Source organism: Micromonospora sp. NBC_01655 (assembly GCF_026339755.1).
In the GTDB taxonomy this organism is placed as follows: domain Bacteria; phylum Actinomycetota; class Actinomycetes; order Mycobacteriales; family Micromonosporaceae; genus Micromonospora.
The window spans coordinates 3,962,535-4,019,816 of sequence record NZ_JAPEQF010000001.1 but is presented as its reverse complement, the minus strand read 5'-3'; the positions used below and the strand labels follow the sequence as shown (position 1 = coordinate 4,019,816).

General features: G+C 73.4%; 49 protein-coding genes, 1 pseudogene and 1 riboswitch (2 of these 51 running past the window's edge). Of the genes and pseudogenes, 25 read left to right on the top strand and 25 right to left on the bottom strand.

What is annotated here, in order from left to right; all coding sequences use genetic code 11:
- The 3 genes from OOK41_RS18445 to OOK41_RS18435 all read left to right on the top strand — a co-directional run.
- Positions 1-327, top strand: the end of a protein-coding gene (locus tag OOK41_RS18445) for a magnesium and cobalt transport protein CorA (protein WP_117670337.1). 783 nt of this gene lie to the left of the window's left edge; the window shows 327 of its 1,110 coding nt (coding positions 784-1,110); its start codon lies beyond the left edge, outside the window; the stop codon is at positions 325-327.
- A gap of 515 nt (positions 328-842) precedes the next feature.
- Positions 843-1,499: a C39 family peptidase gene (locus OOK41_RS18440; RefSeq protein ID WP_266266080.1), complete on the top strand. Its 657-nt coding sequence runs from the start codon at positions 843-845 to the stop codon at positions 1,497-1,499.
- A gap of 162 nt (positions 1,500-1,661) precedes the next feature.
- Positions 1,662-2,081 carry a YchJ family protein gene (locus tag OOK41_RS18435; protein WP_266266079.1) on the top strand — a complete coding sequence of 140 codons (420 nt, stop codon included), beginning with the start codon at positions 1,662-1,664 and terminating at the stop codon, positions 2,079-2,081.
- 61 nt (positions 2,082-2,142) lie between these two features.
- On the opposite strand, the gene OOK41_RS18430 is transcribed toward OOK41_RS18435, so the two are convergent.
- The 4 genes and pseudogenes from OOK41_RS18430 to OOK41_RS18415 form a co-directional block, all read right to left on the bottom strand.
- Positions 2,143-3,345: an MFS transporter gene (locus tag OOK41_RS18430; RefSeq protein WP_266266078.1), complete on the bottom strand. Its 1,203-nt coding sequence runs from the start codon at positions 3,343-3,345 to the stop codon at positions 2,143-2,145.
- A 633-nt stretch (positions 3,346-3,978) separates the two neighbouring features.
- Positions 3,979-4,698, bottom strand: a pseudogene (locus OOK41_RS18425) (hypothetical protein); the annotation flags it as partial.
- Between the two features lie 96 nt (positions 4,699-4,794).
- Positions 4,795-5,676 (bottom strand): hypothetical protein, encoded by an 882-nt coding sequence (locus OOK41_RS18420; RefSeq protein WP_266266077.1) that lies wholly within the window; start codon positions 5,674-5,676, stop codon positions 4,795-4,797.
- A gap of 34 nt (positions 5,677-5,710) precedes the next feature.
- Positions 5,711-7,396 (bottom strand): serine/threonine-protein kinase, encoded by a 1,686-nt coding sequence (locus tag OOK41_RS18415; RefSeq protein ID WP_117672705.1) that lies wholly within the window; start codon positions 7,394-7,396, stop codon positions 5,711-5,713.
- A gap of 352 nt (positions 7,397-7,748) precedes the next feature.
- Here OOK41_RS18415 and OOK41_RS18410 point away from each other — a divergent pair, with 352 nt between their 5' ends.
- From OOK41_RS18410 to OOK41_RS18385, 6 genes are all read left to right on the top strand, one after another.
- Positions 7,749-8,882 (top strand): N-acetylmuramoyl-L-alanine amidase, encoded by a 1,134-nt coding sequence (locus OOK41_RS18410; protein WP_266266076.1) that lies wholly within the window; start codon positions 7,749-7,751, stop codon positions 8,880-8,882.
- A gap of 145 nt (positions 8,883-9,027) precedes the next feature.
- Positions 9,028-9,168, top strand: coding sequence for a hypothetical protein (locus tag OOK41_RS18405; protein WP_266266075.1), 141 nt, complete (start codon positions 9,028-9,030; stop codon positions 9,166-9,168).
- A 122-nt stretch (positions 9,169-9,290) separates the two neighbouring features.
- Positions 9,291-9,402: riboswitch (SAM riboswitch) on the top strand.
- A 275-nt stretch (positions 9,403-9,677) separates the two neighbouring features.
- Positions 9,678-10,544 (top strand): ABC transporter substrate-binding protein, encoded by an 867-nt coding sequence (locus tag OOK41_RS18400; RefSeq protein ID WP_266266074.1) that lies wholly within the window; start codon positions 9,678-9,680, stop codon positions 10,542-10,544.
- An 80-nt stretch (positions 10,545-10,624) separates the two neighbouring features.
- On the top strand, positions 10,625-11,428 hold the full coding sequence (locus OOK41_RS18395; protein WP_266266073.1) for an amino acid ABC transporter permease: 804 nt from the start codon (positions 10,625-10,627) through the stop codon (positions 11,426-11,428).
- Positions 11,425-12,174, top strand: coding sequence for an amino acid ABC transporter ATP-binding protein (locus tag OOK41_RS18390; protein WP_266266072.1), 750 nt, complete (start codon positions 11,425-11,427; stop codon positions 12,172-12,174). Before OOK41_RS18395 ends, OOK41_RS18390 begins: the two co-directional genes overlap by 4 nt.
- A gap of 194 nt (positions 12,175-12,368) precedes the next feature.
- Positions 12,369-13,763, top strand: a complete 1,395-nt coding sequence (locus tag OOK41_RS18385; RefSeq protein ID WP_266266071.1) for an endo-1,4-beta-xylanase — start codon at positions 12,369-12,371, stop codon at positions 13,761-13,763.
- 12 nt (positions 13,764-13,775) lie between these two features.
- On the opposite strand, the gene OOK41_RS18380 is transcribed toward OOK41_RS18385, so the two are convergent.
- From OOK41_RS18380 to OOK41_RS18365, 4 genes are read right to left on the bottom strand one after another with little or no spacing between them, the layout of a single operon-like run.
- Positions 13,776-14,915 (bottom strand): ABC transporter ATP-binding protein, encoded by a 1,140-nt coding sequence (locus tag OOK41_RS18380; RefSeq protein ID WP_266266070.1) that lies wholly within the window; start codon positions 14,913-14,915, stop codon positions 13,776-13,778.
- Positions 14,912-15,682 (bottom strand): ABC transporter permease, encoded by a 771-nt coding sequence (locus OOK41_RS18375; RefSeq protein ID WP_117672693.1) that lies wholly within the window; start codon positions 15,680-15,682, stop codon positions 14,912-14,914. Before OOK41_RS18375 ends, OOK41_RS18380 begins: the two co-directional genes overlap by 4 nt.
- A 57-nt stretch (positions 15,683-15,739) precedes the next feature.
- Positions 15,740-16,552 carry a molybdate ABC transporter substrate-binding protein gene (gene modA / locus OOK41_RS18370; protein ID WP_266266069.1) on the bottom strand — a complete coding sequence of 271 codons (813 nt, stop codon included), beginning with the start codon at positions 16,550-16,552 and terminating at the stop codon, positions 15,740-15,742.
- Entirely contained in the window at positions 16,549-16,971 is a 423-nt protein-coding gene (locus tag OOK41_RS18365) for a molybdopterin-binding protein (RefSeq protein ID WP_266266068.1), read from the bottom strand. The genes modA and OOK41_RS18365 overlap by 4 nt, the downstream gene beginning before the upstream one ends.
- Before the next feature lie 220 nt (positions 16,972-17,191).
- On the opposite strand from OOK41_RS18365, the gene OOK41_RS18360 reads away from it, so the two are divergent.
- Positions 17,192-17,734 carry a dihydrofolate reductase family protein gene (locus OOK41_RS18360; RefSeq protein WP_117672727.1) on the top strand — a complete coding sequence of 181 codons (543 nt, stop codon included), beginning with the start codon at positions 17,192-17,194 and terminating at the stop codon, positions 17,732-17,734.
- Between the two features lie 118 nt (positions 17,735-17,852).
- On the opposite strand, the gene OOK41_RS18355 is transcribed toward OOK41_RS18360, so the two are convergent.
- Both OOK41_RS18355 and OOK41_RS18350 read right to left on the bottom strand, forming a co-directional pair.
- Positions 17,853-19,037 carry an acyl-CoA dehydrogenase family protein gene (locus OOK41_RS18355; RefSeq protein ID WP_207892909.1) on the bottom strand — a complete coding sequence of 395 codons (1,185 nt, stop codon included), beginning with the start codon at positions 19,035-19,037 and terminating at the stop codon, positions 17,853-17,855.
- A 123-nt stretch (positions 19,038-19,160) separates the two neighbouring features.
- Entirely contained in the window at positions 19,161-20,006 is an 846-nt protein-coding gene (locus OOK41_RS18350; RefSeq protein WP_117672687.1) for a maleylpyruvate isomerase family mycothiol-dependent enzyme, read from the bottom strand.
- A gap of 116 nt (positions 20,007-20,122) precedes the next feature.
- On the opposite strand from OOK41_RS18350, the gene OOK41_RS18345 reads away from it, so the two are divergent.
- Positions 20,123-21,058: a hypothetical protein gene (locus OOK41_RS18345; protein ID WP_117672685.1), complete on the top strand. Its 936-nt coding sequence runs from the start codon at positions 20,123-20,125 to the stop codon at positions 21,056-21,058.
- A 52-nt stretch (positions 21,059-21,110) separates the two neighbouring features.
- Here the strand turns inward: OOK41_RS18345 and OOK41_RS18340 are convergent, their stop codons facing one another.
- Entirely contained in the window at positions 21,111-21,653 is a 543-nt protein-coding gene (locus OOK41_RS18340) for a carboxymuconolactone decarboxylase family protein (RefSeq protein WP_117672683.1), read from the bottom strand.
- A 237-nt stretch (positions 21,654-21,890) separates the two neighbouring features.
- Here OOK41_RS18340 and OOK41_RS18335 point away from each other — a divergent pair, with 237 nt between their 5' ends.
- The 3 genes from OOK41_RS18335 (at position 21,891) to OOK41_RS18325 (ending at position 25,069) form a co-directional block, all read left to right on the top strand.
- Complete coding sequence (locus OOK41_RS18335; protein ID WP_266266067.1) at positions 21,891-23,057, top strand: M20/M25/M40 family metallo-hydrolase; 1,167 nt, start codon at positions 21,891-21,893, stop codon at positions 23,055-23,057.
- Between the two features lie 146 nt (positions 23,058-23,203).
- On the top strand, positions 23,204-24,322 hold the full coding sequence (locus OOK41_RS18330) for a glutamate--cysteine ligase (RefSeq protein ID WP_266266066.1): 1,119 nt from the start codon (positions 23,204-23,206) through the stop codon (positions 24,320-24,322).
- Positions 24,323-24,469: 147 nt separating this feature from the next.
- Positions 24,470-25,069, top strand: a complete 600-nt coding sequence (locus tag OOK41_RS18325) for a nitroreductase family protein (protein WP_207892913.1) — start codon at positions 24,470-24,472, stop codon at positions 25,067-25,069.
- 3 nt (positions 25,070-25,072) lie between these two features.
- Here the strand turns inward: OOK41_RS18325 and OOK41_RS18320 are convergent, their stop codons facing one another.
- Both OOK41_RS18320 and OOK41_RS18315 read right to left on the bottom strand, forming a co-directional pair.
- Positions 25,073-26,626: an NAD(P)-binding domain-containing protein gene (locus OOK41_RS18320; protein ID WP_117672677.1), complete on the bottom strand. Its 1,554-nt coding sequence runs from the start codon at positions 26,624-26,626 to the stop codon at positions 25,073-25,075.
- A 180-nt stretch (positions 26,627-26,806) separates the two neighbouring features.
- The gene (locus OOK41_RS18315; protein ID WP_117672676.1) at positions 26,807-27,121 is read right to left on the bottom strand and encodes a hypothetical protein; all 315 of its coding nucleotides are present in this window, start codon (positions 27,119-27,121) and stop codon (positions 26,807-26,809) included.
- Positions 27,122-27,706: 585 nt separating this feature from the next.
- Here OOK41_RS18315 and OOK41_RS18310 point away from each other — a divergent pair.
- The 5 genes from OOK41_RS18310 to OOK41_RS18290 all read left to right on the top strand — a co-directional run bounded on the left by OOK41_RS18310 (position 27,707) and on the right by OOK41_RS18290 (position 37,601).
- Positions 27,707-29,677 carry a CRTAC1 family protein gene (locus OOK41_RS18310; protein WP_266266065.1) on the top strand — a complete coding sequence of 657 codons (1,971 nt, stop codon included), beginning with the start codon at positions 27,707-27,709 and terminating at the stop codon, positions 29,675-29,677.
- Positions 29,674-30,669, top strand: a complete 996-nt coding sequence (locus tag OOK41_RS18305) for an enediyne biosynthesis protein (protein WP_117672672.1) — start codon at positions 29,674-29,676, stop codon at positions 30,667-30,669. The genes OOK41_RS18310 and OOK41_RS18305 overlap by 4 nt, the downstream gene beginning before the upstream one ends.
- 97 nt (positions 30,670-30,766) lie before the next feature.
- The gene (locus OOK41_RS18300; RefSeq protein ID WP_266266064.1) at positions 30,767-36,583 is read left to right on the top strand and encodes a type I polyketide synthase; all 5,817 of its coding nucleotides are present in this window, start codon (positions 30,767-30,769) and stop codon (positions 36,581-36,583) included.
- 1 nt (position 36,584) lies between these two features.
- Entirely contained in the window at positions 36,585-37,058 is a 474-nt protein-coding gene (locus OOK41_RS18295; RefSeq protein ID WP_117672668.1) for a thioesterase family protein, read from the top strand.
- A gap of 3 nt (positions 37,059-37,061) precedes the next feature.
- The gene (locus OOK41_RS18290) at positions 37,062-37,601 is read left to right on the top strand and encodes a flavin reductase family protein (protein ID WP_243640160.1); all 540 of its coding nucleotides are present in this window, start codon (positions 37,062-37,064) and stop codon (positions 37,599-37,601) included.
- A 406-nt stretch (positions 37,602-38,007) separates the two neighbouring features.
- Here OOK41_RS18290 and OOK41_RS18285 read toward each other — a convergent pair whose 3' ends face one another.
- The gene (locus OOK41_RS18285) at positions 38,008-39,312 is read right to left on the bottom strand and encodes a cytochrome P450 (protein WP_243640165.1); all 1,305 of its coding nucleotides are present in this window, start codon (positions 39,310-39,312) and stop codon (positions 38,008-38,010) included.
- A 59-nt stretch (positions 39,313-39,371) separates the two neighbouring features.
- Entirely contained in the window at positions 39,372-40,358 is a 987-nt protein-coding gene (locus OOK41_RS18280) for a DUF1702 family protein (protein ID WP_266266063.1), read from the bottom strand.
- A gap of 234 nt (positions 40,359-40,592) precedes the next feature.
- On the opposite strand from OOK41_RS18280, the gene OOK41_RS18275 reads away from it, so the two are divergent.
- Together OOK41_RS18275 and OOK41_RS18270 are read left to right on the top strand one after the other, a co-directional pair.
- On the top strand, positions 40,593-41,684 hold the full coding sequence (locus OOK41_RS18275) for an SDR family NAD(P)-dependent oxidoreductase (protein ID WP_266266062.1): 1,092 nt from the start codon (positions 40,593-40,595) through the stop codon (positions 41,682-41,684).
- Positions 41,681-42,382 carry a maleylpyruvate isomerase family mycothiol-dependent enzyme gene (locus OOK41_RS18270; RefSeq protein ID WP_266266061.1) on the top strand — a complete coding sequence of 234 codons (702 nt, stop codon included), beginning with the start codon at positions 41,681-41,683 and terminating at the stop codon, positions 42,380-42,382. The genes OOK41_RS18275 and OOK41_RS18270 overlap by 4 nt, the downstream gene beginning before the upstream one ends.
- 224 nt (positions 42,383-42,606) lie before the next feature.
- Here OOK41_RS18270 and OOK41_RS18265 read toward each other — a convergent pair whose 3' ends face one another.
- Entirely contained in the window at positions 42,607-43,386 is a 780-nt protein-coding gene (locus tag OOK41_RS18265) for a helix-turn-helix transcriptional regulator (protein ID WP_256371565.1), read from the bottom strand.
- A 454-nt stretch (positions 43,387-43,840) separates the two neighbouring features.
- Positions 43,841-44,905 carry a carboxymuconolactone decarboxylase family protein gene (locus tag OOK41_RS18260; RefSeq protein WP_117672656.1) on the bottom strand — a complete coding sequence of 355 codons (1,065 nt, stop codon included), beginning with the start codon at positions 44,903-44,905 and terminating at the stop codon, positions 43,841-43,843.
- A gap of 324 nt (positions 44,906-45,229) precedes the next feature.
- Here OOK41_RS18260 and OOK41_RS18255 point away from each other — a divergent pair, with 324 nt between their 5' ends.
- Both OOK41_RS18255 and OOK41_RS18250 read left to right on the top strand, forming a co-directional pair.
- Positions 45,230-45,829, top strand: a complete 600-nt coding sequence (locus OOK41_RS18255; protein WP_165878267.1) for a carboxymuconolactone decarboxylase family protein — start codon at positions 45,230-45,232, stop codon at positions 45,827-45,829.
- 25 nt (positions 45,830-45,854) lie between these two features.
- Positions 45,855-46,730 (top strand): SDR family NAD(P)-dependent oxidoreductase, encoded by an 876-nt coding sequence (locus OOK41_RS18250; protein ID WP_117672651.1) that lies wholly within the window; start codon positions 45,855-45,857, stop codon positions 46,728-46,730.
- A gap of 80 nt (positions 46,731-46,810) precedes the next feature.
- On the opposite strand, the gene OOK41_RS18245 is transcribed toward OOK41_RS18250, so the two are convergent.
- The 3 genes from OOK41_RS18245 to OOK41_RS18235 form a co-directional block, all read right to left on the bottom strand.
- Entirely contained in the window at positions 46,811-47,410 is a 600-nt protein-coding gene (locus tag OOK41_RS18245) for a copper resistance CopC family protein (RefSeq protein WP_266266060.1), read from the bottom strand.
- Positions 47,400-47,990: a hypothetical protein gene (locus OOK41_RS18240; protein ID WP_117672646.1), complete on the bottom strand. Its 591-nt coding sequence runs from the start codon at positions 47,988-47,990 to the stop codon at positions 47,400-47,402. The genes OOK41_RS18245 and OOK41_RS18240 overlap by 11 nt, the downstream gene beginning before the upstream one ends.
- A gap of 163 nt (positions 47,991-48,153) precedes the next feature.
- On the bottom strand, positions 48,154-49,500 hold the full coding sequence (locus OOK41_RS18235) for a carotenoid oxygenase family protein (RefSeq protein WP_266266059.1): 1,347 nt from the start codon (positions 49,498-49,500) through the stop codon (positions 48,154-48,156).
- 96 nt (positions 49,501-49,596) lie between these two features.
- Here OOK41_RS18235 and OOK41_RS18230 point away from each other — a divergent pair, with 96 nt between their 5' ends.
- Positions 49,597-50,247 carry a TetR-like C-terminal domain-containing protein gene (locus OOK41_RS18230; RefSeq protein ID WP_117672642.1) on the top strand — a complete coding sequence of 217 codons (651 nt, stop codon included), beginning with the start codon at positions 49,597-49,599 and terminating at the stop codon, positions 50,245-50,247.
- A 275-nt stretch (positions 50,248-50,522) separates the two neighbouring features.
- The gene (locus tag OOK41_RS18225; RefSeq protein WP_266266058.1) at positions 50,523-52,064 is read left to right on the top strand and encodes a GMC family oxidoreductase; all 1,542 of its coding nucleotides are present in this window, start codon (positions 50,523-50,525) and stop codon (positions 52,062-52,064) included.
- Between the two features lie 136 nt (positions 52,065-52,200).
- Here OOK41_RS18225 and OOK41_RS18220 read toward each other — a convergent pair whose 3' ends face one another.
- The 5 genes from OOK41_RS18220 to OOK41_RS18200 form a co-directional block, all read right to left on the bottom strand.
- Positions 52,201-52,530, bottom strand: a complete 330-nt coding sequence (locus tag OOK41_RS18220; protein WP_117672638.1) for a TfoX/Sxy family protein — start codon at positions 52,528-52,530, stop codon at positions 52,201-52,203.
- 239 nt (positions 52,531-52,769) lie between these two features.
- Positions 52,770-53,327, bottom strand: coding sequence for a pyridoxamine 5'-phosphate oxidase family protein (locus OOK41_RS18215; protein WP_117672636.1), 558 nt, complete (start codon positions 53,325-53,327; stop codon positions 52,770-52,772).
- A 357-nt stretch (positions 53,328-53,684) separates the two neighbouring features.
- Complete coding sequence (locus OOK41_RS18210; protein ID WP_266266057.1) at positions 53,685-55,148, bottom strand: MFS transporter; 1,464 nt, start codon at positions 55,146-55,148, stop codon at positions 53,685-53,687.
- A gap of 206 nt (positions 55,149-55,354) precedes the next feature.
- A complete protein-coding gene (locus tag OOK41_RS18205; RefSeq protein ID WP_117672632.1) occupies positions 55,355-56,155 on the bottom strand; it encodes an SDR family NAD(P)-dependent oxidoreductase in 801 nt (266 codons plus the stop codon).
- Between the two features lie 95 nt (positions 56,156-56,250).
- Positions 56,251-57,282, bottom strand: the 3' portion of a protein-coding gene (locus OOK41_RS18200) for an RNA polymerase sigma factor (protein WP_266266056.1). It continues 228 nt past the right edge of the window; 1,032 of the gene's 1,260 nt are visible here — the last part of the coding sequence; the start codon falls outside the window, past its right edge — the gene reads right to left on this strand; it ends in the stop codon at positions 56,251-56,253.

Sequence of the window (57,282 nt, the reverse complement as noted above, 5' to 3'; positions counted from 1 at the left end):
CCCCCGGCCCTGCGCCGCTGGTTCGCCGACGTGGACAGCGACCTGGCCCGAGCCGTGGACCGGGTCGGCGCGTACGACGACCTGCTCAACTCGATCCTCCAGTCCCGGCTGGCGCAGTTGGCCGTCGAGCAGAACAACGACATGCGCAAGATCGCCGCGTGGGCGGCGATCGCCGCCGCCCAGACCGCCGTCGCCGGGATGTACGGCATGAACTTCGCCAACATGCCCGGACTGAACTGGCGCTACGGCTACCCGGCGGCGCTACTGCTGATGGCGACGGCCGGGCTGACCCTGCACCGACTGTTCCGCCGCTCCGGCTGGCTCTGACCCGGCCCAGCCGCGCAGCGCATCCCAACATCAGCACGTTGTGCGGGATGTTGCGGCCTTTCGCGGGCTCCGATGCCGCAACATCCCGCACAACACGGGGCACCCCGCCTGCTCCCCTCCGCTTCCGTCCCCGTTGATCAAGAGGTTTGCGTCAGGATTCGCCGCCCCCTTGACGTAAACCTCTTGATCACCGGGTCTGGGGGGTCGGTGCTGGGTGGTTTGGGTGGTGTGGGGGGTTTGGTCCTGTGGGCGGGGTCACGCCGGCGGTGGAATCGGTCGGGGGGCGGGGGTGTTGTACATGGTTCACCCGGGCGGATCCCGGCCCGGGCAGGCCCCGGCTCTCCGGCCTTCGTGCCGGTGGAATGCGGGGCCCGGCGGGATCGTTGCATCCCCCTGGACGACCCGAGTAGGCCCCCGGCCGCCGGGTTGGTCCCCCGAATCTCTTTCTCTCGCGGCAGTCGCCCCTCTTCGGGGTTGTGTTGTCGTGTGTCCCCCGAGCAGAGGAGCACGCCATCATGGGTACCGATCTGATCCGTAGGACCGCGCTGACCGCTGGTGTTCTCGCCGCCGCCGCTGGTGGTATCGCCGCCCCCGCCGTCGCCGCGCACGCGGCCCCGGCGGTGAAGGCTCCCACCGTGCAGGCCGATCGTAAAACTGGCGGGGAACGGCAGCTCGACGTGCGTTACGAGGCGCAGCCCAACTTCTACTACTGCGGTCCCGCCGCCGCCCGTAACGCCCTGTCGGTGCAGGGCAAGGCCATCAGCGTCGACGCCATGGCCAGGGAGATGGGCACCACCGAGAACGGCACCGACTCCATCAACGACATCACTCCCGTCCTGAACAAGGAGACCGGCAGGAACGACGCCTACCGCAGCGTCGAACTGCCCACCGGCAAGGCCGACACCAAGCAGACCGACACCCTGCGCGCCGACGTCGTGCGCACCGTCGACCAGGGCCGCGCCGTCGTGGCGAACATCGCCGGCACCACCACCGACACCACCGGCACCACCCACTCCTTCGAGGGCGGCCACTACATCAGCGTCGTCGGCTACCACGACAACGGCAACACCGTCACCATCGCCGACTCCGCCAACCCCGACCAGGCCAGCTACCAGATCACCATCGACAACCTCGCCGACTGGATCGCCACCCGCGGCTACGCCACCTCCTGACCCCACACACGACAAAGGGCCGGCCCCCACCCGGGGACCGGCCCTTTGTCGTCGCACATCAGCCAACTCCACACCCTCGGCTCGGCGGCACGACGCGAAGCGGCCGGGACAGAGCCAGGAGCCCGCGCCCGGGTGCCCCGACCGCTGGGGCAGGATGGGGACGTGGCGAAGAGACCCACCCGGGCTGGCGCACCCCGGGACGCGAACGGACCCTGCCCGTGCGGGACCAGCCAGCCCTACGCGGAGTGCTGCGGGCGGCTGCACCGGGGCGCGGCGGACGCGGCCACCGCCGAGACGCTGATGCGGTCCCGGTTCAGCGCCTTCGCCGTCGGCGACGCCGCCTACCTGCTGCGCAGCTGGCACTCCTCGACCCGGCCCGCGCGGCTGCGCCTCGACCCCGGGCAGCGGTGGACCCGGTTGGAGATCCTCGGAACCGAGCGCGGCGGGCTGCTCGACAGCACCGGCACGGTCGCGTTCCGGGCCCACTACCGCGAGGGCGGACAGCCCGGAACGCTCACCGAACACAGCCGCTTCACCCGCGAGGACGGCCGCTGGGCCTACCTCGACGCACTGCCGGACTGAACGCGGCTCATCCCGCCGGCCTGACCCGGCCAGCGACGAGCCGGCGGAACCCGCCTGGACGTCACCGCCGGACGCGCCGTCCGACGGCCAGCACCAGCGCCACCACCAGGTAGGGCACCGCCGCCCAGACGAACGCCAACCGGTTGCCGGCCGCCGTGGCCACCAGGCCGTAACCGCCGTACACCAGCACGATCGTCAGGTCGCTACCCATCCCGGCCAGCGAGGTGACCGTGGCCCGGCCCGGCCCGGTGATGCCGGCCTGCAACCGGGCGTCGACCAGCACCGTCGCCAACTGGAACGCCGCGAACGCCACCCCGATCAGCACGAAGCCGGCCGGCCGCCCGACGCCCGCGCCCACGGCCAGGGCCAGCGCGGCGACCGCCAGCAACCCGGCGAGGCCGCGCCGCCCCCACCGCTCCCCCACCGGCGCGAGCAGCCCGCCGACGGTCACCCCCGCCCACGCCATCAGCACCAGCAGCGGCACCGTCGACGCCGTCACCCCGGACTCCCGGGCCAGCAGCGGCACGTACTCGTCCACCGCCCCCCACACGGCGGTCACGACCGCCACCAGCAGCACCGCGCCGCGTACCCGCCGGTCGGCGCGGACCTCGGCCAGCCCGGACCGCAGGCTGTCCCACCAGCCCGGCCCGGCGTCCGCGTCCACCGGCCCGCCGGGGGCGCGCCGTCCGGGCAACGCGGCGGCCACCACCGCCGCCGCCAGGCAGGCCAGTACGCTCGCCGCCCCCACGGCCGGGTACCCGCCCCAGCCGAACACCGGCCCGGCCACGAGGATCGACGCCACCACCGCCAGCATCTCGGCCGTCCGGGCCCGCCCCATCACCCGGGCGTACCGGCCAGCCACCCCGAGACGCTCCAACTCGGTGAAGACCAACGCCTCCAGCGCGCCGGAGCGCAGCGCCCCACCCGCGCCCCACAACAGGAAGCCCACCGCGAACGCCGGGTAGGACGGCACCAACACCCACAGGGCGAAGCCGGCGGCGGCGCACAGCGGGGCCAGGCAGAGCAGCAACCGGCGGGACACCGCGTCGGCCCAGGCCCCCGACGGCAACTCGAGGACCACCCCCGCGACCGACCAGACGACGAACAGGGACGAGATCTGCCACAGCGACAAGCCGGTGTCGCTGAACAACAGCGCGTACAGCGGATAGAGCAGGACGAAATCGGTGAGGAACGCGTAGCCGTACAGGGTGACGGACAGCCGGCGGACGGCGCCGCCGGACACGCGTGCGGAGATGAGAACCATGAGACCTTTCCACGGGGACGCGCACGGACACCGGAGTTACGGCGTCCGTGGCGGCCCGCGGCAGCGGTCGTCAGCGGCGGATCAACATCGCCAGGTCATGCCCGCGATCATAACCGGCAGCGGCGGGCGACGCCGCCCGCCGGGCGGCCGGCCCGGGCGCAGCGCCGGTCCCGGGCACAGCGCCGCCAGGCAACCCCGGCGCGCCCCGGCGCACAGCGCGGGACGGGACGGGACCAGCCAGGGCCAACGGCGGCGCGGGGTGGAGAGGGCCCGGCCACCCCGCGCCGTGCCGCGTCAGCGGTTGGCGGCGTCCCCGTCCGGCCGGGGAATGACCACCGTGGCGTCGCCCGTCGACCGGTCGTGCTCGCCGGCACGCTGCGGGTACGCCGAGGTCGGCCGGGAGGGCTCCGACCCGGCGGACGGGGTCACCGGCTCGGTGGGCTCCATCCCGTCGCCGGTCAGCCGCGGCACCACCTGCGTCCGGTCAGGGTCACCGCCGGCCGTGACCACCTGCGTCCGGTCGGGGTCGTCGGCAGGCTCCCTCGGCACCACCTGCGTCCGGTCGGGGTCATCGCCCGTCGGGACCACCGGCCGGGCCCGCTCGGCGTCCCCGGTCGCCGGGCCCGGCGCCGCCAGCCGGTCCGCCACGTCCCGCCGACCCGCCTGGTACGCCCGCGCGTGCGTCGCGATCAACTGCGACTCCCGCTCCGCCCGGCTCAGCCACGACTCCCACCGGCTCTGCATCGGACGGACCAGCCCGCCGCCGATGCCGACGACGAGGATGCCACCGACGGTCGCCAGCACCGCGACCAGCACCGGCGTGGTCACCGCGGTCGCCACGCCGATCTGGTTGAGCGCCGCGATGACACCCAGCCCGAGGATGAACACCGACGCGATCGTCGCCAGCACCCGCCCGTACGACAGGCCGCCCAGCGCGCTGCTGATGATGTCCTTCACCGCGTGCGCGATCGCCGCCGCGACCACCACGATCACGATCGCCACGAACGCCCGGGGCAGCCACGCGATCACCCCGGCGATCAGGTCCGAGATCGGATTCGGGCCCCAGATACCGAAGGCGAGCTGCAACGTCACCAGCAGCACCCCGTAGTAGGCGAGCTTCGCCACGATGTCGCTCGCGTCGTACCGGGACCGGGCCAGCGCGGCCTTGACCCCACCGCGCTCGACCGCCCGGTCGAAGCCGACCCGCTCCAACACCTTGTCCACGACCTTCAGCACGGCCTTCGCGACCAGCCAACCGGCCACCAGGATCGCCACGAAACCGAGGGCCTTGGGCAGGAACAGCAGCACTGCGCGCAGGGCGTCCCCCACCGCGTCACCGAAGTTGTCTCTCATCGAAGGGTCCTTCACACCAGGGGCCGCAAACGGATCCGTCGGGTCTACCCCGGCCGCCCCGCGCGGAAACACCGCCGCCCCTGGCGCGGGCCGCCGTCAGCTCCGCCGGCAGCCGTACCGGACCTCGGTGCCGGCCTGCATTGGCGCCGGCTCGACGATGTTGACCGTCGCCGTCTCCCGCGTCGCGCCCACCCCGCTGAAGGACCACTTCAGCGGCAGCGTCACCGTCCGCTGTCCCCGCCCGACCCGCTCGCCGACCAGCGCCCCAGGCGCCGCGCCGGAGCGCAGCCACTGGTAGCGGATCGTGCCGGCGTTGCCGTTGGTGCGCACCGTCGCGACCACCAGCACCGTCACGTCGCACCGGTTGCCGGCGGGCTCGGTCACCGCCACGGTGACCCCTTCGATCCCCAGCGGGCTGAGCCGCTGCCAGACGAACAGCCCGACCACCACCACCAATGCCACGGTGACCAGGGTGGACAGCGCCGAGACGACCCGCCGCCACACCGACCGGGGCCGCCGGGCCGGACCCGGCTGCCGCCAGGCGGGGGCGGCCGGCGCGACGGCCGGCACTCCCGGCCCGAACCGCACCTCGCCCGGGGGCCCGGCGGCGGCCGGGCCGCCGGGTGGCAGCGCCCCGCCGACGGTCGGCCCGGCCGCCGTGGCCGGTGCGGGCCTCCCGGCCGCGCCGGCCACGATCGTGGGATCGGTGAGGCCCCCGGCGGTACGCGCGGAGCCGGCCCGGCCCCACGTCGCGATCGTCGCGTCCGGCTCTCCCGGCCCGGGCGGCCACGTCCCGCCCGCCGCGACCGTGCCGCCCAGCCCGACCGTGCTGCCCAGCCCGACGGTCCGGCCGAGATCCACCGTCCTGCCCAGATCGGCGGTCGGCTCCCCCGGGCCCGGCCGCCCCGGAACGGACGGCGTCCCGGGCAGCGCGCTGCCCGGGGGCAGCGCCGCCGTCGGCTCGTTCGGATCGTTCATCGCCAGCCTTCCCACATCGTCGTCCGCCGCCCGGTCAGCCCGGCGTGCAGAACGGCTGCAGGCTCACGTACGCCGCCCCGCCCGACCCGGCGGAGTTGCCCGCCGCGTCGACGGCGGTGACCTGCACCGGGATCCGGATGCCGTCGGCGGGCCGGTCGAACGGGCCGAGGGTGCCCTCGAACACGCCCTTGCCGACCGACGACATGACCACCGTGGCGGACTGCCCGCCGGCCGTGTAGCGGAACGACACCCGCAGCGCGTCGGCGGCCGACCGGTCGTCGGTGACCGTCACCGTGACCGGGGTCGACGTCGCCCCGTACGGGCAGCCCCTCGGTTCCAGGGTGATCGACCTGATGCTCGGCGACCCGACCGTGGGAGCGGTGACGTCCGGCGGGGGCGCCGACGGGGTGCTGCCCGCCGACGCGGTGGGCGTCGCCGTCCGGGTGGGTCGACCCGTCGGCGACGGGGGCCGGGACGTCGGCACGGCGGTCGTCGGGCCGCCGGTGGTCGGGGCGACGGCCGAGGGGGTCGGCGTGGCCTCCGTCGGGGTCGGCGTGACCGACGGCGGCGCGGCGGAGCCGGACGCCGGGTCGACCGCCGCCGGCGCGACGACCGGGGCGGCGTCGTCCACCACGGCCACCACGTCGGGCTCGCCGCCGGAGGCGTACCGCCAGCCGACCCCGCCGACCAGCACGGCCGCGGCCAGGGCCCCGCCGATCAGGGCCGGACGGGCCCGCCCGGTGCGCATGCGTCGACCGGTGCGGATCTGCCGGCCCGTGCCCGGGCTGCCGTCCGGCACGAGGACCGTGCTGGCCAGGCTGGTGCCGCCGCCCGAGGCGTCGGGGAACGGGAACAGCGCGGCCAGCAGGGCGGCCCGCCGGGCCAGCTCGCGGCCCCCGTGCTCCTCCCAGTCCGCCCCGTACCCCTCGGTGGCGATCTGCTCCAGGATGCCGAGGAAGACGTGTGCCGGTTGGGGTCGCTCGGCGGGCAACTTGGCCATCCCCCAGCGCAGCAGCTCGTGCACCGGCGGCGGGGCCGGATCGGTGGGGATCGGCGCGTACGCGTGCTGCTCGCGCAGGGCCAGCAGGCTGCGACCGTCGTACGGGGGGTGACCGGTCAGGCACTCGAAGAAGGTGGCCGTGGCGGCGTAGATGTCGCAGGCCGGGGAGGCTGCCGCGCCCGTCCACTGCTCCGGGGCCATGTAGCGGGGCGTGCCGGTCACCATCGTGGCCGACTCCCGACCCACCGGCATGGCGATGCCGAAGTCCGCGAGCTTGCTCTCCCCCTCGGCGGTGACCAGCACGTTCTCGGGCTTGTAGTCGCGGTGCACCACCCCCCGCGCGTGCGCGGCGGCGAGCCCGGCGAGAGACCCCTTGAGGACGCGGAGCGCGGCCTGCGGCCCGGTCGGCCCGTTGGCGCGCAGCATCTGCCGCAGCGAGACCCCGTTGACCAGCTCCATCACGATCGCCGCGCCCGCGGTCGACTCCACGTACTCGTAGAGCCGGGAGACGTGCGGATCGTCGATGTCGGCCAGCAGCCGGGCCTCGGCTCGGAAGGGGTCGCGGAAGGCGGGGTCCGCGCCGAGGACGCCGACGAGGTACTTCACGGCGACCGGGGTGCCGGTCGCGTCGTGGGTGGCGAGCACCACCCGCCCGGACGCACCCGAGCCCAGCTCGCGTACCTCGGTATAGCCGGACACCCGCCAGCTGTTCCCACTCATTGGACGGTCTCCACGGCTCTTGCGGACAGCGGCCCGGCACACAGGGACGCCGCTCATTGTGGCGGCCGATGTCCAGCCCGCCATCGGCGCAACGGTTGCATCCCCCGCGCCGGACGTCGGCCTTTCTTCCGGCGAGTGCCGGACGGCTCGACTGTGGTGGCGAGCACTTCCCCTAAGGCATCCTAGGAGGCTAGTGCATAGGGCGCGGCCGGCCCGTCGGCAGCCGGCATGGCCGGCGACTCCCCCTCCACCACCTCTGGCGCTGCGCGCCGGTTGGCAATATCCTCCACCTCACGCTTTGCTCCTGTAGCTCCTTTTCACTCTGCCCGTCGTCGGCCACAGAGGAGATGCCATGCACTTCGACCACCCCGAGCTGGACCGCCGCACCCTGTTGCGGGCCGGACTCGGCGCGGCGGCCGTCGCCGTCGTCGGCACGGAACTCGCGTTCCCCGCCGCCGCACAGGCCGCGTCCGGAGCGGACGTCGACTGGATCATCGGCTGCGACGAGTGGGGCGCCCGACCGCCGTCCGACCCGCTGTCGGTCAGCGCCATCGCCACCAACAAGATCATCGTGCACCACATGGCGTTCCCGAACGTCACCGACTACTCGCGGGAACAGGCCGTGAAGCTGGCCCGGGACTGCCAGAACCTGCACATGGACGGCAACGGCTGGTCGGACACCGGCCAGCACTTCACCGTCAGCCGGGGCGGGCACGTGCTGGAGGGCCGGCGCGGCAGCCTCGACCGGCTGGCCGCCGGCGACCGGCAGATGATCTCGGCGCACTGCCCCGGGGAGAACGGCCGGGCCATCGGCATCGAGAACGAGGGCACGTACGTCACCGAGACCCCACCCCAGGAACTACTGGACTCGCTGGTCAGGCTCTGCGCCACGATCGGCCGCCAGTACGGCCTGCACGCCCACGACATCTTCGGCCACTGGGACTTCCGCACCACCGCGTGCCCGGGAGCGGCGTTCTACCGGCAGTTCCCCGAGCTGCGCCGGCGGGTCTTCCGCGAGTTGGGCACCAGCATCGGTGACGTGCCGGCCCGCCGCTGGCCGGACCTGTGGCGGTTCGTCAACTCCCCGACCGTGCGGGTGGCGCAGTACCTGCTCACCCACCGCGGCTACGTCGTGCCGGTGAACAGCACGTTCGACGCCGCGACCGTCGCCGCCGTGCAGGACTGGCAGGCCCGCAACGGCATCCCGGTCGACGTCGACGCCACCCTCACCGGGCCGACCTGGGAGACCCTCGCGCCCGAGCTGGACAAGCACGCCACCGGCGCCCCGGTCAGCGCCGTGCAGTTCATCCTCAACTCGAAGGGCTACGCCGACGTCACGGTGACCGGCGAGTTCGACCACGCGACCATGCAGGCCGTCCAGGACCTCCAGCGGCTGCACGGCCTGCACCCGAACGGCAAGCTCAGCACGAGCACCTGGTGCGCGCTCGTCGGCGGCGTGGTCCGCCAGTCGTTCCAGGCCGGCTGACCGGGCCCACGGACGTGGTGGGGCGGGCCCGGGCGGGGTCCCGCCCCACCACTCACATCCGGGCGACCGGACGACGCGGCCGGACACGGGGCGACGCGCCGACCGGTCAGCCGCGCAGCGCCACCGGCAGGGCCCGTGGTGGGCGATGTTCAGCCGGGACCCCGCCCTGGTCAGGGCCACGTACAGCCGGTGCGGCCCGCGCGCCTCGGCGGCCACGATGTCCGCCGGCTCGACCAGCACCACGTGGTCGTACTCCCTGGCCCCGGCGCCGGCCTGGCCCCGTTGACCGGTCGGCGGCGGTCACCGCCGCGAGGGCGACGTCCGACGTGCCGCCCGGAGCCCACCCGGGGTGAGCGTGGTCATAACGACTGGACGCCCCACCCGGTGCCGTTGCTAGGCTTCCCACCAGGTCATGAGCGCCAGCGTCAAGCCCCGGCTCGCTGGCCGGCAACCCTCCTCCGCGGTGGGGTGCCCCGGGTGAAGACCAGGCACCGGAGTGTCACCGGTGCAAGCGTGGCCTGGTCCCCAGGTCAACACCGACCCTGGAGAACCATGTCTGCTCGTTCCTGCGTTCCGCCCGGTGCCGCGTGCGCGGCCCCGGCTGCGTCACCACCCCGTCCCGCGCTGATCAGACGCCGGCACGTGGACCTGATGCGGGTGTGCAGCGACGGCTGTCACCGTCCCGCGGCGCGCTGAGCGCCACCCCTCTTCCGTAGCCCCTTCCGCGGCCCGCCCACCGGCCGGCCGCGGCCGGCGGCGTGCCGTCCGCGCGCCGCCCTATCCCAGGAGACACCTGTGCGATTCCTCCCTGCCCTGACCAGGTTCGCCGTGCTGGGCGTCGCGGCCGTGCTCGGCGCGACCACCCTCACCGCCTGCGGCGACGACACCTCGGCCACCGCCGACAACCCGTACGGCCTGGTCCAGCCCGGCGTGCTGCGGGCCGGCACCCTCACCGACGCGCCGCCGAACGTGTACCTGAAGGGCGGAAAGTTCACCGGATTCGACAACGACCTGCTCACCGCCGTCGCGGCGAAGCTCGGCCTGACGGTGGAGTTCGTCGGCACCGACTTCTCCGCGTTGCTGTCCCAGGTCAACAACCGCAAGTTCGACGTCGGCAGCTCCTCGATCACCATCACCGAGGCGCGGAAGAAGACCGTCGACTTCGGCAACGGCTACGACTTCGGCTACTTCGGCCTGGACGTCCCGGCCGGCTCCCCGATCACCGGCTTCGACCAGCTCGCGGGCAAGCGGGTGGTGGTCGTGCAGGGCACCGTGCAGGACGACTACGCCACCGGCCAGAACCTGAACCCGGTGCGGGTGCCGGACTACAACGCCGCGCTCAACCAGCTCAGGGCCGGCACCTCCGACGCGTGGATCGCCCCAGCCGAGATCGGCGAGAAGTCGGCCGCCGACAGCGGCGGCAAGATCACGGTGGCCGCGAAGCAGCTCAGCCCGGCCCCGACCGCGTACGCGGTGGCCAAGGGCAACGACCCGCTGCGCGCGGCGCTGGACAAGGGCCTCGACGAGGTCATCGCCGACGGCACGTGGAGCCGGTTGCAGGGCCAGTACTACCCGGGCCGCCCGGTCCCGGCGGACTTCACGCCGGGCAGCGGCAGGGTGCCGGCACCGTCCGGGTCGGCCGCGCCGTCGGCGTCCTCCTGAGTACGCGGACATGACGGCACGGGCGACGACGAGCCGACGGTACGGATGACCGGCGAGCGGGGCGGACGGGAAGACGACTGATGGATCCACTGAGCACCCTGTGGGAGACCTTCTTCGACTGGGACTCCATGCGTGCGGCGCTGCCCGAGATGTTGACCGTCGGGCTGCCCAACACGCTGATCCTGGCGATCTCGGCCGCCCTGCTCGGCTCGCTGCTGGGCATGCTGCTGGCGGTCGCGGGCATCTCGCGTACCCGCTGGTTGCGCTGGCCGGCGCGGGTGTACACGGACGTCTTCCGCGGCCTGCCGGCGGCGGCGACGATCCTGCTCATCGGCGTCGGCCTCGCGCCGCTGGGCATGCAGGTGTGGGGGCCGAACCCGTACCCGCTGGGCATCCTGGCGCTGTCGCTGATCGCGGCGGCCTACATCGGGGAGATCTTCCGGGCCGGCATCCAGAGCGTGGAGGCCGCCCAACTGGAGGGGGCCCGGGCGCTGGGGTTCTCCTGGGGCGAGGCGATGCGGCTGGTGATCATCCCGCAGGGGGTCCGCCGGGTGCTGCCGGCCTGGGTGAACCAGCTCATCGCCCTGATCAAGGACTCCAGCCTGGTCTACTTCCTCGGCCTGGTGGCCAGCCAGCGGGAGCTGTTCCGGATCGGGCAGGACCACGCGGCGACCACCGGAAACGAATCGGCGCTGCTGCTGGCGGGCCTGTGCTACCTGACGCTGACCGTGCCGCTGACCCACGCGGTGAACTGGATCGACCGGCGGCTGCGGCAGGGCCGGCCGGCCACGGCGGCCGAGGACGACGACGCGCTGGCGCTCGCCGGGCAGAACGCGCTGCCCGGCGACGCCGCCGCCCGCGTGACGGAGAGGGATGAGCGATGAGCACCGCGACCGGCACGACGACCCCGGTGAGCCTGAGCGTGCGGGACGTTCACCTCGCCTTCGGCGCCAACCGGGTGCTGCGCGGCGCGAGCCTGGACGTCGGCCGGGGCGGCACGGCCTGCGTCATCGGGCCGTCCGGGTCGGGCAAGTCCACCCTGCTGCGCACGATCAACCGGCTCATCGAGCCGGACCGCGGGGACGTGCTGCTGGACGGGCGCAGCGTGCTGGGCGACGACCCGGACGCGCTGCGCCAGCGGGTCGGCATGGTGTTCCAGCAGTTCAACCTCTTCCCGCACATGACGGTGCTGCGCAACATCACCCTGGCGCTGCGCCGGCTCAAGCGGCTCGGCGAGGACGAGGCCGCGCAGGTGGCCCGCGCCGAGTTGGAACGGGTCGGGCTGGCCGGCCGGGCCGACGCCCGGCCGGCACACCTGTCGGGCGGGCAGCAGCAGCGGGTGGCGATCGCCCGGGCGCTGGCGTTGCAGCCGCAGGTGATGCTCTTCGACGAGGCGACCTCGGCCCTGGACCCGGAGCTGGTCAAGGGGGTGTTGGGCATCATGGCGGAGCTGTCGGCGGGCGGCATGACCATGGTGGTGGTGACCCACGAGATGGGCTTCGCCCGCGAGGTCGCCGACACCGTGGCGTTCATGGACGGCGGAGTGGTGCTGGAGGCCGGCGAGCCGGCGGCGATCTTCGAGCGTCCCGAGCACCCCCGGCTGCGCCGTTTCCTGTCCCAGGTGCTCTGAGCGGGCCGGCCCCGCTGGCGGCGCGGCTGACTGTTCCCTGACGAGGCAGGGTCCGAAAGTTTCGGTATCCGTCGGCCGTGCATGACCGCCAAATGTCGGACTAGAGCTTTCCGAAACTTCTCGATAACCTGTATCGAAATTCGCTGATGTCGTCGGCCGCGCGACGACTTCGATCCCTCGGAGGGCAGTCAGGCATGAGCAGCTCAGCACTCCACGACCGCGGAAACGCCAGGGTCCGAACGGGCCGACGCGCGGCGCTGGTCTCCGCCGCGGTCGGCACCGTGGCCGCCGGCATGGTGCTGGCGTTGGCCACCGCGGCCAGCGCCGGCACCACCCTCGCCACTGCAGCGGCCGAGAAGAGCCGCTACTTCGGCACGGCGGTGGCGGCGAACAAGCTGTCGGATTCCACGTACGTCGGGATCCTGAACCGCGAGTTCGACATGGTCACCCCCGAGAACGAGATGAAGTGGGACGCGACCGAGCCGTCCCAGGGCCAGTTCAACTACACCAACGCCGACCGCATCGTCGGCCACGCCCAGACCAACGGCATGCGGGTCCGGGGTCACGCGCTGGCCTGGCACTCCCAGCAGCCCGGCTGGGCGCAGAACCTCAGCGGCAGCGCGCTGCGCGCGGCGATGGTCAACCACGTCACCCAGGTCGCCACCCACTACCGGGGCAAGATCCACTCCTGGGACGTGGTCAACGAGGCCTTCGCCGACGGCGGCAGCGGCGCCCGGCGCGACTCGAACCTCCAGCGCACCGGCAACGACTGGATCGAGGTGGCGTTCCGCACCGCCCGCACCGCCGACCCCGGCGCGAAGCTCTGCTACAACGACTACAACACCGACGGGCAGAACGCGAAGTCCAACGCGGTGTACGCGATGGTCTCCGACTTCAAGGCCCGGGGCGTGCCGATCGACTGCGTCGGCTTCCAGTCGCACTTCAACAGCGCGTCGCCGGTGCCGGCGGACTACCAGGCGAACCTCCAGCGGTTCGCCAACCTCGGCCTCGACGTGCAGATCACCGAGCTGGACATCGAGGGCTCCGGCACCGCGCAGGCCAACTCGTTCGCCAGCGTCACCAAGGCCTGCCTGGCGGTGTCCCGCTGCACCGGCATCTCGGTGTGGGGCATCCGGGACACCGACTCCTGGCGGGCCAGCGGCACCCCGCTGCTGTTCGACGGCAACGGCAACAAGAAGGCCGCGTACACCGCGACGCTGGACGCGCTGAACGGCGGCACCACCCCGCCGACCAGCGCCCCGCCGACCACCGCTCCCCCGACCACCCCGCCGCCCGGCACCGGCTGCACGGCGTCGCTGTCCCTGCAGACCTGGACCGGGGGCTTCGTGGCGACGGTGCGGGTGACGGCCGGCTCGGCCGGCACCAACGGCTGGGCGGCCACCGTCACGCTGCCGGCGGGCACGGCGGTCACCAACGCGTGGAACGCGCAGAACAGCGGCAGCACCGGGACGGTCCGGTTCGGCAACGTCGCCTACAACGGCCAGCTCACCGCCGGGCAGTCGACCGAGTTCGGCTTCCAGGGCACCGGCACCCCGCCGTCGGATACCCCGTCCTGCACCGCGAGCTGATCCCGCGTCAGATCACGGCGACCCGGCGGCACCCGGCGACCCCGGTGCCGCCGGGTCGCCGTCCCGCGCGGTCGGCGCCCCCACCGGGTACGCGCGGGTCTCGGCGGCCTTGACCGCCGCCCACACCGCCCGGCCGGGAACCAGCCGCAGTTGCGCGGCGGCGGCCGGGGTGACGTCGGCGGCGACCGGCAGCGGCCCGTCGAGCTGGACGCGCAGATTGTCACCGTGCCGCTGCACCCCGGCGACGGTGGCCAGCCAGATGTTGCGGGGGCTGCCGTCGGGCCGGGCGGGGTGCAGCGCGACAGCAGCCGGCGGGAACGCCACGAACGCCTCGCCGGTCACGCTGTCGGCGGCGGTGAGGGTCAACCCGCCGACCCGGACCCGATGGCCGGCGGCGTGGCCCCGGTGCAGGTTCAGCCCCACCAGGCGGGCGACGTAGTCGGTGCGGGGGCGGGCGGTGACGGTGGCCGCGTCGCCGGTCTGGACGACCCGGCCGCCCTCCACGATGACCAGCCGGTCGGCGAGCACCAGCGCGTCGAGGGGGTCGTGGGTGACCAGCACGGTCGCGCCCGGGTGGGCGGCGAGGTGCCGGTGCAGCTCGGCGCGGGTGTCCAGGCGGGTACGGGCGTCGAGGGCGGCGAGCGGCTCGTCGAGCAGCAGCAGGGTGGGATCGACGGCGAGGGCGCGGGCCAGCGCGACCCGCTGCGCCTGCCCGCCGGAGAGCTGCCGGGGCCGGCTCCGGGCGTACCCGGCGAGGCCGACCCGGGCCAACCAGGCGTCGGCGACGGCCCGGGCGGCCCGCCGGTCGGCGCCGCGCCGGCGCGGGCCGAAGGCGACGTTGTCCCGGGCGCTCAGGTGCGGGAAGAGCAGGTAGTCCTGGAAGACGACGCCGACCGGTCGGCGCTCCGGCGGGGTCCACACCCGGCGGTCGGGGCGGTCGAGGTCGGCCCCGGCGAGGGTGAGATGGCCGGCGGCCAGCGGGTGCAGGCCGGCCAGGGCGCGCAGCGCGGTGGTCTTGCCGGCCCCGTTGGGGCCGAGCAGCGCCACCACCTCCCCGGCCCGCACCCGCAGGGCGACGTCGAGGTGGAAACCGCCCCGGTCGGCGACGAGGTGGGCGTCCAGCAGCGGATGGGGATTGCCGGGGGCGGTCACGGGCCGGCCGTCCACTTGTCGCGCAGCCCGGCGAGAATGGCCACGGAGACGGTGAGCAGGACGAGGCTGAGCACGATCGCGGCCTCCAGGTCGGTCTCCAGGGCCAGGTACACGGCCAGGGGCATGGTCTGGGTGCGGCCCGGGAAGTTGCCGGCGAAGGTGATGGTGGCGCCGAACTCGCCGAGGGCGCGGGCCCAGCACAGCACCGCCCCGGCGGCCACGCCGGGGGCGACCAGCGGCAGGGTGACGTGCGTGAAGGCGGTCCACCGGCCGGCGCCGAGGGTGGCCGCGGCCTCCTCGTACCGGGTGTCGGCGCCACGCAGCGCACCCTCGACGGCGATGACCAGGAACGGCATGGCCACGAACGCCTCGGCGAGCACCACCCCGGCGGTGGTGAACGGCAGGGTGATTCCGAAGGTGGCGTCGAGCCAGCCGCCGAGCAGGCCCCGCCGGCCGAAGACCAGCAGCAGGGCTACGCCGCCGACCACCGGCGGCAGCACCAGCGGCACGGTGACCAGCGCCCGGACCAACCGGCGGCCCGGGAACTCCACCCGGGCCAGCAGCCACGCCAGGGGTACCCCGAGGACGACGCAGACCAGCGTGGCGACGGTGGCGGTGAGCAGGGACAGCCGCAGCGCGGTGAGCACCCCCGGCGCGGCCAGCCGCTGCGGCAGGGTGGCCCACGGAGTGTGGGCGAGCAGCCCGGCCAGGGGCAGGACGAGGAAGATCAGCCCGAGCCCGGCCGGGACGAGCAGGGCGACGGGCATCCGCCGACCGGGGACGCGGCGGCGCGGCGGCGCCGGGTGCGGTCGTACCACCGGTGGTCAGGCCCGTGGGGGCTGGAACCCGGCGGCGCTCAGCGCGGCGCGGCCCCGGTCGGACCGCACGTACGCGACGAACTCCCGGGCGGCGGCCGGGTTGCCGGCCTGCCGGAGCACGACGATCGGGTAGTCGTTGACGGCCTCGGCGGACTCGGGGAACTCCACGGCGTCCACCTCGGACGCGGCGGCGGTGGCGTCGGTGCGGTAGACCAACGCCGCGTCGACCTCGCCGAGGCGCACCTTGGACAGCGCGCCCTTGACGTCCTGTTCGAGGGTGACCGGGGTGAGCGGCACGCCGGCGGCGTCGAGGGCGGTGCGGGCCGCCGCGCCGCAGGGCACCTGCGGGGCGCACAGCGCGACCTTCGTGCCGGAGCGGGCCAGGTCAGCGAGCCCGGACACGGACCTGGGGTTGCCCTTCGGCACGGCGATGACGAGCTGGTTGCGGGCGAAGGTGACCGGCGAGCCGTCGGCGTTGCCGGCGTCGGTGACCGCCCGCATGGTGGCCGGCGACGCGGCGGCGAACACGTCGGCGGGTGCGCCCTGGTTGACCTGGGTGGCCAGGGCGGAGCTGCCGGCGAAGCTGAAGGTGACGGTCGTGCCCGGGTGGGCGGTCTCGAACTCGGTGCCCAGCCGGGTGAACGACTCGGTCAGCGACGCCGCCGCGAAGACGGTCACCGGGCCGCGTACCCCGTCGCCGGCACCGCCCGCGGACGGGTCGAGCTCGTCGGCGCAGCCGGTGACGGCGAGGGCCAGGGCGACCGCCCCGGCCAGCGCGGCGCGGGTCCAACGGGTCCTGTGGTTCCAGCGTGCGGTCACGGGGCGGTCCTTCCTCGCGGGGGGCACGGGGCCGGCCGCTCCACCACGACCGTGGTCGACTTGATCACCGCGACGGCGACCGAGCCGACCTGGAGGCCCAGGCCGTCGACCGCCTCGCGGCTCATCAGCGACACGATCCGGAACGGCCCGGCCTGGATGTCGACCTGGGCCATCACGGCGTCCTTGACCACGGCGGTGACGATGCCGCGCAGCCGGTTGCGGGCCGACGACAGCTCGGCGTGCTCCTCGGGTGCGGCGGCTGCGGCGCGGACGAACGCGGCCAGGTCGGCGCCGTCGACCACCCGGTGGCCGTGCCCGTCGCGGGTGGCGGCGAGGCGGCCGGCGTCGACCCAGCGCCGCACCGTGTCGGTGCTGACGCCGAGCAGTTCGGCCGCCTCGCCGATCCGGAAAACCGTCACGGGGGCACTCTACCGATCGGCCGATGCGGCCCGTAAGGCAGCAATCGACTCGCATCCGCGACTGTGCCGGGGGGGTCCGGCTTGCAGTTGCGCGGCGCCGAGGTCGGGGCACCCGCGCCCGCCGTGCCGGACCGGTCCTGTCGGTGCCGTCGCCTACGCTCGACCGGTCGGCGAGAACCGGTCGGGGCGACGCCCTGCCCCGGTCCGGACGGAGGCGCCCGTGGCGAAGCTGTTGTACTCGGTCACCATGTCGCTGGACGGCTTCATCGCCGGCCCCGGCGGCGACATGTCCTGGCTGACCGCGCACCTGGGGCCGAACCCGGCCGTCGAGGCGCTGATCGCCGACATCGGCGCGCTGCTGGTCGGCAACCGCACCTTCGGCGGCGACGACCCGCACCGGGGCACCGAGCGGGAGGGCAAGGCGTTCGGCGGGGGCTGGAGCGGTCCGCAGTTCGTGCTCACCCACCGGCCCCCGGATCGGCCGGTGCCGGGGGTCACCTTCGTCGGCGACCTGGCCGGAGCCGTGGCCGCCGCGACCGCCGCCGCCGGCGACCGGTACGTCAACGTCCTCGGGGCGTCCGTCGCCCGGCAGTGCCTGGCGGCCGGGGCGCTCGACGAGATCCTGGTCTGCGTCGCGCCGGTGCTGCTCGGCGACGGCGTGCGCCTGTTCGACCACCCGGGCGGGGCGGACGTGCGCCTGGAACGGGTGCACGTCAGCGAGGCGCCACGGGCGACGAACATCCGCTACCGGGTGGCGCGCTGACCCGCCGGGGCGGGGGCGGGCGGGCGGAGCCACGATGGCTCCACCGCCGCGCGCGGTCCGGCGTGGCCGACGGCCCTCCCACCGGTGGCGGCGGAAGGGCCGTCGCGGCTCGGCGGCGTCACATGTAGAGGGTGTTCGGTTCCAGCCCGCACAGCACCCGGCCGTACAACTCGGTGTTGACGTCGGGGACGACGAGGCCGTGCAGGGCGGCCGAGGTCAGGTCCCGCACGATGCGCTGGATCGGCACGTCGTTGTAGATGGAGGTGCCACCGCTGGCCATCTGGAAGATCTCGGCGACCTCCCGGGCCAGCCGGGCCGCCTCGCCCTGGTCGGCGCGCACCCGGACCCGCTCCTCGATGGTCCACGCCTCGCCGCTGAACGCCTTGTGGTCGACGACCTCGGCGATGCGCCGGGCGTGGAACACCGCCTGGTCGATCTTGTGGGCCGCGGAGCCGACCCGCAGGTGGGTCAGCGGGGCCTCGGCCTGGCTCGGGTAGTCGGTGTAGATGATCTTCCGGTCGGGCAGCCGGTCGAAGAAGCTGTCCCAGGCCGCCTTGGCCAGACCGGCGAGCATGCCGACGCCGGAGACGGCGGCGACCAGGGTGGCCGGGGTGGAGTAGATCGGGATGTTCCGGTTGGTGACGGACAGCGTCCTCGGGCCGAGCGCGGCCTCCAGCGGGATCACCCGCTCGGCCGGGAGGAAGACGTCGGTGGCCACCGTGGTGATGCTGCCGGAGCCGCGCAGCCCGGTGGTGTGCCAGTCGTCGACCAACTCCATGTCCGACATCGGGACCATGGTCATGACCGGCTCCGGCTCGGCGCCGTCGCGCAGGATCACGGCCGCGGCCTCCATCCAGTGCGCGTGGTGCGCGCCGCTGACGAACGGCCAGCGGCCGTTGAGGAGGTAGCCGCCCTCGACCGGGACCATCGTGCCCTTGGGGGCGTTGGTGCCGCAGACCCGCACGTCCGGGGTCGCGAACACCTCGTCCTGCACCTCGTCCGGGAACATGCAGACCAGGTAGGTGGGGATCCAGTTGACCATGGCCACCCAGGCCGCGGAGCCGTCGATGCGGCCCAGCGCCGTGCCGACCTCGACCAGGGTGGCGCCGTCGCACTCGTAGCCGCCGTACCGCTTGGGCACCCGCATCCGGAAGATGCCCGCCTCGGCCATCGCCTCGACCGTCGCCTCGTGCAGGCGACGGTTCTCCTCCGACCACGCCACGTGCTCCCGAAGCACCGGCTCGGCTTTGGCGACGCGGCTGAGGATCTCCTCGCGCGTGGGGGTTTCGGTGACAGTCACCATTGCCTCCTTAAGGCTTTCCGGTCCGTGAACCGTGTGCACCCACCGTCGCACCGGCCACGGCGTCGGACTTCTTCTGTATTGCGCCGGTGCCGCGCAGCGGTCGATGACGGCCGACGGGTCCGGTCAGGACGGCAGCCGCATGGTCCGCAGGAACACGGGCAACAGCCAGGGCCGCCGCCCGCCGACGGACACCTTGCGGGCGAGCACCGCGCGCACCCGGTGCACCCGGCCGAACAGCATCAGCGTGAAGGTGGCCGGGTCGAAGGAGAGCCGGACGTCCGGGCGCGGCTCCGGCGTGCCCACCGTCACCCGCCCCTCAACCAGGGCCAGGGTGACCTCGGGGCCGAAACGGTGGCGGAAGTTCACCGAGATCCGCCCCGGGTGCGCCGGGCCGTCGCGGTCCAGCAGCCGGCCGTACCCGCGCCGGGTCATGCCGATCATGAACAGGTCGACGAAGAGCGCGGCATCGGCGGGGTCGATGACCCAGCGCCTCCCGACCGCCCGGGCGATGTCCCAGGAGTGGATGTTCAGCTCGTTGAGCAGGTGGGCCAGCAGCCCGGTGACCGGCAGCCGGGCGCCGCCCAGCCAGGACACCTCGTGCTCCGGCCCGGCGTCCCCGGCCGCCCGCAGCACCTCCTCCACGTCGGCGCGCAGCCGGTCGGCCAGCACCGGCAGCCGCCGCTCGGAGAAGTGCCGCAGCACCTCGGCGTTCATCACCGAGACGGTGTCGACGGTGGTGCGGCGGCGCAGGTCGAGCAGGCCGGGCACCGGCAGGTCGGGCGGGGTGCCCCGGACGAGGGCCAGGCCCATCGCGGCCACGCCGCACAGGTGGGCCATGGTGTCCGCCACCGTCCAGTGCGCGGTGGCGGCCCGGTCGGGCGGGGCGTCCTCGACGAGGTCGAGCAGCCGCCCCAGGACGACGGGCACGGAGGTTCGGACGCGGCGCCACTGGTTCGGGGTGACCGACATACGTCCACCTTGGACGATCAGGGGAGGTGGACACTTGTTCGAGGTTGCCGTCCTGCCCGCGCGAATTCGGCAATCCGGAAGAAGCCAACGGGCGGATCGGTCCCCACAATCCATCCATGACTGTCACCGGAAGAGGGCGCGCGATCCATGTCGCCGCGTACACCCACCCGCGGGCGCGCGGGCGGATCGTCCTGGGCGGCGTCGCGGCCGGGGTCCTGCTCGCGGTGCTGTGGTCGTACGAGTTCGTCGACCACGTGATCGGCGACAACGTCGCCAACACCCTGCTGGGCCACGACGCGAAGGCCACCGCCATCGGCGGCACCGTCGCCGGCCTGGTGTTCGCGTTCGTCTCCGGCCTGGCCGGCACCTTCACGGCGTGCAACATCGCGATGGCCGCCGCGGTCGGCCCGATGAGCCAGGCCGGCGGCGGGGCCACCCGGGCCGGGCTGCGCGGCCTGCTGCGGCCGGTCGGCTGGCTCACCGTCGGGATGGTGGCGGTCTCCGCGACGTACGGCTTCGTCGGCGTGCTGCTCGGCGACCGGCTCCCGCAACTGTCCACCGACACCGTGGGCGGGCTGCCGGTGCGCCTGGTCCAGTCGATGGTGGTCTTCGGCGTGATCGGGCTCGCCTTCGTCTACCTCGGGCTGGCCGCGCTCGGCACGCTGCCGGACCCGTTCGCGCACCGCCCGGTCGCCCGGGTCGTGGTGCTCGGCGCGTTGGTCGGCGGGTTCCTCATCGGCCGGCCGTACCCGCTGTTCAACAAGCTGTTCCACTGGGCGGTGGACACCGGCAACCCGCTCTACGGCGCGGGCGCGTTCGTGCTCCAGTCGCTGGGCAACATCGTCATCGTCGCCGCGCTGTTCGCGCTGATCATCGTGGCCACCCGGGGCCGGTTCATCCAGTGGCTGTCCGGCAGCCCCGCCCGCACCGCCGCGGTGACCGGGGCGCTGCTGATCGCGCTGGGCGTGTTCATGGTCGTCTACTGGGACGTGCGGCTGCCCGCGATGTTCGACTACGGCTGGTTCCCCACCATGCCGTACAACGCGCGGTAGCCCGGCGTCGTGCCGGCGGACACTTCCCTGCGCCCGCCGGCGCCCGCGCCGCTCAGGCGTACCCGTTGGCCATGATCCGCTGCGCGGTCTCCTCGTAGGCGACCGGATCCTCGGGCAACCGGGTGCCGAGCCCGTCGACGTACCGGTTGAACATGCAGAACGCGGCGGCGATCAACACCGTGTCGTGGATCTCCAGGTCGGTCGCGCCCTCGGCGCGGGCCGCGTCGACCAGTTCGGGGCTCACCTTCCGGCCGCTGGCCTGGACCGCGGCGGCGATCCGCAGCAGGCCGCGCACCTTCGCGGAGACCTCGGCCGTGTCCGGGTCGGCCCGGACCTGCCGCACCAGCGGCATGCCGCCGTCGAGCTGGGCGGCGGCGAACGCCGAGTGCGACGAGCAGCAGAAGTTGCAGTCGTTGAGCCCGGAGACGTACGCCGCGATCAGCTCCCGCTCCCCGGCCGTGAGGGTCGGGTGCGGCGCGTGCAGCAGCGCCTCGGCCAGGGCGTTGAGCGCGACGGCGGTCTCCGGCCGGTAGCGCATGAGCCCCGTGATCCCCGGGTACTCCGCCTCGTCCAGGCCCAGATCGATGTGTGCCACGTGACTCTCCTCGGCGTGACAGGCCGCGGCCGGCGGCTACGCGGTCCTGCTGCGGATGGTGCCGGCCGGGCGACCCGTACGCTTCTTCCAGCGTGCCCTCTCCCGCCCGGCGGCGCGGACCCCGATCTCTCCCAGCGTGCCGTCCCCGAGGCCGACACCTGGGTCGACACGGAGGGCGACGAGCAGGGCACGGAAGCGTATTGCCGCTGTGTACGGGGCGCTGCCACGATCGGCCCCATGGTCGACACAGTGGACATACGGCAGGGAGCCCGGGCACAGGCCGGGACCATGGTGGACCGACTCCGTCAGCTCGTGCACCAGGAGTCCCCGCCCGGGGTGGTGCGGCAGCTGCACGCCTGCGCCGACCTGTTGGAGAGCTGGATCAGCCCGGTGCTGGGCCGGCCCGCCGTGCGGGTGGTGCGCGACGGGCTGCCGCACCTGCTCTGGCCGGCCGACGACCAGCGGGTGCTGCTGCTCGGGCACTACGACACGGTGTGGCCGGCGGGGACCACGCGGGACTGGCCGTTCGCGCTCGCCGACGGCATCGCCACCGGCCCCGGGGTGTGCGACATGAAGTCCGGCATCGTGCAGTTGGTCACCGCCCTGTCGCTGCTGCCCGACACCTCCCGGGTGGGCGTGCTGCTGACCTGCGACGAGGAGAGCGGGTCGCCGACGTCCCGGCCGCTGATCGAACAGCAGGCCCGGCGGTCGCGGGCGGTGCTGGTGGGCGAGCCGTCCACGGAGACGGGCGCGCTCAAGGTCGCCCGCAAGGGCGGTTCGAGGTACGAGATCACCGTACGCGGCCGGGCCGCGCACGCGGGCGTGGAGCCGCACCGGGGGGTGAACGCGGCCGTGGAGCTGGCCCACCAGGTCCTGGCGGTACGGGCGTTCGCCACCGAGGGCACCAGCGTCACGCCGACCGTGCTCAGTGCGGGCACCATCAGCAACCAGGTGCCCGAGTCGGCGACGTTCTGCGTCGACGTGCGCGCCTGGACCCGGGAGGAGCTCGACCGGGTGGACCGGCTGATCCACGCGCTGACCCCCCGGCTGGCCGAGGCCGCGCTCGTGGTGGGCGGCGGGATCAACCGGTACCCGTTGCAGGAGGCGGTGGCGCTGCCGCTGCTGCGGATCGCCCAGCGGGCGGGCCGGATGCTGGGCCTGCCGCCGCTGGAGGCCGCGCACGCCGCCGGGGCGTCCGACGCGAACTTCACCGGGTCGCTGGGGGTGGCCACCCTGGACGGCCTGGGCGGGGTGGGCGGGGGGTCGCACGCCCGCAGCGAGTGGGTGGACGTCACCCAGTTGTCCGACCGCGCCGCCCTGCTCGCCGCGACGGTCGCCGGCGTGCTCACCCAGCCGCGCCGGGACCCCGTCGCCGCGGGCCGGGGCGTTCCCGCGCGCCTCTGACGCGCGTCGCTGCTCCCGACTGGCCGATACACCGTCCATAATGGTGCGTCTAGTCGGCGCGCCGCCCGGTCCCCGCGCCGCTGCCCATCCGCCGGCGGGTCCACGTTCGTGGCCGCCGGCGCAGCGAGCGGGAGGACGACCGCCCCATGACCCTCACCACGCGCCAGCCCACGTCGCCGCCACGCTTCGGCGTGGAGGAGGAGTTCCTGGTCGTCGACGCCGCCACCCGGGCCCCGGCACCCCGGGCCGCCGAGGTCGTCGGGGCGGCGTCCGCGCTGCTCGGGGAGCGGGTCTCCGGGGAGATCACCACCCTGCAACTGGAGACCCGCACCGACGCCTGCGGCACGATCGGCGAGCTGGCCGCCCAGCTCGCCGAGGCCCGCAAGGTCGTCGCCGACTGCGCGCGGTCGGCCGGGCTGCGGGTGGTGGCCACCGGCACGGCCCCCGTCGCCGGGGTGGTGCCGCCGCCGATGACCGTCGGCCCGCGCCAGAGCAGGGGCACCGAGACGTACCGGGGCCTGCACGACGAGCTGGCACTGTGCGCGCTGCACGTGCACGTGGAGATGCCGAGCCGGCAGCAGGCGGTGCTGGTCGGCAACCACCTGCGGCCGTACCTGCCGCTGCTGCTCACCCTCACGGCGAACTCGCCGTACTGGGACAACCGCGACTCCGGGTACGCGAGCTGGCGCACCACCGTCTGGGGGCGGTGGCCGGTGGCCGGCCCGCCGCCGGTGTTCGACTCGGCGGAGCACTACGACGAGGTGGTGCAGCGGCTGCTGGACACCGGCGCCCTCGTCGACCGGGCCACCATCTTCTGGGACCTCCGCCCCTCGGAGCGGCACCCGACCCTGGAGGTCCGGGTCGCCGACTCCGCCGTCACCGCCGAGGAGTCGGCGCGGTACGCGGCGCTGGTGCGGGCGCTGGTGGTGCACCTGTCAGCGGCGGTGGACGCCGGCGAGCCGGCGCCGGACGTCGCCGGCGAACTGCTGCGGGTGGCCTACTGGCGGGCGGCGCGCGACGGCCTGGACGGCGCGGGCCTGGACCCGCGCACGGGCCGGCTGCGGCCCGCGGCGGCGCTGGCCCGCGACCTGCTGGACATGGTGGAGCCGGTGCTGCGCGCCCACGGCGAGCACGACCTCGTCGCGGGGTGGCTGGAGCGGCTGGGAGCCGAGGGCACCGGGGCGCGGCGCCAGCGGTCGGTCGCCCGCCGGGGCGGGACGCTCGCCGACGTCGTCGACCACCTCGCGGAGCAGACGGCGGGCTGACCCGGCCGGCCGATCTGGGCAATTCCGCGCAACCAGCGGCGGGCGGCGTGGGTGATGCTGGAGAAGCCCCCGACCTGCCGATGGAGGCTCTCCGTGAACCAGATCGCGACCACCCCGTTCCACCTGGACCGGCTGGAACCCACGCTGATGAACCGCACCGCCCGGGCGTTCGCCGACCGGATGTCGGCCCGCCGGTCGGTGCGGCAGTTCTCGGCCGAACCGGTGCCGCTGGACGTCGTCGAGGAGGCCGTGCGGGCCGCCGCGACCGCGCCCAGCGGCGCCAACCTGCAACCCTGGCGCTTCGTGGTGGTCACCGACGCCGAGCGCAGGCGCCGGCTGCGGGAGGCCGCCGAGGCCGAGGAGATCGAGTTCTACAGCCGGCGCGCCTCGGACGAGTGGCTGGAGGCGGTCGCCCCGATGGGCACCGACTGGCAGAAGCCGTTCCTGGAGACCGCCCCCGTGGTCATCGTCGTGTTCGAGGTCCACCAGGGCCCGCACACCCCGAAGCCCTACTACGTCAAGGAGTCCGTCGGCATCGCCGTCGGCGTGCTGATCACCGCCCTGCACCTGTCCGGGCTGGCCACGCTCACCCACACCCCCAGCCCGATGCGGTTCCTCAACGAGATCTGCGAGCGCCCGGCCGAGGAGCGCGCCTGTGTGGTGATGCCGGTCGGCTACCCGGCCGAGGGGGTCACCGTCCCGGAGCTGACCCGCAAGCCGCTGTCGGAGGTCATGGTCCGCCGGTAGGCGTCACCGTCCCAGGTCCGCGGTGAAGAAGTCGAGCAGGGGCTGCACGTGCCGGTCCGGCCGGCGCCACTCGGCCAGCAGGTCCTCCAGCAGGTGCAGCTCCTCGACCAGTTCCCCGCCCCGGTACCGGCGCACCACCGGGTGGATGAAGGCGCTCTCGGCGGCCCGGTCCGGCTGCGGGTGCCGCTCGATGGCGAACACGTCGGCGTACGCGTCGCGACCCCAGCGCAGCGAGAACGTGTAGTAGTGGCTCTCGCCGCCGAACCGTTGCACCGCGTGGTCCTCGGGCAGGTCCTGGTAGTGGCGGACCCCGCCGGCACCGGGGTCGACGACGAGGACGTCGCAGAGGAACTCGAACTGGGTCCACAGCGCCGAGCTCCAGTTGACCCGGTCCAGCACCACCCCGGTGAGCGCCTCGGCGTCCGCCTCCACCTTCTCGTGCAACAGCGGCGCGCCCTCGTACCGCTCGCGCAGCAGGGCGGTGAGCGTGCGCAGGTTGTAGCGGAACCCGTCGATGAAGGCCGACGACGCCTTCTTGAAGTCGCGGTCCTGGGCGAGGGTGCCGGCGAAGTAGAGCCCGTCGACGTCGACCGACTGCCAGTCGTGCCGGGTAACGGGCAGCCGCCCGCTGGGCACCATGGCGGGGCGGCAGTTCTCGGCGAAGACCGAGGTGTCCATGGCGAAGCCGGTGCAGCGCAGCACGGTCTCGTACTCCATGACGGCCGTCTCGCCGTCGGCGTGGGTGTAGGTGAGGTGCACCTCGTACCGGTCGCCGACCGGGCGGATCTCGTCGATGACGCAGTCGAGCACCGAGTGCAGGGTCTTGAACTGGTAGCTGTCCATGACCGCGCCGTGGTGGCCCCGCACGTCGCCGGGGTGCTTGGTGTTCCAGGCCAGCCGCATGGGGCGCGGGCTGGCCAGGTGGACCATGGCGGCGTGCCCGAGGATCGCCGAGGCGGTCTCGAAGGCGGAGTTGCCCTTGCCGAGGATGAGCACCCGCTGGCCGGCGTAGTCGGCCGGGTCGGTGCTCATGTCCTCGTAGCCGACGGCGTGCTCGATGCCCCGCACGTCGGGGACGTTCGGGGGACCCCAGCCGGCGGCAACCACGACACAGTCGGCGTGCAGCAGCCGGTCGCCGGCGTGCACGAGGAAGCCGTCTTCGGTCTTCTCGACCCGTTCGACCGTGGTGTCGTAGCGGATGGCCAGCCGGTGGTGCCGGGCGAAGTCGCCGAGGTAGCGGACCAGGTCGTCGGCGGAGGGGAAGTACTCGCGGCTGTAGTCGGAGAACGGCAGGTCGGCCGGCTCGTGCAGCAGCGAGTTCCAGTCCCACCGCAGCCGGATCTCCGGGTCGGTGCTCGTCGTGTGCACCTTGTTCAGGGAGATCAGCCGGCGGTGCCGGGGAAACCGGCGGAAGAACTCGCCGGGGCTGGTCGCGCGTTCCAGCGTCAGGTAGTCGCTGCCGGCCTGCTGGAGGTAGTAGCTCAGCTGCAGGCCGGCCGGACCTGCGCCGATGATCAGGTAACGGTGGTGCTCGATGCCTTGTGGCAGTTCGGTCATGGGTGCTCCCGCGTCGAGTACCCAAGACCATTGATGATAAATGCACTTAAGTCAATACATATCCGGGTTGAAGCGCGGAGCCGAAGGGCCGAGGCGCGACGCCCGGGCGGCGGTCCCACCCGGCGGCCGACCGCCCCCGCGGGACGGACCCGGGGGCGGACGGCCGGCGCGGGCGGCGACTCAGGCGGGCTGGGTGGCCGGCTCGCGGTGGCCGCTGACCTTCGCGGCCGGCATCGGGCCGCCGCGGGCGGTGCCGGTCATCTCGTCGCCGTCGACCGTCACGTCGAAGACCAGGTCCATCCGCATCGGCCTCTTGATGGACTGGTACCACGACAACCGGTTGCCCTCCAGCTGGAGGTCGTTCAGGGTGAGCGTCTCCTTCTCACCACGGGAGATGCCCTGCAGGACACCGTCCTTGCTGAACAGCTCCAGCTCGGTGCGGCGGACGCCGAACGGGGTGGCCACGGCCACCTTCCAGAATCCCTCGACAGACACGGCGGCTTCCTCTCTTCCCGGGTCCCGGGCGGGGGTGATCCCTGAGCGGCGCGCCCGGGCGGCGCCTCGGGCAGCGCCGTCACCCACGCTAGCCATCGCGCGGTCGGCAGATAGTCGCCATATTGCCGTCTTCGACCCGCCGGCCGGACACAGCGGGTCAACACGGCGAGATTGACCTAAATGGATTCGATGCGTCAAATCGTCCGCTAAACGTGAACTAAACCGTCGCCATGCTGCGAAAACCTCGGGAGCAATGTGAAAGAAGCGCAGTCCGGGGCCACCGTCGCACGATGAACCTGGGCCGGATCCGACCGCCCTAATCCGCTTTCCCCGCCCGTCGCAGGAGGAAACCAGGCACGCCAGGAATCACATTCGCCACGTCGGCGAAACGGCCGGACAACCACTCACCGCCGGCCCGGCCCGACGCGCCGGCGAAACTCGCCCCATCAGGCGACACTCCCCCATCCCTTACCGCGCACCGCCCACGGCACCGCCCGTGGAACACCGCCGCGGTGCCGCCGTCTGCCCTGTTCACGCCATCGGCTTTGGCAGAAGCCGATGGCTCCGTCGTAAGGAGACCTTACCGTGCTGGGTCAACGCGCACGCTCGCTCAGTCCCGGAATAGTCGCGATTCTACTCGCGGCCTCGCTGTTTTTCATCATCGACAGCCGCGTGTCCGTCGCCGGTGCCGAGCAGGCCGCCACACGATACCGCTTCACCGAGCAGCCCATCGCCTATCCGGACGGCTACGACCAGCTACCCAAGAGAACGATCCGGGACGTCAACCCGTCGTACTACAAGATCCGGGCCTGGATCTCGTCCGTCGGCGCGAGCATCGCGCTCAACGACCTCACCGACCACGGCCGGGCCAACAGCCTGTGCTTCGTGGACGTGCGCACCAACCACGTGGTGGTCACCTACGCGCCCACGGCGCCGAAGGAGGACCAGTTCGCGCCGTTCACCCTCGACGCGGCGCCGCTGCCGATCGACGACACCATGGCGCCGATGGCCTGCGTCCCGGGCGACTACAACCTCGACGGCCGGATGGACCTGATGGTCACCTACTGGGGCCGGGTGCCGATCCTGTTCCTGCGTAAGGCCGACGCCACGACGGTGTCCAACGCCACGTACCAGCGCCAGGAGCTGCTGCCGCAGAGCTCGCCGGACGGCCGTTACCACGGGCCCAAGTGGCACACCAACGCCTCCCTGGTCAGTGACCTCGACGGCGACGGCAAGCCGGACGTGGTCATCGGCAACTACTTCCCCGAGTCCGACGTGCTCAACACCCGGGGCCAGGACAACGTCGAGATGAACGACACCCTGTCCAGCGCCACCAACGGCGGCGGCCTGCACGTGCTGCGTTGGCACTCGGCGACCAGCGGCGACAACCCGTCGGTGAACTTCGTGGCCGAGCGCGGGGCGGTCCCGTTCAAGAAGTCCACCGGCTGGACGCTGGGCCTGGGGGCGGCCGACCTGACCGGGCGGGGGTTGCCGGACGTCTACGTCGCCAACGACTTCGGCCACAACCACCTGCTGCACAACATCTCCGCCCCCGGCCGGATCAAGTTCAAGGCGGCGATCGGGGAGCGCACCCCCACCACGCCCAAGTCGTTCGTGCTCGGCAACGGCTCGTTCAAGGGCATGGGCATCGACTTCGGCGACCTGGACCGCAACGGCAACTTCGACATGATGGTCTCCAACATCACCACGGCCTGGGGCCTGGAGGAGAGCAACTTCGTCTGGATCAACAAAGCCCGCGACGAGCGCGACATGCTCGCCAAGCTGGGCAAGGGCGTCGCACCGTTCACCCAGGAGGCCCGGCCGCTGGGCATGGCCTGGAGCGGCTGGGGCTGGGACGTCAAGTTCGGCGACTTCCTCAACAGCGGCGACCTGGAGGTCGTCCAGTCGCTCGGCTTCGTCAAGGGCAAGATCGACCGGTGGCCGTGGCTGCAGGAGATGGCCATGATGAACGACGACCTGCTGTCCAACCCGGCCATGTGGCCGAACCTGCAGCCCGGTGACGACATCGCCGGCAGCCAGCCGCTGGCGTTCTTCGCCCGCACGGCCAGCGGCGAGTTCGCCAACATCACCAAGGAGATCGGCCTGGACGTGCCGATCCCCACCCGCGGCGTCGCCACCGCGGACACCCGGGGCACCGGGGCGCTGGACCTCGCGGTCGCCCGGCAGTGGGGCCCGCCGGCGTTCTACACCAACGACGCGCCCAGCAAGGGCAACTTCCTGAACCTGCGGCTGTACCGGCCGGCGGTCGGCGCCCCGGCGGGCCAGATGCTCTGCACCCCGGCGTACGGCGCCACCGTCACGGTGACCACGCCGGACGGCCGCAAGCAGATCTCCCAGCTCGACGGCGGCAGCGGACACGCCGGCAAGCGGAGCTTCGAGGTCCACTTCGGCCTCGGGGACAGCAGCGGCCCGGTCACCGTCGACCTGCGCTGGCGCGACCTCAACGGCCAGCAGCACAGCACCAGCCAGCAGCTCACCGCCGGCACGCACACCCTCGTGCTGACCGACCGCGTCGAGGAGGTTCCGAACCGATGACCACGATCGCCCCGCCCCCCAGCATCAACACCGCGCCCGCGGCCCCCGTCGTCCCCGCGCCGGCCAAGCCGGAGCCGGACCGCCGCTACCTGGCCCTGCGCAACTTCGCCCTCTCCATCAGCGTCTTCAACATCTTCGGCTACACCCTGCTCGGCTTCGAGCAGCCGTGGCTGTGGCCCATCTTCGCGGTGCTCACCGGTTACGCCGCCGAGATCTCCTTCGAGCTGATCCGGGCCTGGGCCAAGAAGGAGGCCCCGCGGTTCCTCGGCGGCGGCGGCCGCCGGGTGTACGAGTTCCTGCTGCCCTCGCACATCACCGCGCTGGCCTGCAACATGCTCCTGTACGCCAACGACATGTTCCTGCCGATCGCGTTCGCCGTGATCGTCGGCGTCACCGGCAAGTACGTCCTGCAGGCCCCGGTCTACGGCCGGATGCGGCACTACATGAACCCGTCGAACTTCGGCATCACCATGGCGCTGGTCTGCTTCGGCTCCTGGATCTCCATCGCCCCGCCGTACGAGTTCACGGAGAACGCCAACACCTACTTCCGGGTGATGATCCCGATCATCATCGTCACCGCCGGCACCGTGATCAACGCGCTGCTGACCCGCAAGGTGCCGCTGATCGTGGGCTGGCTCGGCGGCTTCGCCATCCAGGCGTTCATCCGGCACTGGATCTGGGACGTCGCGCTGTTCTCCGCGCTCGGCGTGATGACCGGTGTGGCGTTCGTGCTGTTCACCAACTACATGATCACCGACCCGGGGACCACCCCGGCCAAGCCGATGAACCAGTTCATGTTCGGCTCCTCGGTGGCCATGGTCTACGGCGTGCTGATGCTGTTCAACGTCGTCTACACCCTCTTCTTCGCGGTGGTCGTGGTCTGCGGCATCCGCGGACTGGGCTGGTGGGTGGCGCACCTGCGCAAGAAGTCCCGGGAGCGGGCCGCGGCGCCCGCCCGGCTCACCCTCGGCACCCCCAGGAGCATCGCGTGAACCGGTGGGACGGTACGCGCCGCGCGAGCGGGCGCGCCGCGCCGGCCAACCACGTCGACCCCGTCCGGGCGGTCGACGGACGAAGCGAGGACCACAAATGAGCGAACGCATCGCGGTCGTCGGGATCGCCTGCCGGTATCCCGACGCCGAGAATCCCAACCAGCTCTGGGAGAACGTGCTCACCGGCCGCCGGGCCTTCCGCCGGCTGCCCGACGAGCGGATGAACTCGGAGGACTACTACTCCCCCGACCCGGCCGCGCCCGACCGGTTCTACTCGGCCAAGGCCGCGGTGATCGAGGGCTTCGAGTTCGACCGGGTCCGGTACAAGATCGCCGGCAGCACCTTCCGGTCCACCGACATGACGCACTGGCTGGCCCTGGACACGGTCGCCCGGGCGCTGGAGGACGCCGGCTTCGCCGACGGCGAGGGGCTGCCGCTGGCCACCACCGGGGTGATCATCGGCAACACCCTCACCGGCGAGTTCAGCCGCGCCAACCTGCTGCGGCTGCGCTGGCCCTACGTGCGCCGCACGGTCGGGGCGGCGCTGCGCGAGCAGGGCTGGGACGACGCCGAGGTCGGCACCTTCCTCGACGAGCTGGAGCCGCGCTACAAGGCGCCGTTCCCGCCGATCGACGAGGACACCCTGGCCGGCGGCCTGGCCAACACCATCGCCGGGCGGGTGTGCAACCACTTCGACTTCAAGGGCGGCGGCTACACCGTCGACGGCGCCTGCTCGTCGTCGCTGCTCTCGGTCGCCACCGCCTGCACCGCCCTGGCCAACGGCGACCTCGACGCCGCCGTGGCCGGCGGGGTGGACCTGAGCATCGACCCGTTCGAGGTGATCGGCTTCGCCAAGACCGGGGCCCTGGCCACCGGGGAGATGCGGGTGTACGACCGCAACTCCAACGGGTTCTGGCCGGGCGAGGGCTGCGGCATGCTGGTGCTGATGCGCGACGAGGACGCCGTGGCGCGCGGGCTGCGCCGGCACGCCGTCATCGCCGGCTGGGGCTACTCGTCCGACGGCAAGGGCGGCATCACCCGGCCCGAGGCCAGCGGGCACCGGCTGGCCATCCGCCGGGCGTACGAGCGGGCCGGCTTCGGCATCGACTCGGTCGCCTACCTGGAGGGCCACGGCACCGGCACCGCCGTCGGCGACGCCACCGAGCTGACGGCGTTCACCGAGGCCCGGAAGGAGGCCGATCCGGCGGGTGCGCCCGCCGCGATCAGCACCGTGAAGGGCAACTTCGGTCACACCAAGGCCGCCGCCGGGGTCGCCGGGTTGCTCAAGGCGATCCTCGCGGTACGCCAGCAGGTCATCCCGCCGGCCACCGGGCACGTCGACCCGCACCCGGTGCTCGAGGCGGAGCAGCCCGCCGTTCGGGTGCCCGCGACGGCGGAGCTGTGGCCGGCCGACAAGCCGGTCCGGGCGGCGGTGTCCTCGATGGGCTTCGGCGGCATCAACGCCCACGTGGTGGTCGAGAGCGCGGAAAACGGTCGGCGCACCCGGATCGGGGCGTCCACGACCGCGCTGGTGCGCTCGCGGCAGGACACCGAACTGCTGATGTTCGACGCGCGTACCCCGGAGGAACTGGGCTCGCGGCTGTCGGACCTGGCGCCGTGGGTCGGTCGGCTGTCGTACGCCGAGCTGGGCGACCTGGCCGCGGCCCTGGCCGGGAAGCTGGCCGACCGGCCGGTGCGGGCGGCGGTGGTCGTCGCCTCGCCCGAGCAGGCGCGGCAGCGCCTGGAGCGGCTGGTCGAGCTGGTCGACGCCGGCGAGCAGCGGGTGATCGACGCGGCCGGTGGCGTGTTCCTCGGCGCGGCGGGTTCCGCCCCGCGGATCGGGTTCCTGTTCCCCGGCCAGGGCGCGGGCCGACGGGCCGACGGCGGCGCGCTGCGCCGCCGGTTCGAGGAGGTCGACGCCCTGTACCAGGCCCACCAGCCGCCGCCCGGCGCGGACCTGGTGGCCACGGCGGTGGCGCAGCCGCGGATCGTGACCGCGTCGGTCGCCGGCCTGCGGGCGCTGTCGATGCTCGGGGTGCGGGCGACCGGGGCCGCCGGGCACAGCCTCGGTGAGCTGACCGCGCTGCACTGGGCCGGCGCCATGGACGAGGCGACGCTGATCGCGACCGCCGGCGCCCGTGGCCGGATCATGGCCGACGCCAGCTCCGGCGACGGCACCATGGCCAGCATCTCCGCCGCCCCCGAGGTGGTGGAGCCGCTGCTGGCCGGCACGCCGGTGGTCATCGCCGGCTACAACAGCCCGCAGCAGACCGTGGTCTCCGGCCCGGTCGCGGCGGTGGAGCAGGTCGGCGCGCTGGCCGAGCGGGCCGGGCTGTTCTGGACCCGGATCGCGGTGTCGCACGCCTTCCACTCCGAGGCCGTCGCCCCGGCCGCGGTCGCGTTCGCCGAGCACCTGGGCGGCCTGTCCTTCGCGCCGCTGTCCGGCGCGATGGTCTCCACGGTCACCGGGGACGTGCTGCCGGCCGACACCGACGTTCCCGACCTGCTGCGCCGGCAGGTGCTGGACCCGGTGCGGTTCACCCAGGCGGTGCGCCGCCTGGCCGACGACGCCGACCTGCTGCTGGAGGTCGGTCCGGGGCGGGTGCTGCGCGGCCTGGCCGCGGACATCGCCCCGGAGGTGCCGACGATCTCGCTGGAGACCGACAGCCTGTCGCTGGCGGGCCTGCTCAGCGCGGTCGGCGCGGCGTACGCGGCGGGCGCGCCGGTGAACCACTCGGCGCTGTTCCAGGACCGGTTCACCCGGGCGCTGGAGCCGGGCCGGCCGCTGCGGTTCTTCGCCAGTCCCGCCGAGTCGGCGCCGGCCGGGGACTTCGCGGTCGCCCGTACCGGGGCCGAGCCGACCGCCGTCGCGGCGCCGGCCGGCGGGTCGGTCGCGGTCTCCGGGCCCGGCGCGACGGTCGACAGCCTGGAGTTGCTGCGCCGGCTCGCCGCCGAGCGGGCGGAGCTGCCGCTGGAGGCGGTGCGGCCCGACAGCCGGCCGCTGGACGAGCTGCACCTCAGCTCGATCACCGTCGGGCAGATCGTCAACCAGGCCGCCCGGGAACTCAACGTGGCCGCCCCGACGCTGACCTCCAGCTACGCCACCGCCACGGTGGCGGAGATCGCGCAGATCCTCGACGAGGCCGGCGGCGGCAACGGCGCGGACGAGCCGGAGCAGTCGATCGCCGGCGTGGCACCGTGGGTACGGGCGTTCGCGGTGGACCTGGTACCCACCGAGGTCGGGCCGCGGGCCGGCGCTCCGGTCGACGGCGGCTGGCAGGCGTTCACCGCCGGGCACAGCCCGCTCGCCGAGCCGCTGCGCACGGCGCTGCAACAGGCCCGGGTCGGCGGCGGGGTGCTGCTGTGCCTGCCGCGCGACTGTCAGCCCGAGCACATCCCGGTGATGTTGCGGGCCGCCCGGGCCGCCCTGTCGCAGGGCGGCGCCGTCCGGTTCGTGGCGCTCGGCGACCGGCGCACCGCGGCCGGCCTGGCCAAGACGCTGCACCAGGAACACCCGGAGATCACCACCACGGTGGTCAGCCTGCCGCTGGCCGACGAGCCGTCCACCGAGGACGTCGCGGCCACGGTGGCGCGGATCGTCGCCGACGTGGCGGCCACCGCCGGGTTCAGCGAGGTGCACTACGACGCCGACGGCAACCGGCACGTGCCGGTGCTGCGGCCGGCGACCCTGCCGCCCAACGGCGGGCCCGGGCTCGGGGTGGAGGACGTGCTCCTGGTCACCGGCGGCGGCAAGGGCATCACCGCCGAGTGCGCCCTGGCGCTGGGACGGGACACCCAGACGGCGGTCGGCCTGATCGGCCGCTCCGACCCGGCGGCCGACGCGGAACTGGCGGCCAACCTCGACCGGCTCACCGCCGCCGGGGTGCGCTTCCACTACGCCCGGGCGGACATCACCGCCCTGGACGAGGTGAAGGCGGCCGTCAACGACATCGAGCGGGTACTCGGCCCGGTCACCGGCGTGCTGCACGGCGCCGGCCGCAACGAGCCGACCGCGGTGGCCAACCTGGACGAGGCGACGTTCCGGCGGACCCTCGCGCCGAAGATCGACGGGCTGGAGGCCGTGCTCGCCGCGACCGACCCGCACACGCTGCGGCTGCTGGTCACCTTCGGCAGCATCATCGGCCGGGCGGGGCTGCGCGGCGAGGCGCACTACGCCACGGCCAACGACTGGATGACCGACCTGACCCGCCGGGTCGGCGAGGACTACCCGCACATCCGGTGCCTGGCGCTGGAGTGGTCGGTGTGGTCCGGCGCCGGCATGGGCGAGCGGCTCGGGGTGCTGGAGGCCCTCACCCGCGACGGCATCGCGCCGATCCCGGTGGAGGCCGGCATCGCCACGCTGAAGGAGGTGCTGGCCAGCCCGTCCGCGCCGCAGGCGCTGGTGGTGATGGGCCGCGCCGACGGCCTGTCGACGGTCACGCTGGAGCGGCGCGAGCTGCCGCTGCTGCGCTTCGTCGACCGGCCGCAGGTGCACTACCCGGGCGTGGAGCTGGTCGTGGACGCCGACCTGACCGCCGACGACGACCTCTACCTGCCCGACCACCTGCTCGACGGGGACCTGCTCTTCCCCGCCGTGCTGGGCATGGAGGCGATGGCGCAGGCGGCGGCGGCACTCACCGGGCGCACCGAGGCGCCGGTGCTGGAGGACGTCGAGCTGCTGCGCCCGATCGTGGTGCCGCCCTCGGGCAGCAACACGATCCGGATCGCGGTGCTCGCGGCGGCCGACGGCGCGGTCGAGGCGGTGGTGCGCAGCAGCGACACCAACTTCCAGGCCGACCACTTCCGGGCCCGGCTGCGCTGGGACCAGCCGCTGCGGGTCGAGGCCCGGCCGGGGACCGCCGCGGCGCGGCTGTTGCCGATCGACCCGGCCCGCGACCTGTACGGCCCGGTGCTGTTCCAGGGACGGCGGTTCCAGCGCCTCCAGGGCTACCTGGACCTGGCGGCGACGAGTTGCACGGCGCGGGTGTCCAACCGGCCGGTCGACGCGTGGTTCGCCCGGTACCGCCCCGGCGACCTGGTGCTCGGCGACCCGGGCACCCGGGACACGGTGATGCACGCGTTGCAGTGCTGTGTCCCGGACGCGACCCTGCTGCCGGGGGCGATCGAGCGGCTGCACCTGGCCGACCCGAAGGTCGCCGCCACCCTGGACACCGTCACCATCCACGCGGTGGAGCGGCTGCGCCAGGGCGACACCTACCACTACGACGTGGACGTCTGCGACGCCGACGGCAACCTCGTCGAGCGGTGGGTGGGGCTGCGCCTGCACGCCGTACGCAAGCAGGACGGCACCGGGCCGTGGCTGCCGGCGCTGGTCGGCCCGTACCTGGAGCGGCGGGCCGGGGCGTTCCTGCCCGACGAGCTGCGCTGCGTCGTACGGCCCGACGACCCGGACGCCACCGGTAAGCCGGCCCGACGCCGGCAGACCGCCCGGGCGGTGAGCTGGGCGCTGGGCACGGAGACGACGGTGCGCTACCGACCGGACGGCAAGCCGGAGGTCGACGGGGACGTCCGGGTCTCCGCCTCGCACGGCGCCGGGGTCACCTTCGCCGTCGCCGGCGCCTCGGCGGCGGTGGGCTGCGACGTGGAGCTGGCCACGGCCCGTGCCGCGGCGGAGTGGGAGGGCCTGATCGGCCCGGACGGCGTCGCCCTGGCCACGCTGCTGGCCCGGGAGCAGGGCGAGGACCTGTCGGTCGCCGCCACCCGGGTCTGGGGCGCGGTCGAGTGCCTGCGCAAGAACGGCCACGCCCGGGTCGACCTGGTGGCCGAGCCGAACGGAACGGCCGGCTGGGTCGCCCTGCGGTCGGGGGCGGCGCGGGTCGCCACCTTCGTCACCGCGCTCAACGACATCGCCGACCCGGTGGTGTTCACGATGCTGGCGGAAGGAGGCAGGTGAGATGGAGTCGTACTACGAGTACCGGCACCTGGTGGGTTTCGAGGAGACCAACCTCGTCGGGAACGTCTACTACGTCAACTACATGCGCTGGCAGGGCCGGTGCCGGGAGATGTTCCTGCGGGACCAGGCGCCGGAGGTCCTGGCGGACATCCGCGACGACCTGAAGCTGTTCACGCTCAAGTGCGAGTGCGAGTTCTTCACCGAGATCACCGCGTTCGACGAGTTGTCGATCCGGATGCGGCTGGAGGACCTCACCCAGACCCAGATCGGCTTCGCGTTCGACTACGTGCGGCTGCGTGACGGCTTCGAGGAGCTGGTGGCCCGGGGCCGGCAGCGGATCGCGTGCATGCGCGGCCCGAACACCGACACCCGGCCGACCCGGGTGCCGGACACGCTGCGCGCGGCCCTGTCGCGCTACGCGGTGGCCCCCACGGCTGGTGGCCGGAAGGTGCTCGAAGGCGTCGGGGAGGGCTGAGCCGTGACCAGAGCGGACCAGCGACCGACCGCCGGACCGGCGACGGTGCCTGCCGCGGCCAACCACGCCGAGCTGCGGACGGTGATGGGGATGTTCGCCACCGGCGTGACGGTGGTGACGTCGGGCCGGGACCTGCCGCACGGCATGACCGCGAACGCGTTCACCTCGGTGTCGCTGGACCCGGCGATGGTCCTGGTGTGCGTGAAGCGCAACGCCGTCATGCACGACACCGTCCTGGCCCAGGGCACCTTCGCGGTGTCCATCCTGGCCGCCGACCAGGAGGGGCTGGCGCGGTACTTCGCCAGCTCCAGCAGGCCCCGCGACGAGCGGGAGTTCGAGACGGTGCGGTGCGAGCCGGGCCCGCACACCGGCGCGCCGATCGTGGCCGGGAACCTGGCCTGGGTGGAGTGCAAGCTGGCGGCGGTGTACGACGGCGGCGACCACTCCATCTTCCTCGGCTCGGTGCTCGCCACCGGCCGTGGGGAGAGCAGCGACGCCCTGCTGTTCCACGGCGGCCGGTTCTGCGAGGTCGGCAAGGGCTGACCGGGTCGGCCCGGCGCCCACCGGGCCGACCACCGACGGCCGGGCGGCCACGCACCCCGCGTGGTCGACCCGGCCGTCGCCGTGCGGGCCGGGCGAGCACCAGGGCCGGCACGGGCCACCGCCCGGTGCGGGAACCACCAGGGCCGGCGCGGGCGGAACGCCCGGGGCCGGCCTCGCGGCGCGCCAGCCCGGCGGCGAACCCCGGGCCCGGCCGGCGGCGAACGCCGGGCCCGGCCGGCGGCGAACGCCGGGCCCGGCCGGCCGGACGACCCCGGGGGCCGCGGACCGGCCGTGGCGACGCACCGCCGGCGGCGGCCCGGGCCGGACAGGCCGGCCCCCGGCCGGACACGACGAGGCGCAACCGGCGGAAAGCACCGGTTGCGCCTGGATCGACGGATCGGACGGGTCAGGCCTCGTGGACGTGCATCGGCAGGCCGCCCCGCACCCGCAGGGTCAGCATCGGCTCCGGCACCACCGGGTACCCGGGGCTCAGCGACAGGCGTAGCTGGCGGGCCACGCAGGCGAGGACGAACACCGCCTCCATCAGCCCGAGGTTGTTGCCGACACAGAAGCGCGGGCCGGCGCCGAACGGGATGAAGGCGTACCGCGGTCGGTCGGTACGCCGGTCCGGGTCGAACCGCAGCGGGTCGAAGCGGTCCGGATCGGGCCAGAACTCCGGGTGCCGGTGCAGGGTGTAGGGGCACAGCACCAGGTCGGCGCCGGCGGGCACGTGCCACCCGCCGACAGTGTCGTCGCCCTGGGCGACGCGCGGCAGCAGCCACACGGGCGGGTACAGCCGCATCACCTCGTCGACCACCATCGCGGTGTACCGCAGCCGGTGCAGGTCCTCGTACACCGGGTTCCGGTCGCCGAGCACCTCGACGGCCTCGGCGTGCATCCGTTCCCACACCTCGTGGTGCTGGTCGAGCAGGTAGAAGGCCCAGGTGAGGGTGCTGGCGGTGGTCTCGTGCCCGGCCAGCAGCAGGGTGACCAGCTCGTCGCGCATCCGCTGCCGGGCCACCTGCGGGTCGGTCTCCCGGCTGGTCGACTCGATCAGGCGGGACACCACGTCGTCGCGGCCCTCGGTGCCGCCGGGCTGCGCCCGCCGGTGCGCCACCAGCCGGTCGACGATCTCCTGTAGCTCGGCGCGGGCCCGGCGGAAGCGTAGCTGCCGGGGCAACGGCACCCAGGTCGGCACGGTGCTCAGCGACATCATCTCGAAGATCGCCTGGTCCTGTACCGCCTCGAACGCCTCGCCGATCCCGCCGAACTCGCCGAGGTCGGCGTCGAGCAGCGTCCGGCCCAGCACGCCGAGGGTCAACTCGGTCATCTCGTGCCGGATGTCGACCGGGCCGCCGCCGACCATGCGCTGGAGCCGGTCGGCCATCCGCACCGCTTCCTCGGCGACCGCGTCGGCCTGCCGGGCGATGCGGCGCGCCTGGAACACCGGCTGGATCACCTTGCGCTGCTTGGTCCACAGCTCGCCCTCGCTGGTCAGCAGGCCGTCGCCGAGGGTACGGCGGGCGTGCACCAGCCCGATGCCCTTGTGGTAGTTGCCGGGGTTCTCGGCCAGCACGTGCTTGGCGTGGTCGGGGTGGTTGAAGAAGTAGAGCGTCTTCGGTCCCAGCGGCAGCCGGACCGCGTCGCCGTGCCGGGCGGAGACCGCCCGCATGACGTCGAGCCGGTTGCGGGCCATCCGCCCGAGCAGCATCGGCGCCGTCCAGGGCGACGGCCCCGGCGGGCGCAGCCGGCCCCGGTCGGCGACGGCGGTCACGGCTGCACCCTCGCGCCGACCCGGAACCGCTCGGCCACGGCGCGCCGCCACACCTCGTACGCGGGCAGGCCGTCTGCCGCCGGTCCGGCGGGGATCAGCTCGTCGGTGATCCGGCCCGCCTCGGCGGCGGAGGTCCGGCAGAACACCCGGGCCGCCAACTCCGTGTGCGGCACCAGCAGCCCGGCCCGGATCCGGGCCTGCGCCGCGAACGCGGAGGCCTGGGCGACGAACGGGGCGTGCTCGCCCGCCCGGGTCACGAACAGCCGCAGCTCCTCCTCGGTGCAGCCGCCCGCGTACGTGGCCGCGAGGCCGGCGCCGCTGTAGAGGTCCTGGTGCCGCGCCGGCGCGAACCGGTCGATGAGGTCGGCGGCGACCGTCGGGTCGCACCCGGCGACGAACCAGGTGGCCCGGCCGATGCCCTGGTCGATGGCGCGGGCGGCGTACGAGACGGGGCCCTCGGCCGGCCACGGGAAGTCGGTCACCGCGCGCCGGCCGTGCACGTACGCGTCGGTGTGGAAGTACGCCTGGTGGAAGCCGTAGCCGTCGTGTACGAGCCAGCGCAGCAAGGGGTCGGTGGCGGCGGCCAGGGCCCGGCGCCACAGGAACTTCGGTAGTCGGGCGAGCGCCCAGCCGATCCCGACGTACGCCATGTAGACGTGCCGGTCGCCGGTGCCGGCGAGGAACTCGGCGCTGCGCCGGGGGGTGCCCGGGGTCAGCGCGTCGACCAGCGCGAAGCCCATGGCCACGCCCTCGTAGGCGAACCCCTGGAACCGAGTGGGCAGCTCGGCGAGCTCGGTGTCGACGTCGGTCACCCGGCGGGCGCCGGCCGCCGAGGAGAGCCCGGCCAGGAACGACGACCCGACCGTCTCCAGGATGGTGCGGGCCTCCGGCCCCTTGTCGTGGAACCCCCGGGTGGAGACGAGGGTCTCCGAGACGTCGGGGGTGAGGACGCGGCGCCTGAGCGCCCTGATGGTGCCGGCCACCTGCTGCTCCCATTCATCCAGGATTGACGATCCAACTGCCCAATCCTCCCGGCCGTCCGGCGTCCGACACCACTTCCCGATTGCCCTCTGACCTGCGGCGCAACGGCCGGGACGACGGCACGCTGGGAGTAGTTCGCCGCCTGAAGGCGGGGGCACGATCGAGCCGCCCGCCATGCCCGGCAGCCGCGGCGCGCCGCGCGTCCCGCGCCGGTCGCGGGCGGAGAGGAGCTCGCGATGTTGGTACTCGTGACGGGCGGTACGGGCTTCGTCGGCGCGCACACGGTCGCGGCACTCGCCGCGGCCGGACACCGGGTGCGGGTACTGGCCCGCGACCCCGACCGGGTCGACCCGGCCCTGTCGCCGCTGTCCGTGCCGAGCGACGCGGTGCAGGTCGCGGACGGCGATGTCACCGACGAGACGGCGGTGGCCCGGGCCGTCCGCGGGGTCGACGCGCTGGTGCACGCCGCCTCGGTCTACTCCTTCGACAGCCGGTGGCACGAGGCCACCCGGCGCACCAACGTGCGCGGCACGGAGGTGGTGCTGGCGGCGGCCCGCCGGCTCGGGGTGGGGCGGTCGGTGCACGTGTCGACGTTCGGCGCGTTGCTGCCGTCCCCGGCCGGAACGGTGGGCCCGCAGTCGCCGCCGAGCACGGCCCGGGAGACGTACCTGGCGAGCAAGGCTGCCGCGGAGCGGGTCGCCCGGCGGCACCAGGCGCACGGCGACCCGGTGGTGATCAGCTACCCGCCGGCTCTGCTGGGCCCGGACGACCCGAAGCTCGGCGACCAGAACGCGCGGCTGCGCAACGTGCTGCGCGGCCTGATGCCGATGTGGCCCACCGGCGGCTTCCCGGTCGGCGACGTCCGGGACACGGCCACGCTGCTCGCGGAGCTGGCCACCGGCCCGGCCGAGCCCGGCGACCGGCACCTCGGCCCGGGCCGTTACCTGCGCACCCGCGACTACGTCCGGGCCGTGCGCGAGGTGACCGGCCGCCGGCTGCCCACGTTGTTCCTGCCGGCCCGGGCGATGCTGCCCTTCGCCTACGCCACCGACGTGGTGCAGCGGGTGTGGCCGTGGCACATCCCGGCCGAGTACGGCGCCTGCTACGTCTGCGCCTGCGACGCCCGCCCGGAGGAGGCGGCCCGGTCGGCGGGACCCGAGCCCCGGCCGGTCGTCGAGACGATCGCCGACACCGTGCGCTGGCTGCACCGTACGGGGCGGCTCACGGCGGCGCAGGCCGGCCGGGCCGCCGTACCTGTCGAGCCCGCCGCGCCCGCGGCGGGATCCGTCCGAGCCGCGGCAGCGCCGCGGGAGGAGGCACGACCATGACCGTCGCAGAACCGCACCCCGCCCGCCCGTCCGAGGTCCGCGCCGTCGCGGCCTACCGCCAGGTCCGCGAGGCCACGGCGGCCCTGCTGGCCCAGGGGCCGCCCGGGGTCGGCGCGGAGCCGGTGGCCCACTGTCCGGGATGGACGGTGCGGGACCTCGTCGCGCACCTGGTGGAGATCTGCGCGCGGGTGCACGGCCGGGTCACCGGGTCCACCCCCGGCCCGGTGCCCGACGGCGGACTGCCGGAGCTGCTCGACGAGTGGGAGCGGCTGAGCGGGCCGGTGGAGGAGTTCCTCGCCGGACCGGGCTCGATGGACCGGAACATCCTGGTGATGGACGCGTTCACCCACGAGCTGGACCTGCGTCAGGCGCTGGGCGTGCCGCCGCCGGTCGACCACCCGGCGCTGCCGGTGGCCTCGGGTGTCCTGCTGACGGGGCTCTCCGCCTCGCTCGACGGCCACGGCCTGCCGCCGCTGACGGTCGAGACCGAGCACGGGCGGCACGTGGCGGGAACGGGCGTGCCGGTGGCCACGATGTCCGGCCCGTGGCACGAGGTCTATCTGTCGCTGGCCGGTCGCCGCACCACGGCGCAGATCCGGTCGCTGCGGTGGAGCGCGGATCCGGGGCGCTGGCTGCCGGCGTTCACCTGGGGCCCGTTCCGGGTGCCGGAGTCGGCCGTCGCCGAACCCGCACGCTGAACGCCGGTTCCGCCGTGCGCACCGGTCGGCGGCCCGGCCGGCCGGTGCCCCCGTCCCACCGGCCTGCTCCCCTCCCCAGGGGAGGTGTTCCTGGACGCGTTGCCGGGTCCCGCGCGGCCCGCGTCCTCATCCCCCGATGGCGGCGGTGCCACCGGGCCCGTGACCGCGTTGCGGCGCCGGGCCCCGGCCCGGGGTCCGGGGTCGCGACCGCCCGAGGGGTGCCGTCACGACTTGGCCCCGTGCAGCATCCGCGACGGCCGGCCGGTGCGCCGGTCGGTGCGGGCGAAGCCGTGCCGGGTCCGGCTGCCGGGGGCGTTGCTGTCCAGTTCGGGCAGCGCGATCAGGATGGGCAGGTCGAACACCCCGGTGTGGTGCAGATCGAGATCCACCGTGAGGTCGACACCGGCGGTGACGGTGAGCGCGTCGTGCGAGCCGACCGCCAGGGGCCGGCGCATGGACGGCCGGGCCGCGATGTCGTCGAGCGCGATCGCTGCGGCCCGCAGGTACCACTCCCCCTCCGGCACGTCGCGCAGCACGTACTCGCCGGAGGCCTCCAGGATGTCGCAGGAGGCCGGTAGGCCCTGCACGATCGGGCTGTCGAAGACGCCGACGTACACCTTCACCGGCACGTCGACCGGGGGCAGGGCGAGGCGTCCGGAGATGCTGGCCCGGCGGCGCGGGCCGGGGGTCCGGGTGCGGGCCAGCTGCGGGATGCCGTGCTCGGCCAGCCAGCGGTAGCGGGCCGGCGAGATGCCCACGCTGCGGGTGAACCGGCTGATGAAGGTGCCCAGACTGTTGTAGCCGACCGCGTAGGCGATGTCGGTGACGCTCATGTCCGTCTCGAGCAGCAGGTTCTTGGCCTTGTAGAGCCGGATCGCGGTCAGGAAGCGGCCAGGCGAAGTGCCCGTCTTCGACCGGAACAGCCGGGAGAAGTAAAAGCGGCTGAGAAAGGCGGAATCGGCCATGGTATCGAGCGACAGTGGTTCGTGGTAACGATCCCACATGATCGAGATGGCTCTTTCGACGGCGTTGTGCACGGCGAATCAACTCCATTCGGTGAACACGTTGGAGACACTCCGGCCGCAACCTGGCACGACGTACCTGCGCGCCGGGTCGCCGGCTGCGGGGTCGCCCCCACGGCCGGCGACGAGATCCTGTCCAGATCGCCACGACACCGTCGTCGCACCGTAGCGGAACAGGTGTTCGACCGCCCCGCGAAAACTGTGAAGAATGACCAGTTCACCGGTGTGGTCGGGTAGCGTAAGTGCGGACCGAAACCTCTCGAACCGCGCTTACTGTGAGTGTCCTAAGTGGTCCGGATGGGTTAGGACGATACCATGCATGGAGATCAATAAGTACGGTAGCTTTCGATGTTCTCACTCGCAGCGACGCAACTTAATCTGACAGTCGCAGCGATTATCCGAATTGTTCGACGATGCGCGTCGTGTCCGGACATGATCAGTGCGAGACCGGGAGCTGGCCACCCAGCCACCGGGCCGCCGCCATCGCCGCCCAGGAGGAGATCTCGACCAGCGTCCGGTCGTCCGCGCCGACCAGCCGGCAGCCGCGCACGACCCCCGGATCCACCTGGTAGGAGGCGAAGGCGACCAGCAGGGCCAGCCGACCGACGGGCCGCTGCCGCTCGGACAGCCCCCCGACGAGATCCTCCACCCAGGCCCGGCTGATCCCCCGCGGACCGCCACGCCAGCCGACCAGGTTGACCAGCACCAGGTCACGGACCGCCTCGGGCACCGAGCGACGGCCGGCCTCGTCGATCGCGGCGCAGGCCCGACCAAAGGCCTCCGCGACCGCCGGGTTGCCGGCCGCCCAGGACAGGTCCGCCGGCAGCGGCGCCGCCGGCAGCAGGTCCAGGGACCGGCCCGGCTCGTGCGGGCGCCGCGACGCGCTCATCATGGCCCAGCCCAGCACCCGCAGCACCATGGGCAGCGCGACCTCCGGCACCCCGGGCGGTAGCGGCACGTCGCGCAGGAACACGTTCACCACCCGGTTGAGGTAGTGCAGCAGCACCGCCACCCCGGCCAGCTCCGGGGTCTGGGCCGCGGGGAACGGCGGCCGGTCCGGCCGGGACCGCCCGTCGGCGTGCATCGCCCAGGCGACGATCCCCTCCAGCTCCGCCTCGCCGGCGTCCCGCTCCGGGTCGGGTCGGCTGGACCCGCCGGCGCCGGCCCCGCCGAGCAGGCCCAACGCGTTGTTGTGAATGGTCGCGCAGTACGGGCAGGAGTTGCCCAGCGAGACCGCGGTGGCCACCGCCTCCTTGGCCGCCCGTGGGGCGGCACCGGGGACGATCAGCGTCTCCCGGAGCAGCATCCACGCCGCGGCCAGCGCCTCGGGCGCCGGAGCGTGCAGGGCCACCGGCGGCGCGAGCACGCCGAAGTCCCTTTCCACCTGCTTGTAGACCTCGGCCACCAGGCCACTCGCCCGCCCCCGACGCACCGCGTCGACGTATCGGATCTGCGTCAACCCGAGCGCACCCAGCACCGGTCGCAGCACACTTGCCGGCATCACGTACCTCATCCATCTCTGTGAATTGACCACAGGTTATCGGCGAAAAGTGCCTTCTTCCAGTACCCACTACGGTCGAACCGTGCCGCCGGCCCAACCGCAGGACCCTTCCCAGTAGGCAATCTGGGAGAGCACCGGAGCTGCGGCGACATGCCATCATGGGCCAGCGGAATCGCTGCCCGACCGCCGTCGTCGGCGTTTCCGTGTCGCCCCGCAGCCCCGTCGGAGATCGCTGCGGCCAGCACCGACAGCAGCCCCACTTCGCCGTGGAACGCAATGTCGCCCCACTGGCCGGGCATCGCCCGAGCAACGAGGAGAAGGCCCATGGAAACGACAACGAAACAGCCGGGAATCAGAGTCCCGCTGATTGACGAGGATCAGGCCGAGGGTCGCACCGCCGAACTCTACGAAGAAATCAAGGCGGTCACCGGGCTGCCATTCGTGCCCGACATGTTCCGGCTCGCCTCCACCAATCCGCGGCTGCTCGCGGTGGTGGTCGCCGGATATGGCGGAATCTTCGGCGGGGACACCCTGCCCCGGCACCTCAAGGAGCTGATCTCGGCCTGGACGTCCAAGCTCAACGGCTGCCCGTACTGCGTCGGGACGCACAGTTGGTTCCTGAGCCAGTTCGGCGGCAGCGACGAGCTGCTGGAGGCGGTGTCGAACGCGAACACCGCCGAGGAGCTGCCGGTCGACGAGCGCACCATGCCGCTCATGCAGTTGGTGACGAAGGTGAGCACCGGCGCGTACAAGATCACCGACGCGGACTGGGAGAAGGCCGCCGCGGCCGGCTGGAGCGACGCGGAGATGCTGGAGGCGGTCTTCTGCGCCTGCCTGTTCGCGTTCATCAACCGGCTGGTCGACGCCACCGGACTGGGCTCCTCCGTGGACCGCAGCCGCATCGCGCGGCTGGCCGACGAGTGAACCCCGGCCGGAAAGGGATCCCATCATGACCCAGTCACGCGCCATCCTGCTGACCGGCGCCTCGTCGGGCACCGGCATGTCCTCGGGCAGCGGCAAGGCCACCGCGCTGCGGCTGCACCGGGCCGGCTGGCCGGTCTACGCCACCGGACGCAACGTGGAGGCCCTGGCCGACCTCGCCGACGAGGGCATCACCGTGCTCTATCTCGACGTCAACGACGAGGAGTCGATGGCCGCGGCGGTCAAGCGGATCACCGACGAGCACGGCGCGGTCGGCACCCTGATCAACAATGCGGCGTACAGCCTCAACGGCACCATCGGCGAGACCCCGATGGACCAGGTCCGCGCCCAGTTCGAGACGAACGTCTTCGGACTGTGCCGGCTCACCCAGATGGTCCTGCCGGGCATGCGCGAGCAGGGCGGCGGCCGGGTGATCATCATGTCGTCGATCTTCGGGATGTTCGCCACCCCGGGCCGGGGCTACTACCAGGCCACCAAGCACGCGCTGGAGGCCATCGGGGACTCGCTGCGCCTTGAGGTGGCCCCCTTCGGCATCAAGGTGGTGCTGCTCCAGCCGGCGCCCATCCTGGGTGGCTTCGTCCCGGACAGCGTCGCCGACCTGGGCATGGACTCGCACGAGAACCCCGCGCTGTACCGGGACTTCTGGGAGCACTTCGTCGACTGGCACCAGGCGTACCGGCTCAGCGACAACCCGCCGCTGCGCGGCAAGATCGCGGTCCGGGCGGAGAACGTCGCCAAGGTCCTCGAGACGGCGGTCTCCACCCCGAACCCGCGCATCCGGTACCGGCTCGGCATGCCGCCACGGGTGCTGCCGAAGATGCGGGCAATCATCGGTGAGCGAGGGTGGGAGAAGTTCGTGCGCGCGTTCTTCCCCATCCCCTGACCGCGAGCACGAGCGGCGCCGACGGATCTCGTCGGCGCCGCTTTCCGTCGTCCGGGATGCTGTCACGTCGTGCCCGCCCGTCAGGTCTGTGGGTCGACGCGCAGGGACATGGGCCGCCCGCCGCGCGGACGCAGCCACAGCAGGGCGAGGGCCACGGCCAGCACCGCGCCGTCGATGACCAGCAGGAAGGCGCTGAAACCGTCGATGCCGTGCCCGTGCGTGGCCACCGCGTCCGTGCTGGCCCGGCGGGCGGCGTCGTCCAGCGGGGCCGGCGCGACGCCCGTGCCCACGCTGAACCGGTGCGCCCCGGTGGCGGTCGTGCCGTCGGTGAAGGTGACGTGGTAGGCGATCGTGTAGTCGCCGGCGGCGCCGATGCGCACCGGCAGCCGCAGCCGCGTGGAGCCGGCCAGGGTCGGCTCGGCGTCGGTGACCGCCCTGCTCCCGGCGTCGAGCACCGCGGCGTGCGACTGCCCCTCGTCGATGCCCGCGCCGAAGTCCAGGGTCACCTCGGCCGGCGCGGTGGTGAGCACCGCGCCGGCCGGTGGGTCCGCGGAGACCAGGGCGCCGTCGGCCCGGGCCGCGCCGGGGGTGAGCGCGAGCAGTCCGGCGACCGCCGCGACCACGGCGGCGACGGCCGCCCGTCGACGGCCGCCGGACAGGAGGCTCAGCTCACGCGGCATGGGGCACGACGGACTGGCTGGAGACGCGGTGCCCGACGCAACTGCACGTCATCAGCTCCTGCTCGCGCCGGCTCGGCCGCAGGTGCAGGTACATCGCGACCACCATCGGGACGAACACGATCGAGTTGTAGAACAGGTGCAGCTCGACCCGCGGCAGCACCAGCTGAAGGATGCTGGTCGGCACCTTCTGGCCGAAGAACATGGTGCCGCTCTGCACCTGCCACAGCAGCAGGAAGTGCTCGATGTGGTGCCAGAACTGGATGGCCAGCGCCACCATCCACCAGGTACGAGCGCGGCCGACGAAGCCGCGGCGCAGCGCGAAGAGGAAGACCAGCATCACGATGGCGTAGCCGTAGTGCAGCCACTCGGAGGAGACCAGCCAGGGGTAGAACTGGCCCAGCACGCCGCGCGCCTTCGGCCGCGCCATGCCGAGCACCCAGATCTGGTACGCCTGGACCAGGTGCTCGGCCCAGTGCGCCAGCACGACGACGAGGAAGCCGTTCAGGGCCGCCTTGTGATGGGCCCCGTTGAGCCGCGCGAGCAGCCCTGACGAGGGAGCGGCGGCGAGGGGTTGAGTCATCTTCGGCACCTTCCGTGAAAACGCGGGGGAGTCCGCCGCGCCCTGCGGGGAGACGGGGAGAGCGGCTTGCCGCGAAGCTAACCGGCCGTCCTGTTCCATGGTTCCTCCAGATTGCCCAGTTGCTGTCGGTAATCTGCCACCCCGGTGCCCCCGGGGTGGCGGCTCAGGACACGAGCCAGTTGGCGTGGAATCCACTGGGCACCCGGCCCGGCAGGTGCACGACGGCGACCGGCGGGCCGGCGAAGTCGCCGGCGTCGAGCACGACCAGGTCGCTACGGTCGGTCCGGCCGTCGTAGACGTAGGTCAGCAGCCATCCGTCGTCCTCGGCGGACAGCGGCCCGCGCGGGACGAACACCGCCTCACCCGCCTCGCGGTACGGCCCGAAGTCGTGCACCGCGACCGAACGGCGCACCAGGTCGTGACGCAGCAGCGCCGAGCCGCCCAGCACCCCGGCCCCGGACTGCATGGCCACGGTGTAGGCGTACCGGTGGGGCATCGTCTTGCGGCGCTCGTCGATGCGGGGGAACTCCTGCGGGATGTCGTCGAGCTGCTCGGCGCCGACCGTGCCGCGGGTCAGGTCCAGCGTCCACCGCCACAGCGTCGGGGCGGACTCGCCCGGGGCGTGCAGGTCGCGGTCGAAGACCCGTTCGTAGCGCACCACGTCGACCACGCACCGGTCGTCGACCTCGTAGGCGTTGACGGGGTGGAAGACGTAGCAGGGGTCGACGTCGAACCAGCGCACGTCGGTCCCGCGCCCCTCGCGTGGGAGCAGCCCGAGCCGGGCCGGCCGCTGCGGCGACCACGCGTACGGGAAGCGCGAGCCCGCCCGGGCCAGTGCCGGGTTGAAGGTGACCGGCAGGTCGAACAGCACCGAGTGCCGGTCGGTCAGCGCCAGCGAGTGCATCAGCGGCGGGCCCGACACCTCGATCCGCTCGCTGCGGCGCACCCGCCCCTCGGGGGTCAGCACGAGGTGCTCGACGTACGGCAGCTCGTGGTAGTAGGCGACGGCGAACAGCTCGCCGGTGACCGGGTCACACTCGGCGTGCGCGGCGAAGCCGTGCGGCAGGGTGGCGTCGAAGTCGATCCGGGCCACGGAGTCCAGCTCGTCGTCCAGCTCGACGGGCAGCACCCCCGCCTCGCCGAGGGCCAGGGTGCGCCCGCCGTGCCGGATGACGTTGGCGTTGGCGTTGTCGGACAGCCCGTGCCGCGGGCCGGGCAGGGCGAGTTCGCCCAGGGCGCGGGTGGTGCGGTCGGTGCGGATCCACCGGTTGCGGTACCACAGCGCACGGCCCTCACGCAGGCGCACCCCGTGCGCCATGCCGTCGCCGACCAGGGCGTGACCGGACCGGTCGACGCCCATCGGGTTCGGCCCGATCCGGACGAAGCAGCCGTCCAGCTCGGCGGGCAGCCGTCCGGTGACCACCAGGTCGAGCTCGGTCGCCTCGGCGGCGACGGGGCGCCGGTTGTCGTGCTGGGGCAGGGTCTGGGGGGCGAGGGCGACGACGCTCATTGGGGCCTCCACGAGCTGGCGCGATCTTTTGGCGTATCGCAGTTACGTAACAGCGTTACTTCATTGAACGTACGCCGGGCATGAGATCATGTCAATGTGAGTCCGCGCCGGATCGACCCGAAGTTGGCGACCACCCTGCTGGAGGCCGCCGCCCGACTGCTGGCCGAGGAGGGTGCCGCCGGCCTCACCACGCGCCGTCTCGCCGCCGCGGTGGGCACCTCGACCACCGCCGTGTACACGCACTTCGGCGGCATGGACAACCTGGTCCGGGCGATGGTGCACGAGGGCTTCGCGCGGCTGCACCGGCGGATGTCCATCGTGCGGGCCACTCCCGACGCGGTCGCCGACGTGATGGCCCTCGGGTACGCGTACCGGGCCAACTCGCTCGACCACCCGCAGCTCTACCAGGTGATGTTCGGCAGCGCGGCGCTCGGCGGGTTCGCCCTCGCCGAGGGCGACCGGCAGCACGGCAAGTACACCCTCCAGCCGTTGGTCGACGCCGTGGCCCGGGCCACCGAGCAGGGCCGGTTCCGCACCGGTGACCCGCTGCTGGTCGCGCAGAACATGTGGATCGCCCTGCACGGGCTGGTCAGCCTCGAACTCGGCGGCTACCTGATCGACCCGTACGACGCCGACGTGTGCTTCGAGGCGCAATTACGCTCGCTGATGGTCGGCGCGGGCGACGGGTACGAGGCGACGGCGGCCTCCCTCGCCCGGGCCCGGCGGCGGCGCTCCCCCCGCACCTGAGGCCTCGACGCCGGCACGAAGCGGCGGGGCGGCGGGGCGGCGGGGCGGCGGGGCGGCGGGGCGGCGGGGCGGCGGGGCGGCGGGGCGACCATCCCTGGTGGAAACGCGCCCTACGGCAGCGACCGGGGCCGGTGAGCAACGGCGGAGAAGCGACGGGCGGAGCCCGGTGTGATGCTCGTGGCGGGTCCCGAGCACGTCCGCAATGGAAGCGCATCCACTCCTGTGGGTCAGTCCGACAGGATCGCCAACCCTCCACGTACCGAAGGACGCCGATGATGCACGAAATCGATTATCTCGTGGTCGGGTCCGGCTCCGCCGGAGCAGCGCTGGCCGCCCGGCTGAGCGAGGATCCCCACCGCAAGGTCCTGCTGCTGGAGGCAGGCCCCGACTTCGCCACGGTCGCCGACACGCCACCCGACCTGCTCAACGGCAGCGCGATGTCGATGGACATCCACGACTGGCACTTCAAGGCCGAGATCACCGACCGCCGGCGGATCATCTACCCGCGCGGGAAGGTCACCGGCGGGTCTTCCGCGGTCGGCGCGACCATCGCGCTGCGCGGCAATCCGGAGAACTTCAACGAGTGGGCCGAGATGGGCAACCCGGCCTGGGCCTGGGACGAGGTGCTGCCGTTCTACAAGCGGCTCGAGGACGACCTGGACTTCGACAACGAGTACCACGGCAAGGGCGGCCCCATCCCGATCCGGCGGTTCACGGGCGACGAGCTGACCCCGGTGCAGCAGGTGTTCCAGGACGCCTGCCTCAAGGCCGGCTTCCCCGCCATCGAGGACCACAACCACCCGGAGGCCAGCGGCGTCGGCCCGATGCCGTCGAACCGCCGCGACGCCCGCACCCGGTTCTCCACCGCCATGGGGTACCTGAGCGAGGCCCGCGGCCGGGAGAACCTGGAGATCCGGTCCGGGGTCCAGGTCAACCGGGTGCTGTTCGCCGGCAACCGGGCGCGCGGCGTCGAGGTGGCCAAGCCCGGCGGCGGCACCGAGGTGATCGAGGCCGGCACCGTCGTGCTGGCCGCCGGCGCGGTCAACTCCCCGGCCATCCTCATGCGCTCGGGCATCGGGCCCGCCGGCGACCTGCGGCGGCTGGGCATCGACGTGCTGCTGGACCGCCCCGGGGTGGGCGCCGACCTGATCGACCACCCGCGCACCGGCGCGTTCATGGTGCCCGAGCCGGGCACGTTCAACACCGACGACGCCTTCCTGCAGATGCTGCTGCGCACCACCGCACCGGGGTCCACGGAGTTCAACGACCTCCAGTACTACATGATCAACCACTTCGACCTGACGCTCTTCCCCGAGCTGCAGATGCTGGCCGCCGCGAAGACGATCTTCGGGGTGATGGTCGTACACCAGCGGCCGGAGTCCCGGGGGCGGCTCACCCTCACCTCGGCCGACCCCACCGCACCGCCGGACGTCGTGCTCAACTTCCTCGACACCGAGCGCGACATCCAGACCCTCATCGCCGCCGTGCGCCAGTGCTGGCAGTTCATGCAGACGGCGGGCATCCAGGACAAGGGCCAGCGGTTCGTCGTGCTCGGCGAGGAGATGGCCGAGGACGACGAGCTGATGCGCCACTACGTCCGGCTCAGCCTGGACAGCGGCTACCACCCGGTCGGCACCGCCCGGATGGGCGCGACCGGCGACGAGGGCGCGGTGGTCGACGAGCGGCTGCGGGTGCACGGCATCGAGGGCCTTTACGTCTGCGACGCCTCCGTCATGCCGTCGATCGTCAACTGCAACACCAACCTCACCTCGATCATGATCGGTGAGCGGCTCGCCGACTGGCTCAGGCAGTCCTGACCGGCCGTACCGGAGACGGGCGTCCCGCGGTGCTGAACCCCGCGGGGCGCCCGTCGCACTGTCCGGCCCGCCGGCCGCGCGGGCGCAGAGCGCCGCTCCCGGCGGGTGGCGGCAGTCGGCGGGGGCCGGGTGGGCGCTACCTCGGCGGCAGGGTCCGGGCGTACCCGAGGCCCCGGTCGACCCACCGGCGCAGGTCCTCGTCCTCGGCGCAGGCGTCGGGCGCGACCAGGAACCAGCCCCGCATCGGCCGGCCGGTGACGTCGAACGGGCGCACCCCCGGCTCGACGCCCAGCAACTCCTCCTGCGCCGGGTCCGCCCGGACGATCAACTCGTCGCCCCACACCCCCACCGCGATGTTGCCCTCGACGAGGACGGCCAGGCCACCGAACATCCGCCGGTCGGTCAGCCCCCACTCGTCGGCGAGCAGTTCCCGGAGCCGGGCCGCGAGGCCCTCGTCGTACGCCACCCGGTCATCGTGGCACGCCCGGTCCGGTCGTCCGGGGACCGGCGCGGGCGCCTGGGAAGGCCGGCACGGGTGCCGTGCCACCGGCCCCGGGCGGGACGGGTCCCGCACCGCAGCCGCCGCAGACGCGCGTCGGATGCCCAACGGGCCGCCCGCCAGGTGGCGGACGGCCCGCGGAGGCGGACGTGCGGCGCACGGAGCCCGCAGCGGCCCCGGGGAGGCGGGTGGACCATTCGGCCGGCTCAGTGCACCGGATCCGGGGGCGCCCCGTGGGTGGCGGCGTTGACCTCGACCGGCGGCGGGAACCGGGTGATGAAGTCGCACACGGTCACGTGGGTCGGCACGATCGTGACCAGGGCCATCTCTCTCGTGTGCTCGCGCTTGCTGCGCTCCCACTCCGGCACGTTGTGCTCACCGATCATCCGGCGGGACGCGTCGATGTGCACCTGGGGCAGCCCCTGCTCGACCTCGATCGAGGCCGTGCCGCGGACCAGCATCATCAGCGGCGTGTAGTCGGCGACCGGCGCCCCGAGCACCGCCGCGACCTTCTCGCGCGGCTCAGCCGCCATGGTGTCGACGGTGAAGGACACCTGCGGATGCGCCGCGATCGCCCTGACCTTGTACGCCGTGGTCGGGCTGGCGAAGACGAAGGCCCTGCCGTTCCACACGTAGGCGACCGGGATCGAGCGGGGATGGCCGTCCAGTCCCACGTACCCGAGCCGCATCAGGATCGGTGCCGCCAACAGGGTCTGCACCACCGGATCGGTGTTCACCAGGTGCACTATCTCCGGGTAGTCCATGGGTGCCCCTTCTGTACGAGCGGAGCTGCGGCGGCGGATACCACGCCCACTCCGTCACGGTGCGCACCGTCCGCCACGGTCCGATTCCCGCGCCGTCGGGTTGACATATTCGCTCTCACCAATTCTCGCAAGGGGCGGAAGGCCCCCCTTCTCTGAGCGTGCTTATCTGGCCATGGCCCCGGCGGCCGGCTCGGCGGCCGGCCCCCGGGGCCACGACAGCGGCGAGGCCCCCGGCGGGTGGCCATCATCGTCGATGAACCATCCACCGGAGACCTCGCCGGTCACCGGCCCCGGCGCCCGGCCGAGGATCGAGAGTGGAGAGTGGATCAGCCGCTACGGCAGACCCTGGTACCGGCCCTAGACCGGGTTCTCGCTGACGTTGCGCGGCACCGGCACCGGCGCGGGCTGCTGCGCCTCGGCGGTCAGCTCCGGCTCCCGCCGCTCGGTGGCCGACGGCCCGGCGGCGGCGCCCCGGTCACGCAGGCCGACCCAGATCAGCGCCACGGACAGCAGGATCACGACGATCTGCACCTGCATGGCGAGGTGCAGACCGTCCAACACGTCGGTGCGGGTGGCGACGATCGCCCCGAAGATCGGGATACCGATGGTGACGGCGATCTGCTGGGCCAGGGTGGCCAGGCCGGTCGCCAGGCCCTGCTGCGAGTCGTCCAGACCCGAGGTGGCGGTCACCGTGTAGGCGACGACGGCCGTGACGTGCCCGAAGTACATCAGGAACAGCGACGGGACGATCAGCAGGAGGCTCGGCGTGGCCGAGGTACCGGTCAGCAGCAGCGGGACGGTGGTCAGCCCCTGCACCAGCAGGCCGATGGCGAGCACGTTGCGGTAGCCGTAGCGCCCGATCATCCGGCCGGCGATGACGCCGGCGACGACGGCCACCAGGCCCGGAACGCCGAACACCAGACCGGTGGTGAACGGCTCCAGCTTGAGCACGTCCTGCATGTAGAGGGTGAGGCCGAAGTTGATGCCGCTGGCCATCACGAAGGCGACCATGCCGCCGTAGTTGCCCCACTTGATGTTCGGCCGGTTGAGCAGGGTCAGCGACACCAGGGGCGCCTTGGCCTTCAACTCGACGAACCAGAAGGCGCCGATCAGCACCGCACCGACGACGAGACCGATCCAGCTCTGCATGCTCACGCCGTACACCAGGGCGAGCAGGCCGGCGGTGACCGTGACGGCGCCGGGGACGTCCAGCTTGACCCCGGTGGGGCGGACGCTCTCCTTGATCACCAGCGGGGTCAGCACCATGATGGCCACCGCCACCGGCACGTTGATCCAGAACGCCCAGGGCCAGTCCAGGGCGCTGACCAGGCTGCCGCCGACCAGGGCGCCGACGGTGAAGCCGCCCGAGAGCAGCGCGCCGTTGAGGCCGAGCACCCGGGCGCGGGCCCGCTCGTCGGACACGGTCGTGATCAGCAGCGCCATCGCGGCCGGGATGGCGATCGCGTTGGCGAAGCCCTGCAACACCCGGGCGCTCAGCAGCATCGTGGCGTTGGTCGCGAAGCCGCCGAGCAGCGAGGCCACGGTGAGCAGCGCGATGCCGGTCAGGAACAACCGCCGCCGGCCGAACAGGTCGGCGATCCGGCCGAACAGGAGCGTGAAGCCGGCCGCGGGCAGCGCGTACGCGCTGGCGACCCAGGGAAGGTCGGCCAGGCTGAGCCCGACGCCCTCGCCCATCCGCGGAAGGGCCACATTGAGAATGGAAAAGTCGACCGACAGCATGAACTGCGCGCCGAGCAATACGAAGAGGGCAAGTTTCTGCGCGGAGCTGAGCTGCTCCGACGTGCTCTGGTTCTCCGCCATGACCACGAACACTAGGTAGCCGCGGTCGGGGTACCCATCTCCCTGCCGTGCGTACCACTGGCAGTGGCACCCTGAGCACCCGCCGTGTGGGCCCATCCAACGCTACCCCGCCCCGCCCAGCCCGAGCCTGCTCTATTTCTCACATGGTGCCGAGAGGCGGGCGCCGGCCGCCCGGGCTACGTCGCTCCCGGGCGGCCGGCGCCCGGTCAGTCGACGAGGACTCCACACCCGACGGTGGTGATCGACCCGGTGAGCCCGCTGGACAGGTCCGAGGCGAGGTACACCGCGGTGCCGGCGACGTCGGCCAGGGTCACCGCCCGGCCCAGCAGCGGGTCGGGCATGCCGGGCTTGGCGGCCAGCATGTCCTCCAGCGTCGCCCCGTTCGCCTCGGCCGCGCGCCGCCACGTGTCTCGGACGTACGAGCCGTGCTGCACGCTCTCCGGGATGGCGTCGGGCCGCAGGCAGACCACCCGCACCCCGAACGGGCCCACCTCCCCGGCCAGTTCCCGGGAGAGCGACTCGATGCCGGCGCAGGCCACGCCGAACCCGCCCGAGGGCATCGGCGCCCGGGCCGCCGACGTGGAAAGGACGACGATGGAACCGGAGCGCTGCTCGACCATCCGCCGCGCCGCCGCCGTGGCGGTGAGGAACTGGGTACGGACGAAGGTGTTCATCGGCATCAGGAAGTCGTCCAGGTCCAGCTCGCGCAACGGGACGCCCTGCACGTGGTCCAGGCCGACGGCGTTGAACGAGACGTCGATCCCGCCGGCCCGCTCGGCGACCAGCGCCGCGTGCTCGTCGACCGACTCCTGGTCGAGCGCGTCCACCTGGTGGGCGTACGCCCGGCCGCCCTCGGCGGTGATCTCCTTGGCGAGCATCTCGACCCGGTCGAGGTGCCGCCCGGCCAGATAGACGGTGGCGCCCTCCCGGGCGAAGGCGCGCGACACCGCGCCGCCCAGCGCGCCCGCGGCGCCGTAGACGATCGCGGTCCTGCTCTCCAGCAACATGTCTGATCCCCTCGTCGTGGTCCGGGCCGGCGGCACCGGACCGGGTTCGTCAGACCGACGGGCAGCCCTTGGGGAAATATACATTTTCTGGTGCTTTATTTTGCTTGGTCCCGGGATGGACCGGTCACCTCCGCCAGCCGTACCCGCAGGTACCGACGCTCGGCGTCGTTGCCGGCGAGGTCGAGCGCCCGCCGGTACGCCCCGGCCGCCTCCGGGCGCCGGTCCAGCCGGCGCAGCAGGTCGGCGCGGACGGCCGGGACGAGGTGGTTGCCCGCCAGCTCGCCCGAGCGCTCCACCTGTTCCAACAGCGCCAGGCCCCGCTGCGGGCCGTGCGCCATCCCGACCGCCACCGCCCGGTTGAGCTGCACCACCGGCGACGGCGTCAGCCGCGCCAACTCGGCGTAGAGCCCGGCGATCTGGGCCCAGTCGGTGCGCGCGGCGTCCGGGGCGGTGGCGTGACAGGCGGCGATCGCCGCCTGGACCTGGTAGGCCCCGGGCCGGCCGCGACGCAGCGCCCGGTCCAGCAGGCCCACCCCCTCGGCCACCCGGCCCCGGTCCCACCGCCGGCGGTCCTGCCGCTCCAGCGGCACCAGGTCGCCGTGGGCGTCGGTCCGGGCGTCGCGCCGGGCCTCGTGCAGCACCAGCAGCGCGAGCAGGCCGAGCGTCTCCGGGTCGTCGGGCAGCAGCCGGGCCAGCAGCCGGGCCAGCCGGACGGCCTCCGCGCACAGCCCGCGCCGCACCAGGTCCGCGCCGGCCGTGGCGGCGTACCCCTCGGTGAACAGCAGGTACAGCACCGCGCGCACCGCCGTGGCCCGCCCGGGCAGCTCGGCGGCCGGCGGCAGCTCGCAGCGCAGCCCGGCGTCGCGTACGCCGCGCCGGGCCCGTACCAGCCGCTGGGCCAGGGTCCCCGGCGGGACCAGCAGGGCGCGGGCGATCTCCGCCGGGCCCAGCCCCACGACGGTACGCAGGGTCAGCGCCACCTGCGACGGCAGCGACAGCGCGGGGTGGCAGCAGGTGAAGATCAGGCGTAGCTGGGCGTCCCGGATCAGCGGCGGCACCGGCGGCTGCTCGTCGTACGCCGGGAGGGTGGCCGCCGCCTCGCGCAGCCGGGCGGCCCGTACGGTCTC

Bases quoted from the DNA above. Each gene is read 5' to 3' on its own strand.
- OOK41_RS18420 (WP_266266077.1), bottom strand. From the start codon at position 5,676: ATGAACGATCCGAACGAGCCGACGGCGGCGCTGCCCCCGGGCAGCGCG.
- OOK41_RS18345 (WP_117672685.1), top strand. From the start codon at position 20,123: ATGACTGTCACCGGAAGAGGGCGCGCGATCCATGTCGCCGCGTACACC.
- OOK41_RS18330 (WP_266266066.1), top strand. From the start codon at position 23,204: ATGACCCTCACCACGCGCCAGCCCACGTCGCCGCCACGCTTCGGCGTG.
- OOK41_RS18260 (WP_117672656.1), bottom strand. From the start codon at position 44,905: ATGCCGGCAAGTGTGCTGCGACCGGTGCTGGGTGCGCTCGGGTTGACG.
- OOK41_RS18225 (WP_266266058.1), top strand. From the start codon at position 50,523: ATGCACGAAATCGATTATCTCGTGGTCGGGTCCGGCTCCGCCGGAGCA.
- OOK41_RS18350 (WP_117672687.1), bottom strand. From the start codon at position 20,006: ATGTCGGTCACCCCGAACCAGTGGCGCCGCGTCCGAACCTCCGTGCCC.
- OOK41_RS18335 (WP_266266067.1), top strand. From the start codon at position 21,891: ATGGTCGACACAGTGGACATACGGCAGGGAGCCCGGGCACAGGCCGGG.
- OOK41_RS18410 (WP_266266076.1), top strand. From the start codon at position 7,749: ATGCACTTCGACCACCCCGAGCTGGACCGCCGCACCCTGTTGCGGGCC.
- OOK41_RS18215 (WP_117672636.1), bottom strand. From the start codon at position 53,327: ATGGACTACCCGGAGATAGTGCACCTGGTGAACACCGATCCGGTGGTG.
- OOK41_RS18375 (WP_117672693.1), bottom strand. From the start codon at position 15,682: ATGCCCGTCGCCCTGCTCGTCCCGGCCGGGCTCGGGCTGATCTTCCTC.
- OOK41_RS18430 (WP_266266078.1), bottom strand. From the start codon at position 3,345: ATGGTTCTCATCTCCGCACGCGTGTCCGGCGGCGCCGTCCGCCGGCTG.
- OOK41_RS18235 (WP_266266059.1), bottom strand. From the start codon at position 49,500: ATGAGCGTCGTCGCCCTCGCCCCCCAGACCCTGCCCCAGCACGACAAC.
- OOK41_RS18415 (WP_117672705.1), bottom strand. From the start codon at position 7,396: ATGAGTGGGAACAGCTGGCGGGTGTCCGGCTATACCGAGGTACGCGAG.
- OOK41_RS18325 (WP_207892913.1), top strand. From the start codon at position 24,470: ATGAACCGCACCGCCCGGGCGTTCGCCGACCGGATGTCGGCCCGCCGG.
- OOK41_RS18270 (WP_266266061.1), top strand. From the start codon at position 41,681: ATGACCGTCGCAGAACCGCACCCCGCCCGCCCGTCCGAGGTCCGCGCC.
- OOK41_RS18355 (WP_207892909.1), bottom strand. From the start codon at position 19,037: ATGGTGACTGTCACCGAAACCCCCACGCGCGAGGAGATCCTCAGCCGC.
- OOK41_RS18305 (WP_117672672.1), top strand. From the start codon at position 29,674: ATGACCACGATCGCCCCGCCCCCCAGCATCAACACCGCGCCCGCGGCC.
- OOK41_RS18300 (WP_266266064.1), top strand. From the start codon at position 30,767: ATGAGCGAACGCATCGCGGTCGTCGGGATCGCCTGCCGGTATCCCGAC.
- OOK41_RS18395 (WP_266266073.1), top strand. From the start codon at position 10,625: ATGGATCCACTGAGCACCCTGTGGGAGACCTTCTTCGACTGGGACTCC.
- OOK41_RS18405 (WP_266266075.1), top strand. From the start codon at position 9,028: ATGTTCAGCCGGGACCCCGCCCTGGTCAGGGCCACGTACAGCCGGTGC.
- OOK41_RS18385 (WP_266266071.1), top strand. From the start codon at position 12,369: ATGAGCAGCTCAGCACTCCACGACCGCGGAAACGCCAGGGTCCGAACG.
- OOK41_RS18285 (WP_243640165.1), bottom strand. From the start codon at position 39,312: ATGCTGCTCGGGCGGATGGCCCGCAACCGGCTCGACGTCATGCGGGCG.
- OOK41_RS18250 (WP_117672651.1), top strand. From the start codon at position 45,855: ATGACCCAGTCACGCGCCATCCTGCTGACCGGCGCCTCGTCGGGCACC.
- OOK41_RS18255 (WP_165878267.1), top strand. From the start codon at position 45,230: ATGGAAACGACAACGAAACAGCCGGGAATCAGAGTCCCGCTGATTGAC.
- OOK41_RS18320 (WP_117672677.1), bottom strand. From the start codon at position 26,626: ATGACCGAACTGCCACAAGGCATCGAGCACCACCGTTACCTGATCATC.
- OOK41_RS18205 (WP_117672632.1), bottom strand. From the start codon at position 56,155: ATGTTGCTGGAGAGCAGGACCGCGATCGTCTACGGCGCCGCGGGCGCG.
- OOK41_RS18245 (WP_266266060.1), bottom strand. From the start codon at position 47,410: ATGCCGCGTGAGCTGAGCCTCCTGTCCGGCGGCCGTCGACGGGCGGCC.
- OOK41_RS18390 (WP_266266072.1), top strand. From the start codon at position 11,425: ATGAGCACCGCGACCGGCACGACGACCCCGGTGAGCCTGAGCGTGCGG.
- OOK41_RS18275 (WP_266266062.1), top strand. From the start codon at position 40,593: ATGTTGGTACTCGTGACGGGCGGTACGGGCTTCGTCGGCGCGCACACG.
- OOK41_RS18240 (WP_117672646.1), bottom strand. From the start codon at position 47,990: ATGACTCAACCCCTCGCCGCCGCTCCCTCGTCAGGGCTGCTCGCGCGG.
- OOK41_RS18265 (WP_256371565.1), bottom strand. From the start codon at position 43,386: ATGTGGGATCGTTACCACGAACCACTGTCGCTCGATACCATGGCCGAT.
- OOK41_RS18210 (WP_266266057.1), bottom strand. From the start codon at position 55,148: ATGGCGGAGAACCAGAGCACGTCGGAGCAGCTCAGCTCCGCGCAGAAA.
- OOK41_RS18295 (WP_117672668.1), top strand. From the start codon at position 36,585: ATGGAGTCGTACTACGAGTACCGGCACCTGGTGGGTTTCGAGGAGACC.
- OOK41_RS18440 (WP_266266080.1), top strand. From the start codon at position 843: ATGGGTACCGATCTGATCCGTAGGACCGCGCTGACCGCTGGTGTTCTC.